57 protein-coding genes (2 of these 57 running past the window's edge) are annotated in these 54,862 nt (G+C 60.1%); 27 read left to right on the top strand and 30 right to left on the bottom strand.

What is annotated here, in order from left to right; genetic code table 11:
* Positions 1-48: the 3' portion of a hypothetical protein gene (locus AEQ63_RS12300; RefSeq protein WP_064363589.1), read on the top strand. It extends 465 nt beyond the left edge of the window; the window shows 48 of its 513 coding nt (coding positions 466-513); the start codon falls outside the window, past its left edge; the stop codon is at positions 46-48.
* Position 49: 1 nt separating this feature from the next.
* On the opposite strand, the gene AEQ63_RS12295 is transcribed toward AEQ63_RS12300, so the two are convergent.
* Entirely contained in the window at positions 50-361 is a 312-nt protein-coding gene (locus tag AEQ63_RS12295; protein WP_064363588.1) for a protealysin inhibitor emfourin, read from the bottom strand.
* 14 nt (positions 362-375) lie between these two features.
* The gene (locus AEQ63_RS12290) at positions 376-1,422 is read right to left on the bottom strand and encodes a M4 family metallopeptidase (RefSeq protein ID WP_064363587.1); all 1,047 of its coding nucleotides are present in this window, start codon (positions 1,420-1,422) and stop codon (positions 376-378) included.
* A 134-nt stretch (positions 1,423-1,556) separates the two neighbouring features.
* Here AEQ63_RS12290 and AEQ63_RS12285 point away from each other — a divergent pair, with 134 nt between their 5' ends.
* The gene (locus AEQ63_RS12285; protein WP_064363586.1) at positions 1,557-1,895 is read left to right on the top strand and encodes an FKBP-type peptidyl-prolyl cis-trans isomerase; all 339 of its coding nucleotides are present in this window, start codon (positions 1,557-1,559) and stop codon (positions 1,893-1,895) included.
* A 62-nt stretch (positions 1,896-1,957) separates the two neighbouring features.
* On the opposite strand, the gene AEQ63_RS27220 is transcribed toward AEQ63_RS12285, so the two are convergent.
* From AEQ63_RS27220 to ftrA, 3 genes are all read right to left on the bottom strand, one after another.
* Positions 1,958-2,293 (bottom strand): hypothetical protein, encoded by a 336-nt coding sequence (locus AEQ63_RS27220; RefSeq protein WP_082367807.1) that lies wholly within the window; start codon positions 2,291-2,293, stop codon positions 1,958-1,960.
* Positions 2,290-3,528, bottom strand: coding sequence for an S-type pyocin domain-containing protein (locus AEQ63_RS12275; protein WP_064363584.1), 1,239 nt, complete (start codon positions 3,526-3,528; stop codon positions 2,290-2,292). Before AEQ63_RS12275 ends, AEQ63_RS27220 begins: the two co-directional genes overlap by 4 nt.
* A gap of 129 nt (positions 3,529-3,657) precedes the next feature.
* Complete coding sequence (gene ftrA, locus AEQ63_RS12270) at positions 3,658-4,632, bottom strand: transcriptional regulator FtrA (RefSeq protein ID WP_064363583.1); 975 nt, start codon at positions 4,630-4,632, stop codon at positions 3,658-3,660.
* Between the two features lie 101 nt (positions 4,633-4,733).
* On the opposite strand from ftrA, the gene AEQ63_RS12265 reads away from it, so the two are divergent.
* From AEQ63_RS12265 to AEQ63_RS12250, 4 genes are all read left to right on the top strand, one after another.
* The gene (locus tag AEQ63_RS12265; RefSeq protein ID WP_064363582.1) at positions 4,734-5,162 is read left to right on the top strand and encodes a rhodanese-like domain-containing protein; all 429 of its coding nucleotides are present in this window, start codon (positions 4,734-4,736) and stop codon (positions 5,160-5,162) included.
* Positions 5,163-5,511: 349 nt separating this feature from the next.
* Positions 5,512-6,291 carry an ABC transporter substrate-binding protein gene (locus AEQ63_RS12260; RefSeq protein ID WP_064363581.1) on the top strand — a complete coding sequence of 260 codons (780 nt, stop codon included), beginning with the start codon at positions 5,512-5,514 and terminating at the stop codon, positions 6,289-6,291.
* 187 nt (positions 6,292-6,478) lie between these two features.
* Complete coding sequence (locus tag AEQ63_RS12255; protein ID WP_042609285.1) at positions 6,479-7,591, top strand: succinylglutamate desuccinylase/aspartoacylase family protein; 1,113 nt, start codon at positions 6,479-6,481, stop codon at positions 7,589-7,591.
* 181 nt (positions 7,592-7,772) lie between these two features.
* Positions 7,773-8,489 (top strand): alpha/beta hydrolase, encoded by a 717-nt coding sequence (locus AEQ63_RS12250; RefSeq protein WP_064363580.1) that lies wholly within the window; start codon positions 7,773-7,775, stop codon positions 8,487-8,489.
* On the opposite strand, the gene AEQ63_RS12245 is transcribed toward AEQ63_RS12250, so the two are convergent.
* Together AEQ63_RS12245 and AEQ63_RS12240 are read right to left on the bottom strand one after the other, a co-directional pair.
* Positions 8,479-9,036 (bottom strand): hypothetical protein, encoded by a 558-nt coding sequence (locus AEQ63_RS12245; RefSeq protein ID WP_064363579.1) that lies wholly within the window; start codon positions 9,034-9,036, stop codon positions 8,479-8,481. The two genes, AEQ63_RS12250 and AEQ63_RS12245, sit on opposite strands and share 11 nt — an antisense overlap.
* A gap of 87 nt (positions 9,037-9,123) precedes the next feature.
* Entirely contained in the window at positions 9,124-9,894 is a 771-nt protein-coding gene (locus AEQ63_RS12240) for a hypothetical protein (protein ID WP_064363578.1), read from the bottom strand.
* A gap of 145 nt (positions 9,895-10,039) precedes the next feature.
* Between AEQ63_RS12240 and AEQ63_RS12235 the strand changes: the two genes are divergently transcribed.
* Positions 10,040-10,576, top strand: a complete 537-nt coding sequence (locus AEQ63_RS12235) for a chalcone isomerase family protein (protein ID WP_064363577.1) — start codon at positions 10,040-10,042, stop codon at positions 10,574-10,576.
* A 115-nt stretch (positions 10,577-10,691) separates the two neighbouring features.
* Positions 10,692-12,011 carry an Nramp family divalent metal transporter gene (locus AEQ63_RS12230; protein ID WP_064363576.1) on the top strand — a complete coding sequence of 440 codons (1,320 nt, stop codon included), beginning with the start codon at positions 10,692-10,694 and terminating at the stop codon, positions 12,009-12,011.
* A 111-nt stretch (positions 12,012-12,122) separates the two neighbouring features.
* Here AEQ63_RS12230 and AEQ63_RS12225 read toward each other — a convergent pair whose 3' ends face one another.
* Positions 12,123-13,232, bottom strand: coding sequence for a cytochrome P450 (locus tag AEQ63_RS12225; RefSeq protein ID WP_064363575.1), 1,110 nt, complete (start codon positions 13,230-13,232; stop codon positions 12,123-12,125).
* Positions 13,233-13,311: 79 nt separating this feature from the next.
* Here AEQ63_RS12225 and AEQ63_RS12220 point away from each other — a divergent pair, with 79 nt between their 5' ends.
* The 3 genes from AEQ63_RS12220 to AEQ63_RS12210 all read left to right on the top strand — a co-directional run bounded on the left by AEQ63_RS12220 (position 13,312) and on the right by AEQ63_RS12210 (position 16,296).
* On the top strand, positions 13,312-14,064 hold the full coding sequence (locus AEQ63_RS12220; RefSeq protein WP_064363574.1) for an ArsR/SmtB family transcription factor: 753 nt from the start codon (positions 13,312-13,314) through the stop codon (positions 14,062-14,064).
* Positions 14,065-14,176: 112 nt separating this feature from the next.
* Positions 14,177-15,397: a putative DNA modification/repair radical SAM protein gene (locus AEQ63_RS12215; protein ID WP_064363573.1), complete on the top strand. Its 1,221-nt coding sequence runs from the start codon at positions 14,177-14,179 to the stop codon at positions 15,395-15,397.
* Entirely contained in the window at positions 15,394-16,296 is a 903-nt protein-coding gene (locus AEQ63_RS12210; protein WP_082367805.1) for a TIGR03915 family putative DNA repair protein, read from the top strand. Before AEQ63_RS12215 ends, AEQ63_RS12210 begins: the two co-directional genes overlap by 4 nt.
* Positions 16,297-16,431: 135 nt before the next feature.
* On the opposite strand, the gene AEQ63_RS12205 is transcribed toward AEQ63_RS12210, so the two are convergent.
* From AEQ63_RS12205 to AEQ63_RS12185, 5 genes are all read right to left on the bottom strand, one after another.
* Positions 16,432-17,451, bottom strand: coding sequence for a branched-chain amino acid aminotransferase (locus tag AEQ63_RS12205; RefSeq protein WP_008086978.1), 1,020 nt, complete (start codon positions 17,449-17,451; stop codon positions 16,432-16,434).
* Between the two features lie 234 nt (positions 17,452-17,685).
* Positions 17,686-19,059 (bottom strand): dihydrolipoyl dehydrogenase, encoded by a 1,374-nt coding sequence (lpdA, locus tag AEQ63_RS12200; protein ID WP_064363572.1) that lies wholly within the window; start codon positions 19,057-19,059, stop codon positions 17,686-17,688.
* A gap of 7 nt (positions 19,060-19,066) precedes the next feature.
* Positions 19,067-20,338 (bottom strand): dihydrolipoamide acetyltransferase family protein, encoded by a 1,272-nt coding sequence (locus AEQ63_RS12195; RefSeq protein WP_064363571.1) that lies wholly within the window; start codon positions 20,336-20,338, stop codon positions 19,067-19,069.
* Complete coding sequence (locus AEQ63_RS12190; protein ID WP_003224000.1) at positions 20,339-21,397, bottom strand: alpha-ketoacid dehydrogenase subunit beta; 1,059 nt, start codon at positions 21,395-21,397, stop codon at positions 20,339-20,341. It lies immediately after the preceding gene.
* Position 21,398: 1 nt separating this feature from the next.
* Positions 21,399-22,634: a 3-methyl-2-oxobutanoate dehydrogenase (2-methylpropanoyl-transferring) subunit alpha gene (locus AEQ63_RS12185; RefSeq protein WP_064363570.1), complete on the bottom strand. Its 1,236-nt coding sequence runs from the start codon at positions 22,632-22,634 to the stop codon at positions 21,399-21,401.
* Between the two features lie 185 nt (positions 22,635-22,819).
* Here AEQ63_RS12185 and bkdR point away from each other — a divergent pair, with 185 nt between their 5' ends.
* A complete protein-coding gene (bkdR, locus tag AEQ63_RS12175; protein ID WP_016775196.1) occupies positions 22,820-23,308 on the top strand; it encodes a Bkd operon transcriptional regulator BkdR in 489 nt (162 codons plus the stop codon).
* Between the two features lie 84 nt (positions 23,309-23,392).
* On the opposite strand, the gene AEQ63_RS12170 is transcribed toward bkdR, so the two are convergent.
* Positions 23,393-24,256 carry an MBL fold metallo-hydrolase gene (locus AEQ63_RS12170; RefSeq protein WP_064363568.1) on the bottom strand — a complete coding sequence of 288 codons (864 nt, stop codon included), beginning with the start codon at positions 24,254-24,256 and terminating at the stop codon, positions 23,393-23,395.
* A 92-nt stretch (positions 24,257-24,348) separates the two neighbouring features.
* Between AEQ63_RS12170 and AEQ63_RS12165 the strand changes: the two genes are divergently transcribed.
* The 3 genes from AEQ63_RS12165 (at position 24,349) to AEQ63_RS12155 (ending at position 26,910) form a co-directional block, all read left to right on the top strand.
* On the top strand, positions 24,349-24,690 hold the full coding sequence (locus tag AEQ63_RS12165; RefSeq protein ID WP_008086967.1) for an ArsR/SmtB family transcription factor: 342 nt from the start codon (positions 24,349-24,351) through the stop codon (positions 24,688-24,690).
* Between the two features lie 165 nt (positions 24,691-24,855).
* Positions 24,856-26,100: an NAD(P)/FAD-dependent oxidoreductase gene (locus tag AEQ63_RS12160; RefSeq protein WP_064363567.1), complete on the top strand. Its 1,245-nt coding sequence runs from the start codon at positions 24,856-24,858 to the stop codon at positions 26,098-26,100.
* A gap of 9 nt (positions 26,101-26,109) precedes the next feature.
* Positions 26,110-26,910, top strand: a complete 801-nt coding sequence (locus tag AEQ63_RS12155; RefSeq protein WP_064363566.1) for a sulfite exporter TauE/SafE family protein — start codon at positions 26,110-26,112, stop codon at positions 26,908-26,910.
* 113 nt (positions 26,911-27,023) lie between these two features.
* Here AEQ63_RS12155 and AEQ63_RS12150 read toward each other — a convergent pair whose 3' ends face one another.
* The 6 genes from AEQ63_RS12150 to AEQ63_RS12125 form a co-directional block, all read right to left on the bottom strand.
* Positions 27,024-28,304, bottom strand: coding sequence for a TRAP transporter large permease (locus tag AEQ63_RS12150; protein ID WP_042609302.1), 1,281 nt, complete (start codon positions 28,302-28,304; stop codon positions 27,024-27,026).
* A complete protein-coding gene (locus tag AEQ63_RS12145) occupies positions 28,304-28,831 on the bottom strand; it encodes a TRAP transporter small permease (protein WP_042609303.1) in 528 nt (175 codons plus the stop codon). Before AEQ63_RS12145 ends, AEQ63_RS12150 begins: the two co-directional genes overlap by 1 nt.
* 76 nt (positions 28,832-28,907) lie before the next feature.
* Positions 28,908-29,879: a TRAP transporter substrate-binding protein gene (locus AEQ63_RS12140; RefSeq protein WP_042609304.1), complete on the bottom strand. Its 972-nt coding sequence runs from the start codon at positions 29,877-29,879 to the stop codon at positions 28,908-28,910.
* Between the two features lie 60 nt (positions 29,880-29,939).
* Positions 29,940-30,833, bottom strand: coding sequence for an SMP-30/gluconolactonase/LRE family protein (locus AEQ63_RS12135; RefSeq protein WP_064363565.1), 894 nt, complete (start codon positions 30,831-30,833; stop codon positions 29,940-29,942).
* A 44-nt stretch (positions 30,834-30,877) separates the two neighbouring features.
* The gene (locus tag AEQ63_RS12130; RefSeq protein ID WP_064363564.1) at positions 30,878-31,702 is read right to left on the bottom strand and encodes an NAD-dependent epimerase/dehydratase family protein; all 825 of its coding nucleotides are present in this window, start codon (positions 31,700-31,702) and stop codon (positions 30,878-30,880) included.
* Positions 31,703-31,977: 275 nt separating this feature from the next.
* Positions 31,978-33,273: an OprD family porin gene (locus AEQ63_RS12125; protein ID WP_064363563.1), complete on the bottom strand. Its 1,296-nt coding sequence runs from the start codon at positions 33,271-33,273 to the stop codon at positions 31,978-31,980.
* Between the two features lie 309 nt (positions 33,274-33,582).
* Between AEQ63_RS12125 and AEQ63_RS12120 the strand changes: the two genes are divergently transcribed.
* Entirely contained in the window at positions 33,583-35,238 is a 1,656-nt protein-coding gene (locus AEQ63_RS12120) for an MFS transporter (RefSeq protein ID WP_042609308.1), read from the top strand.
* Positions 35,235-36,377 carry an HlyD family secretion protein gene (locus AEQ63_RS12115; RefSeq protein WP_064363562.1) on the top strand — a complete coding sequence of 381 codons (1,143 nt, stop codon included), beginning with the start codon at positions 35,235-35,237 and terminating at the stop codon, positions 36,375-36,377. The genes AEQ63_RS12120 and AEQ63_RS12115 overlap by 4 nt, the downstream gene beginning before the upstream one ends.
* A gap of 125 nt (positions 36,378-36,502) precedes the next feature.
* Here AEQ63_RS12115 and AEQ63_RS12110 read toward each other — a convergent pair whose 3' ends face one another.
* Complete coding sequence (locus tag AEQ63_RS12110) at positions 36,503-36,697, bottom strand: hypothetical protein (RefSeq protein WP_064363697.1); 195 nt, start codon at positions 36,695-36,697, stop codon at positions 36,503-36,505.
* Between the two features lie 107 nt (positions 36,698-36,804).
* Here AEQ63_RS12110 and thpR point away from each other — a divergent pair, with 107 nt between their 5' ends.
* On the top strand, positions 36,805-37,344 hold the full coding sequence (gene thpR, locus AEQ63_RS12105; protein WP_064363561.1) for an RNA 2',3'-cyclic phosphodiesterase: 540 nt from the start codon (positions 36,805-36,807) through the stop codon (positions 37,342-37,344).
* 252 nt (positions 37,345-37,596) lie between these two features.
* On the opposite strand, the gene AEQ63_RS12100 is transcribed toward thpR, so the two are convergent.
* The 5 genes from AEQ63_RS12100 to AEQ63_RS12080 form a co-directional block, all read right to left on the bottom strand.
* Positions 37,597-38,694, bottom strand: a complete 1,098-nt coding sequence (locus tag AEQ63_RS12100; protein WP_064363560.1) for a polyamine ABC transporter substrate-binding protein — start codon at positions 38,692-38,694, stop codon at positions 37,597-37,599.
* Between the two features lie 176 nt (positions 38,695-38,870).
* Positions 38,871-39,749, bottom strand: coding sequence for an ABC transporter permease subunit (locus AEQ63_RS12095; protein ID WP_064363559.1), 879 nt, complete (start codon positions 39,747-39,749; stop codon positions 38,871-38,873).
* Positions 39,746-40,660, bottom strand: coding sequence for an ABC transporter permease subunit (locus tag AEQ63_RS12090; RefSeq protein ID WP_064363558.1), 915 nt, complete (start codon positions 40,658-40,660; stop codon positions 39,746-39,748). Before AEQ63_RS12090 ends, AEQ63_RS12095 begins: the two co-directional genes overlap by 4 nt.
* A complete protein-coding gene (gene potA / locus AEQ63_RS12085) occupies positions 40,657-41,799 on the bottom strand; it encodes a polyamine ABC transporter ATP-binding protein (protein WP_042609314.1) in 1,143 nt (380 codons plus the stop codon). The genes AEQ63_RS12090 and potA overlap by 4 nt, the downstream gene beginning before the upstream one ends.
* A gap of 290 nt (positions 41,800-42,089) precedes the next feature.
* Positions 42,090-42,851, bottom strand: coding sequence for a gamma-glutamyl-gamma-aminobutyrate hydrolase family protein (locus AEQ63_RS12080; protein ID WP_064363557.1), 762 nt, complete (start codon positions 42,849-42,851; stop codon positions 42,090-42,092).
* 282 nt (positions 42,852-43,133) lie between these two features.
* Here AEQ63_RS12080 and AEQ63_RS12075 point away from each other — a divergent pair, with 282 nt between their 5' ends.
* The 5 genes from AEQ63_RS12075 to AEQ63_RS12055 all read left to right on the top strand — a co-directional run bounded on the left by AEQ63_RS12075 (position 43,134) and on the right by AEQ63_RS12055 (position 49,048).
* The gene (locus AEQ63_RS12075) at positions 43,134-44,510 is read left to right on the top strand and encodes a glutamine synthetase family protein (protein WP_064363556.1); all 1,377 of its coding nucleotides are present in this window, start codon (positions 43,134-43,136) and stop codon (positions 44,508-44,510) included.
* 266 nt (positions 44,511-44,776) lie between these two features.
* The gene (locus AEQ63_RS12070; RefSeq protein ID WP_064363555.1) at positions 44,777-46,267 is read left to right on the top strand and encodes an aldehyde dehydrogenase; all 1,491 of its coding nucleotides are present in this window, start codon (positions 44,777-44,779) and stop codon (positions 46,265-46,267) included.
* A 49-nt stretch (positions 46,268-46,316) separates the two neighbouring features.
* Complete coding sequence (locus AEQ63_RS12065; RefSeq protein WP_064363554.1) at positions 46,317-47,600, top strand: NAD(P)/FAD-dependent oxidoreductase; 1,284 nt, start codon at positions 46,317-46,319, stop codon at positions 47,598-47,600.
* 418 nt (positions 47,601-48,018) lie between these two features.
* A complete protein-coding gene (locus AEQ63_RS12060; protein ID WP_011333561.1) occupies positions 48,019-48,567 on the top strand; it encodes a cupin domain-containing protein in 549 nt (182 codons plus the stop codon).
* A gap of 196 nt (positions 48,568-48,763) precedes the next feature.
* Positions 48,764-49,048 carry a hypothetical protein gene (locus tag AEQ63_RS12055; protein WP_042609318.1) on the top strand — a complete coding sequence of 95 codons (285 nt, stop codon included), beginning with the start codon at positions 48,764-48,766 and terminating at the stop codon, positions 49,046-49,048.
* A 307-nt stretch (positions 49,049-49,355) separates the two neighbouring features.
* Here AEQ63_RS12055 and AEQ63_RS12050 read toward each other — a convergent pair whose 3' ends face one another.
* Complete coding sequence (locus tag AEQ63_RS12050) at positions 49,356-49,895, bottom strand: hypothetical protein (protein ID WP_064363553.1); 540 nt, start codon at positions 49,893-49,895, stop codon at positions 49,356-49,358.
* A gap of 433 nt (positions 49,896-50,328) precedes the next feature.
* Between AEQ63_RS12050 and AEQ63_RS12045 the strand changes: the two genes are divergently transcribed.
* Positions 50,329-50,613: a hypothetical protein gene (locus tag AEQ63_RS12045; RefSeq protein ID WP_064363552.1), complete on the top strand. Its 285-nt coding sequence runs from the start codon at positions 50,329-50,331 to the stop codon at positions 50,611-50,613.
* Positions 50,614-50,673: 60 nt separating this feature from the next.
* Here AEQ63_RS12045 and AEQ63_RS12040 read toward each other — a convergent pair whose 3' ends face one another.
* Positions 50,674-51,105, bottom strand: coding sequence for a hypothetical protein (locus AEQ63_RS12040; protein WP_042609320.1), 432 nt, complete (start codon positions 51,103-51,105; stop codon positions 50,674-50,676).
* A gap of 159 nt (positions 51,106-51,264) precedes the next feature.
* Between AEQ63_RS12040 and AEQ63_RS12035 the strand changes: the two genes are divergently transcribed.
* The gene (locus tag AEQ63_RS12035; RefSeq protein ID WP_064363551.1) at positions 51,265-51,687 is read left to right on the top strand and encodes an HD domain-containing protein; all 423 of its coding nucleotides are present in this window, start codon (positions 51,265-51,267) and stop codon (positions 51,685-51,687) included.
* Positions 51,688-51,821: 134 nt separating this feature from the next.
* The gene (locus AEQ63_RS12030; protein ID WP_064363550.1) at positions 51,822-52,841 is read left to right on the top strand and encodes an AbrB family transcriptional regulator; all 1,020 of its coding nucleotides are present in this window, start codon (positions 51,822-51,824) and stop codon (positions 52,839-52,841) included.
* Positions 52,842-53,018: 177 nt separating this feature from the next.
* Here the strand turns inward: AEQ63_RS12030 and AEQ63_RS12025 are convergent, their stop codons facing one another.
* Complete coding sequence (locus AEQ63_RS12025; protein WP_064363549.1) at positions 53,019-53,795, bottom strand: NAD(P)H-dependent oxidoreductase; 777 nt, start codon at positions 53,793-53,795, stop codon at positions 53,019-53,021.
* A gap of 85 nt (positions 53,796-53,880) precedes the next feature.
* Between AEQ63_RS12025 and AEQ63_RS12020 the strand changes: the two genes are divergently transcribed.
* Positions 53,881-54,774 carry a LysR family transcriptional regulator gene (locus AEQ63_RS12020; RefSeq protein WP_064363548.1) on the top strand — a complete coding sequence of 298 codons (894 nt, stop codon included), beginning with the start codon at positions 53,881-53,883 and terminating at the stop codon, positions 54,772-54,774.
* Positions 54,775-54,781: 7 nt separating this feature from the next.
* Here AEQ63_RS12020 and AEQ63_RS28780 read toward each other — a convergent pair whose 3' ends face one another.
* Positions 54,782-54,862, bottom strand: the end of a protein-coding gene (locus AEQ63_RS28780; protein ID WP_165839223.1) for a hypothetical protein. 84 nt of this gene lie beyond the right edge of the window; the window shows 81 of its 165 coding nt (coding positions 85-165); its start codon lies beyond the right edge, outside the window; the stop codon is at positions 54,782-54,784.

Raw genomic sequence — 54,862 nt, 5'->3', positions numbered from 1 at the left:
GGCCCCCGCACATCGTCAGTTGTCGACGCAGAAGACCCGCCAGCATGAATCAGAGCAGTTCTCCCTTGTCCCACAGACTCACCAGCTCCCCGGGCGCCTGGTTCTCCGGCACTTTCAGCACCATTTCCCCGGACTGATAGCGTACTTCAATCTGAAAGAAGCGTTGATCCCCACGCCCGGATTCGCTGTTGTCCAATGGCAGACAGCCCTCCAGCACCGAGCAGATTCTCGAACGCTGATTGATGTCGCATTGCGCGAATTCGATTTCCCGTGGGCGGCTCAGGCTGTGAATCGCTGCAACGCCACCCTGGCGAGATACGCGCAAAACGGAATCGTCATCCAGCTCGGGTAGCGTTTTCATACAGCCTCCTCGGATTATTCGATACCGACCTGTGCCCAGGCCTGCTGAACTGCGTCGGCTGCTTCGGCGCCGAAGCGCTGGCCGGCATGGTCGATGGTCAATTTTGCGAACGCGTCGAACGTTGCCTCCTGGCTCAATCGGTCATCGCACAGCGTGTCATACCAGATCTTCCCGGCCTTTTCCCAGGCAAAGCCGCCGAACGCCTGGGCCGCCAGATAAAACGCACGGTTGGGAATGCCGGAATTGATGTGCACGCCGCCATTGTCTTCGCTGGTGATGACGAACTTGCGCATGTGATCCGGTTGCGGATCCTTGCCCAGCAGCGGGTCGTCATATGCCGTGCCGGGGTGTGACATCGAGCGCAGGCCCTTGCCCTGGATCTTCGGCATCAGCAGGTCGGCGCCGATTAGCCAGTCTGCCTGCTCGGCGGTTTGCCCGAGGGTGTATTGCTTGGTCAGCACACCGAATACGTCCGAGAGCGACTCGTTCAGCGCGCCGGACTGATTGGCGTAAATCAGACCGGCCTCGCTTTCGGTGACGCCGTGGGCCAGTTCATGGCCGATGACGTCGAGCGAGCGGGTGAAGCGCTGGAAGATTTCGCCATCGCCGTCCCCGAAGACCATCTGCGCGCCGTTCCAGAATGCGTTCTCGTAACCTTGCCCGTAGTGCACGCTGCCAATCAGGGCGAATCCCTGATTGTCGATCGAGTCGCGACCGAGCACTTTCCAGAAGAAATCATAGCTGGCACCCAGCGCATCGTAAGCCTCATCGACCGCCGGATCCCCCGACGCCGGCTGGCCCTCGAGGCGCACCGGCATGCCCGGCAAGAGCATTTTGTTCTGCGCATCATGCACGCTGCGCCGGGCCAGGCCGGGTTTGGTTGCCTCCGGCAGAATCGCCCGCGCCGGCGGCTGCGAAGGGCGGCCGGGGTTGGGCAGCAGGCTGCGTACATGGTTGAGTGTTTGCATCGCAGCGTTGCGTTGCGGCTCGGAGCCGTGGGCAATGATGCGGTTGAGGATGTAGGGCGGAATGAAACTGCGCAGCAATCGAGAGTCGGTCATCAAAGCATCCTTGTCGTCATACGATGTCGATACACATGTGAGCGGCGACGCGGGTTTTCGGTTCCATGGATTGCCATCGGCGACGGATTCTGCGAAAAACGCCGCCTGCGAAAAATCTCAATAGAGCCAACGACATGACAGACGAACTGCAAATCATCGAGCTGCAACCGGGCGACGGCAAAGCCGCGGTGAAAGGCGCACTGATCACCACTCAATACACCGGCTGGCTGGAAGACGGTACTGAGTTCGACTCGTCCTGGAGCCGAGGCAAACCGTTTCAGTGCGTGATCGGCACTGGCCGCGTGATCAAAGGCTGGGATCAGGGCCTGATGGGCATGCAGGTCGGCGGTAAACGCAAATTGCGGGTGCCGGCGCATCTGGGGTACGGCGAGCGGACCATGGGCAAGATTCCGCCGAATTCGAATCTGGTGTTTGAAATTGAGTTGCTGGAGGTTTTGACGCGGGAGGATTGAGGTCTGAGGAACGTGCGTCTGGATGAAGCCACCCTCATCCAAACGCTCGCAACTTCGGATGCTCAGGTGAACATCTCTATATCGTCAATCGTGTCCTCAATGATGCCCCGCAACGAGGGCATCCGATGGCTTACGTTTTCGAGCGCCGGCAAAACGGTTTCGGTATCCAGTCTTCCATGCCGACGAGCGATATGGCCCAGGGCGGTGATGGCACAGGCAGCGATCGCTTCGGTTTCGCTGGAGAGATGCTGGAAGCAGATTTGCTGAGCCCAGTTGCCATCAGGTTCATTCAAACCAATGGAAATCAGTGCGCGAATGACATTTTCCTGAGCGCCGCTGGCCAGTAATCGTATGGATTCATCATGATCTATTGACGGGTCTTGGTAGGTGAGGCTCACTTTCTTGCTCCCAGAATATCGCCCTTGCTGTCTACTTTCTTGGCTTTGATCAATGCGTTTTTCATGTCTTGATGAAGCTTATTCCAAGGCCTTACGTGTCCGTGGTAGACCTCACCACCAGTGCGATCAAAAACGACCAACTCATTGGCATCGGGATCGACTCCAATCCTGCGCGCAGATGTAGGCTTTACCTGAACCGAACTCTCCAAAGCCTTCTGCCCATTCGAGGGACCTTTGCTCTTGACCGGCGTGTCTTTTTTTCCATGGTAGTTGGCAGCGTCGAACTCAAGTGCCAAGACAATGTAAAGAGGCTTTATTCCCGAGTCAGCCGGAAAGACCAGAATAAAGTCTTGGTATTCAGGCGGGTAAACTGGATTGACAATGATTTTGTCCGCCTGCTCGGTCGGCGGATATACCCAGATGTGGGGAACCTGCGGCGCACTTTCCAGCGGCGGAATTGCCGATCCGCGTGACGAGTCTACCGAGGGAGTCCAGAGTAGGGTCGACCCATTGCCAAAATCTGCGACGTGCGAGGCGCCTTGCTTGACGAACTGGACGACAGGAATCATTTCCCAATCGCTGCGCGTTTGAGTGTTGTATCCGTATCCTTTCAACGTGCCGTCGGGCTGCTGTTCTACGTGCAATCGAACCCGAGTCCGAGCCGTCTCAAGCGACTGTAGCTGCTCCTCTGTGTAGAGAGCGCTATCGGCGAGACTCGATGGCCACAGCAGCGCAACCAATCCGAGCAACCCGCCTGCGACGACACCGCCGGTAGCCAGGCTTGTGCTACTTGCGGTCGCAGCGCTGGCGCTCAGACTGCCAGAGCTGCCGAGAGCAAAAGCCCCGATCGACGCTTGCAAACTGCTCGCGCCAATTGCCTTGAGTGCGATATTCCCGGCGGCGTCACGTTCACGCCCCGCTAGCAAGGACAGCGTTCCATAATCCGAAATTTTCCCAACCGGTATGAATCCGGATGGATTGGCATCATTGATGACGCCGTTCGGCAGCTTGCAACTCTTCGCAAACACACAGCCGCTTAAATTGTGCTGTTGTCGTATGGCCTGATTGCCAAGTCGATCTTCGTGAACCTGTTGCCGCGCCAGCATGTCTTCATAAGCGCCATGCGCGGCCTCGCGCTCAGCAAGTTCGCTGGCAGTCATGTAGCGGGTGGTGATGTGGTGTCCATCTCCCTCTGGCGGGTTTTGGACCCGGGGGATGTCTTTCTTGCGAGCCATGAGCGTCCTTGTCCGTTGTTAAAAAACGAAGCGGACGCTAAAGCAACGACGGAGTGATGGATGTAGGACGCGTCTGAAATTTTTGCAGTTGTCAGGACTGTAAAAAGATCAAATCCATTGCCAGACAGGTCAACATATCGCTTTACCCTCCCGCCCAAACCGCTCCCGATAAACCGACGGCGGTACGCCCACCACGCTGCGAAAAGCCACGCGAAAACTCTCCACCGATCGATAGCCGCAGCGCTGGGCGATCTGCTCGGTGTGTTGGTGTGTGCTTTCCAGCAACTCCCGCGCTCGCGCCAGGCGTTCATGTTGCAGCCAGGCTTTCGGCGATTGGCCGCTGGCTTCGGGGAAGCGCCGCAGAAACGTGCGCTCGCTCATTGCTGCTTCGCTGGCCAGATCGCGGACTTCCAGCGGTTCGTGCAGGCGTTCGCGGGCCCATTGCATGACTCGCGACAGGTCGCTGCGGGGTGTCGGGCTGACCGGGGTGGGGATGAATTGGGCCTGGCCGCCGGTGCGTTGCGGCGACATGACCAGGCGCCGCGCGACGGCGTTGGCGACCTGTGTGCCGAAGTCGCGCGCCACCAGATGCAGGCAGGCGTCAATGCCCGCCGCGCTGCCGGCGGAGGTGATCAGTTGGCCTGCATCGACATACAGCACGTCCGGATCGACCTCGATGGCCGGAAAACGTTGGGCCAGTTCGCTGGTGTAGCGCCAGTGGGTGGTGGCGCGGTGGCCGTCGAGCAAGCCGCTGGCCGCAAGGACGAACACCCCGGAGCAGATCGACAGCAACCGCGCGCCTCGGCCATGGGCCTGACGCAATGCGTCGATCAGCGCTGGCGGTACCGGGGCGTTGCGGTCGCGCCAGCCGGGGATGACGATGGTGCGCGCTTCGGCGAGGAGTTCGAGCCCGCCATCGGCCAGCACCTGAATGCCGCCCATGGCGCGCATCGGGCCTTGATCGACCGCGGCGATCGCATGCTCATACCATGGGAACTCGAACTCCGGTCGGGCCAGGCCGAAGATCTCCACGGCAATGCCGAACTCGAACGTGCAGAGGCCATCGTAGGCCAGAATGGCAACCAGATTGGGCTGAGTGAGCATTTGGCGGAAAACTCCCGGTCGGTGTCTTGCGCGCCACTGTAGCGGTAAGCGCCGTCTCGATAAAGTCTGTTCACCCCTCACAGACAAAGGAGCAACACAACATGCCCAGCCTGGTTCGCGACACCCCCGCCGCACCTTCGGCGATTGCCCTGATGCATTTCAGCAATCGTCTGACCTTCGAAACCGATTGTTCCGACGTATTCAGCAGCCACGAGGCCGGCGAGGTCGATTTTGTTCTGGTGGATGTGCGCGGTCCATTGGCGTTCGAGCGCGGGCATGTGCCTGGCGCGATCAATATCCCGACACGCTTGCTCACGGCGGAACGCTTGGCCGATTACCCGAAAAACACGTTGTTCGTGGTCTATTGCGCCGGGCCGCATTGCAATGGCGCGAACAAGGCGGCGGTGAAACTGGCCGCACTGGATTACCCGGTGAAAGAGATGATCGGCGGCGTTACCGGATGGTTGGATGAAGGCTTCAAACTGAGCGCGGCGTCAGTCGCCAAGACACCTGTCGCCTGCGAATGCTGATCCCTGTGCAGGAACTGCCGGAGGCTGCGATCTTTTGACGATTGTTCCCACGCTCTGCGTGGGGACGATCAAGATCAAAAGATCGCAGCCTTCGGCAGCTCCTACGGGGAGGATCAGCGTTTCTTGCTCTGAAAACAGTCTTGTCCTACAGCCTTCGCACCACCACGGCGCACGCCTTGACCCCCGTCAATGCGTGCGCCGATGTTCTGTAAGTATTTGTCGCTTAAAAACAATTGCCCCCGTGCGCGTCGCCATAGACTGCCGGCCACTTCGGTTTTTGCTGTTAGAACGCCATGACCGAACGCTGAATCGAAAGCTGCCAATAAAAGCCTCCGCACGGGAGTAATAAATGAAAAAGCTAGTGATGTTCGGTGCCTTGGCACTGTCGATGTTGTCCCTGACCGCTGTGGCCGATGATGCCAAGCCGATCCGCATCGGCATCGAAGCCGGATACCCGCCATTCTCGATGAAAACCCCTGACGGCAAACTCACCGGTTTCGACGTGGACATCGGCGACGCGCTGTGTGCGCAGATGAAGGTCAAATGCACGTGGGTCGAGCAAGAGTTCGATGGTCTGATCCCGGCTCTGAAAGTGAAAAAGATCGACGCGATTCTGTCGTCGATGACCATCACTGACGATCGCAAGAAAAACGTCGATTTCACCATCAAGTACTACCACACCCCGGCGCGCTTCGTGATGAAGGAAGGCTCCGGCGTCAAAGACCCGCTGACCGAGCTCAAGGGCAAGAAAGTCGGCGTGCTGCGCGCCAGCACCCACGACCGCTACGCCACAGAAGTGCTGGTTCCGGCCGGGATCGAACTGGTGCGCTACGGCTCGCAGCAGGAAGCCAACCTCGACATGGTGTCCGGGCGTATCGACGCGATGCTGGCCGACTCGGTCAACCTCAGCGACGGCTTCCTGAAAACCGACGCCGGCAAAGGCTTCGAATTCGTCGGCCCTACCTATGAAGACGCCAAGTACTTCGGCGGCGGTGCCGGCATTGCCGTGCGCAAGGGCGATACCGCACTGGCTGAGCAGTTCAACAAGGCCATCACCGAAATCCGCACCAATGGCGAGTACAAGAAAGTCCAGGACAAGTACTTCGACTTTGACGTGTACGGCCATTAATAAGCCGTAAGAAAAAAGTGGCCCCGTTTGCGCGGAGGCCACTTTTTTTGCACCCATGATTTATCCTGCGTTCATATTTGCCATGTAGGAGCTGCCGAAGGCTGCGATCTTTTGACTTTGCTTGTAAAAAACAAGATCAAAAGATCGCAGCCTTCGGCAGCTCCTACAGAAAAATCGGAGATTTCCCATGCAACGCATCGACCACGTTCTGCCCTGGAGCCATTTGGGCAGCGAGCGCTCTCTCAGCGTGTTCCGCTATGGCGCCGGCAGCCGTAAGGTGTACATCCAGGCCAGCCTGCATGCCGACGAGCTGCCGGGCATGCGCACTGCGTGGGAACTCAAGCTGCGCCTGAGCGAGCTGGAACAGCAGGGCCGCTTGCAGGGCGTCATCGAACTGGTGCCGGTGGCCAATCCGATCGGCCTTGATCAGCATCTGCAAGGCAATCACATGGGCCGCTTCGAGCTGGGCAGCGGCAAGAATTTCAACCGCGCGTTCGTCGAGCTCAGCGCCCCGGTGGCAGCGCTGGCAGGGGAGCGGCTCGGTGCGGATGCCGAGGCCAACGTCGCGTTGATCCGCGAGGCCATGGCTCAGGTCTTTGACGAGTTGCCGGCGGCCAAATCTCAACTGGAAGCCTTGCATCGCTTATTGCTGCGCCACGCCTGCGACGCCGACATCACCCTCGATCTGCATTGCGACTTCGACGCTGCCATTCACCTGTACGCGCTGCCGCAACACTGGCCGCAGTGGCAACCACTGGCGGCGCGGCTGAAGGCGGGTGTGGCGTTGCTGTGCGAGGATTCCGGCGGCAGCTCGTTCGATGAATCTTGCTCGACGCCTTGGTTGCGTCTGGCTAAAGCATTCCCGCATGCGGCGATCCCGGCGGCGAACCTGGCAACCACGCTGGAGCTGGGCAGCATGGGCGACACCCGTGTCGATCAGGCCCGGGCCAACTGCGAAGCGATTCTCGGCTTTCTCGCCGAGCAGGGCTTCATCAGCGGCGAATGGCCAGCAGCCCCGAACGAGTGCTGTGAAGGCCTGCCGTTCGAAGGCACCGAATACCTGTTCGCCCCGCACCACGGCGTAGTGAGTTTCTTGCGCAACGCCGGTGAATGGGTAGAGCAGGGCGATGCGCTGTTCGAGGTCGTTGATCCATTGCAGGATCGCGTGACCACCGTGCGCGCCGGCACCAGCGGGGTGCTGTTTGCGATTGATCGCGGGCGGTATACCGAACCGGGGATCTGGCAGGCGAAAGTGGCGGGGCGGGTGCCGTTTCGTACCGGCAAGTTGACCAACGACTGAGGATTTCCGTCGGCTTCAATGGCCTCATCGCGAGCAGGCTCACTCCTACAGGGGGAACGCATTCCAAATGTAGGAGCGAGCCTGCTCGCGAAAGGGCCATCAGCCACACCACAAAATTTGGATCCTCCGCCGAGGATGTTAGGCTCCCCCGCGAACCCGACACTCTGTGAAGGAACGCTCCATGCTGAAACTATTCGTCCTGCTAACGCTGCTCGCATCCACCGCCGTCCACGCCCAAACCACCCTGCAATCCGACCTGCCGCTCAAATACCTCGAACAGGTCCACGCCGATGCCGAGCCGCGTCCGCTGGTGATTTTCCTGCACGGTTATGGCAGTAACGAGGCCGATCTGATCGGTATGAAATTTCAGCTGCCGGCGCAGTACAACTACCTTTCCGTGCGTGCGCCGATGAGTCGGGGTGAAGGACGTTACCAGTGGTTTCGCAAGAAGGGCGACGGTGCCTACAACGGCGAGACCGATGATCTGAAGGTCAGCGGCCAGAAGCTGCGCGACTTTATCGCTCAGGCGGCGAAGAAATATCACGCCGCGCCGGACAAGGTGTACCTGATCGGCTTCAGCCAGGGCGCGATGATGAGCTACGAAGTGGGCCTGCGCGCGCCAGCGGCCGTGGGCGGCTTTGCCGCGTTGAGCGGGCGCTTGTTGCCGGTGCTCAAGGCCGAACTCAAGCCCGGACAGGCGCCGCTGCCGCTGAGCATCTTTATCGGCCACGGCACCGCCGATGATCCGGTGCCTTACCGCCATGGCACCGAGGCCAACGCGCTACTGCAGAAACTCGATTACCAGCCCGAGTTTCACGCTTATCCGGGCGTCGGCCACAGCATCAGTGCGGCCGAATTGCGCGATCTGAATGGCTGGTTGCAGCGGCTCAATCCTTGACGATGGCTTTGACCAAGGCATCGTGAGTCTTCTTGTCGCTGGCGCGGGAAATCACCTGCACCAGCGCCATCTTCGTCCCTGAGCCGGCCAGTAGCGTGGTGTTCAGCGTCTGGCCACCGCCCTGGGTGGCGGTGCTGTCAACCTGGCGCAGGCCAAGGCCGGTGCCTTTCTGGGTCAGGCTTTTTTCGCTGAGCTTGTTGAAGTCCGGCAGCGCCTTGCGCTGATCGTCGATGAAGCTCGACACGCTGCCGTCGAGGAATTCACTGTCGTTATTCTTGACGTTCTGCCCTGCGGGGATCTGGTTTTCCGCGGCGATGACCACGGTTTTGGTCGCCTGATTGGTGTACATCGTGCCCTTGGCCCCGCTCGGGCTGGCGGGCAGCGGGTCGGCGACAAAGCCTTTGGGCAGGACAAAGGCAAACTTGCCGTCGAGCATCGAGACCTTCTCGGTTTTGCCTTTTTCCTTGGCTGCTTGCGCACTGATCGCACCGAATCCGGCGACGGCCGCCAACATCAGGATGACGGCTTTTTTGCTCAACAATGACATCTGAATCTCCGGGAATTGGTCGCGCGAGGCGGGCGATCATCCCATGGAGCGTGCCGGGGATTCCAGCGCGATTCGTCCGGACGGTTATTACGCTTGCGCCCTGGCCACTGTCCGCGCCAGCAGACGCCGGGTCACTCCCAGCATCGCGACCGAAACCGCCACGCCTACGGCAAAACCGCTGAGGCCCATGCTTGGCAACGTCAATGCCGACACCAGGCAGAATGCCGAAAACGAATACATGCCGGTCGCCGTTGCGCGCAGTAACGCGGCGGTAAACGCTGGGCCGCGGGTTTGTTGCGAGAACACCGCCATGACGCTGCCGAGCACCGGGAATACCGCGAGCAGGCCGCTCCAGCGTTCGCCAACGGTGCTGGCGAGCAGCGTCACTACCAGCGTCAGCGCCGCGCCGGCAATCATCCGCCAGATCAGTTTGTCCGATTTCGGCGCCGGCCCGTTCAATACGGGTTGCACTTCAGGAAACAGGTAAGGCGATGCCAGCAGTGCTACCGCCGCAGCAATCACCGAGAACGGCAAGGACCCCGGAATCACCGATAACACCGCCGCCAGCACGCCCCAAACCGCCAGCGAAATCGTAAGTGCCCACGGCCAGTTGGCGCGTTGCGCGACCTGCGCATAGGTGATGCAGAAGGCAATCATCGCGAACATTGCCGACAGCGCCGCCACCGCGGATTGCGCAGCGAACTGCGGGCCTTGTTCGATGGCGAGGAAAAACAGAATCGGCCCGACCACCACCGGCAACCCCGACAGCCACCCCGCCACGCTCGGGCCCCAGCGCTTGCCCGCCAGAGAAATCAGCAGGAGGAAACCGGGAATCAGCAGCAGTTTGAGAATCAGCACGCGGGTGTCTCCGTCGGGTCAGGGTGAGCCACGTTAGCACTGCGCCGACAAGATTGCTGCCGATGTTTGCAAACTTTGTATACAAAATTTCAGGCGTGAATCCGGCTATGCTTGGAGCATCACGACGCGCGGAGACAAAACGGCGATGAACAGGACACCGAAGCTCGTCCGTGGCTGCTGTGGCATTGGCTTGTGGGCGCTACTGCTGACACCGACATGGGCCAGTTGGCAAGACGCCGTGCCCGGTGCGCAGATCATCGGCAGCGGCGATTTCAGTGTGTTCGGCTTCGATGTCTACAGCGCACGCCTGTGGAGTGCCGCGCGTCCGCTGGCGGCCGGCCAGCCCTTTGCCCTGGAGCTGATCTACCGCCGGGCGATCTCGCGCGATGATCTGGTCAGCACCAGCGTCGACGAAATCAAACGCCTTGGCGGCCCCCGCGTCAGTCCGGCGCAACTGGCCGACTGGCAGGTGCAGATGCAGCAATCGTTCGTCGATGTGCAGGCCGGCACGCGTATTACCGGCGTGTATCTGCCGGGGCAGGGTGCGCGATTTTTTATCGGTCAGAAGCTTCAGCATGAAATCGAAGATCCGCAATTTGCCAAGGCGTTTTTTGATATCTGGCTGGATCCGCGTACGCGCAGTCCTGAGTTGCGCGAGCAGTTGTTGGGCGTGAGTCAATAAGATCAGAAGATCGCATTCCACATGCGGGCGCCGCCAGCTGCGATCTTTTGCTCTTCAACGCTTTGTTCGAAACGACTAAGCTGCCGGGCTCCCGTGTTTGTTTCTGGATGTGTGCGTGAAATTCAGCTTGCCCAAAATCGCCACTGCGCCGTTTTGCCCGCCGGAAGTGGCCGGCAGTGTCGCGGTCGATCCCACTGCTTCATTCTTCAAGCGCGTGCTGCGTTTTGCCGGCCCCGGTTTGCTGGTGTCGATCGGCTACATGGATCCGGGCAACTGGGCCACCGCGATCGAGGCCGGTTCGCGTTTTGGTTACAGTCTTTTGTTCGTGGTGCTGTTGGCGAGTCTGGCTGGCATGGTGGTGCAGTGCCTGTGCTCGCGGCTGGGCATCGCCACCGGCCGCGATCTGGCGCAACTGTCCCGCGAGCGCTACAGCACGCCGACCGCACGCCTGCAATGGGGGCTGGCGGAAATCTCGATCATCGCCACCGACCTCGCCGAAGTGCTTGGCTGCGCACTCGCGTTTCACTTGCTGCTCGGCTGTTCGCTGACTTTCGGCATCGCCCTGACCGCGTTCGACACACTGCTGGTGCTGGCCCTGCAGAACCGTGGTTTCCGCCGGCTCGAAGCGATCATGCTGGTACTGGTCGCGACCATCGGCGTGTGTTTTTTCGTTGAGCTGTTGCTGATCAAACCTTACTGGCCGGACGTGGCGCAAGGCTTCAATCCTTCGCTGTCGGCCATCGGCGATGCCGCACCGCTGTATCTGGCCATTGGCATCCTCGGCGCCACCGTCATGCCGCATAACCTTTACCTGCACACCTCGATCGTGCAGACGCGAATGATCGGCAAGGATCTGGCGAGCAAGCAGGATGCGGTGAAACTGGCGCGCATCGACACCATCGGTTCGCTGGCCCTGGCGCTGCTGGTCAATGCGGCGATTTTGATTCTCGCAGCGGCGGCGTTTCACCAGTCCGGGCACACCGATGTGGTCGACATTCAGGACGCCTATCACTTGCTCGATCCGCTGGTCGGCGGTGCGCTGGCAAGTGTGTTGTTCGGCGTGGCGCTGCTCGCGTCCGGACAGAGTTCGACCTTCACCGGGACCATCGCCGGGCAGGTGATCATGGAGGGCTATTTGAACCTGCGCATCCCGTGCTGGCAGCGGCGTTTGATCACTCGCGGGCTGGCGCTGATTCCGGCTTTTATCGGCGTGTGGCTGATGGGCGATAACGCGATCGGCAAGTTGCTGGTATTGAGCCAGGTAGTGCTCAGCCTGCAACTGCCGTTTGCCTTGTATCCGTTGATCCGCATGACCAACGATAGACAGCTGATGGGGCCGTTTGTGAATCGCTGGCCAACCCGGGTGCTGGCGTGGGGGCTGTTTGTGTTGATCAGTGGGGCGAACAGTTGGTTGATCTTGCAGTGGGCGGTTTGATTGTTGAGTTGCGGTGGATGTTTTGGCCTCTTCGCGAGCAGGCTCGCTCCCACAATGTTGAGTTCATCACTGGGCCAATGTGGGAGCGAGCCTGCTCGCGAAGACTGATCATCAGCCGCCGCTAATGATGAACAGTGGAACCCGGCCATTGAGCGATGGCCTGTAATCCCAGCTCAGGCTATTCAGACCAAGGCTGCTGGCAAGGATTTGATTCAAAGTCGCCCCGGCAATACTCATCGCCAACGCTTGCCCCGGACACTGATGCCGACCACTGCCAAAACTGAAACTTCGACGGTTGGCGCGCTGCGGCACGAACTCCTCCGGCCGTTCATTCAGCGCCGGATCGCGATTGGCTGCGGCCAACAGCAGGAGAACTGCATCACCCGCTTCAAGCCGCACGCCATCGATTTCGCATGGGGCAGCAACAAAGCGTCGGGTGTTCTGTACGGGCGGGTCGAAGCGCTGAACTTCCGCCAATAGATTCTCTATCGGTGTTGCATGTAATTCAGGCTGGCGCTGCAACGTTACCAACGCATTGCCGATCAGGCCGGCGCAGGCTTCGAAGGTCTGCGAGCACAGGCCGATGAGGTTGGCGATCAATGTATCTTGATCGCCATCGAAACGTTGGGTGATCCCCTGCAATAGCGCGCTGTTCATGTCGGGATCGGCCAACAATTCGATGAAATAACCGCGCAACTGCGTTGCGGCAGCATGCGCGGCGGCGAGTTGCAGGTCATTGCTCAACGGTGACAGGCACGCGACGAAATCGGCAGTCAGTTCGCTGATCGTCCGGCTCTGCGCCGGCGTGAAGCCGAGCGACGTTGCGACCACGGCGACCGGGCCGCGAAACATTGCGTTGTACAAACCGTCGGCATCCGCTGTGAACAGTCGGGCAGCAACCAGCTCACCTGCCTCGCTCTGATCGATCAGCCCCAGCGCCGGTTCGATGGCCGAGCGTGGGCAGCGCTGGCGCTCGCCGTCATTCATGCGCATCAGTCGGCCGAACACCTCGCCGGCCGGACCTTGGGCAATGGCTTGAGGCACCGGTTCCTGCACCGGGCGCACCCGGCAATCGGCGTGCGCCAGCACCGCACACACCGCCCGCGCGCTGCTGGCAACCCACAGTTGCAAATCCTCGTTAAAGGCCAGTCCGCCGCCCGCACGCAGCTCTGAATAGTAAGGATAGGGATCGGCGTGAGTCGCAGCGCGGAGCGGGTCCATGGTTGGCAGCCTTGTCAGCAGAGAAAGTGTTGCTACTATCTGCAGTCCTTGCAGGCGACGATTCGTCCGGGAGCGAACTATGCACGCAGAACATCAGGACATCGGCGTTTCCCAAGTGGCCGCCGCCATCGCCGAGCCGGCGCGAACGAAAATCCTCTGTTCGCTGATGGACGGCCACGCCCGCACCAGCACCGAATTGGCGACGATCGCCGAAGTCAGCGCCTCGACCGCCAGTGCGCACCTGGCGAAACTCAAGGATCTGGCACTGGTGCGCCTGCATGTGCAGGGCCGTCATCGCTATTACAGCCTTGCCGATCAGCGGGTGGCGCAAGCGCTGGAAGCGTTGATGGTGATTGGCCAGAATGCTGCGCCGACGTTCAAGGCGCACACCCCGGATCGCCTGCAATTCGCCCGCACGTGCTATGACCACATGGCCGGAACGCTGGCGGTGTTGTTGCATGACCGCTTGATTGCAGGCGGTTGGCTGGTGCAAACCGACGAGCGGGCGTATCGCCTGAGCGACAGTGGCGAGGCGTTGTTTCTCGGGCTGGGTATCGAAGTGCGGGACCTGACGACTCTGCGCCGCAAGTTTGCCTGCCCGTGCCTCGACTGGAGCATGCGCCGCCCGCATCTCGGTGGCTCGCTGGGCGCGGCCTTGTTGCAAACGGCGCTGAAGCGCAAATGGGTGACGCAGGATCTGGACAGTCGGGCGCTGGCGTTGACGGCGGTGGGGCGCAAGGAGATCAGTGCGCGTTTCGGCTTTGAGTTGCCGTTGGACGGGCAGATCAAAAGATCGCAGCCTTTGCGTTCTGAGGGGTTTCATACCTCGTGACTGTCACCACCATCCCACAGGATTCACTGGCAGCCGACGAGGGGTCATCCATCGGCTTGTTTCACGGCGGTCGAGCCTATACTGTATATGCACACAGTAAAGAGTCCGTGCCATGCAAATCATTGACAAGCTCAGCATCCTCGCCGACGCCGCCAAGTACGACGCCTCCTGCGCCAGCAGCGGTGCGCCCAAGCGCAACTCCGAGGGCAAGAGCGGGCTCGGTTCGACGGACGGCATGGGCATTTGCCACAGCTATACGCCGGACGGGCGCTGTGTGTCGTTGTTGAAGATTTTGCTGACCAACTTCTGTCTTTACGATTGCCAGTATTGTGTCAATCGCCGTTCCAGCGATGTGCCGCGTGCGCGCTTCACCCCTGAAGAAGTCGTCACGCTGACCATGGATTTCTACCGGCGCAACTGCGTCAGCGGCCTGTTTCTCAGCTCCGGGATCATCCGCTCGGCCGACTACACCATGGAACAACTTGTGCGGGTGGCGAAGTTGCTCCGTGAAGAGCACGAGTTTCGCGGCTATATCCATCTCAAGACCATTCCGGAAGCCGATCCTGCCTTGATCGAGGAAGCGGGGCGGTACGCTGATCGCCTCAGCGTCAACATTGAATTGCCCACCGATGCCAGCCTGCAAACTCTGGCGCCGGAGAAAGACATCACTTCGATCAAACAAGCGATGAACACCATCTACACTGGCGTGCAGACCGTATTGAACGAGCCGCGCTCGGCCAGGTTCGCACCGGCCGGGCAAAGTACCCAACTGATCGTCGGTGCCGATGACACCGATGACAGCACCATCCTCCACAGCGCCCAATCGCTGTATGGCAACTTCAGCCTGCGGCGGGTCTATTATTCGGCGTTCAGCCCGATCCCCGACAGCCCGAAAAGCGTACCGCTCGCCGCGCCGCCGCTGATGCGCGAGCATCGCTTGTATCAGGCCGATTTCCTCCTGCGCAGCTACGGCTATCGCGCGGACGAACTGCTCAAAGGCCCGGGAAACCTGGCGCTCGACATCGATCCCAAGCTGGCCTGGGCCTTGGAGAATCGCGAGGTGTTCCCGCTGGACCTGAACCATGCCGATGCGTCGCTGATCGCGCGGATTCCCGGCATCGGCTTGCGCACCACCGAACGCCTGGTCGAGCTGCGTCGTCAGCGGCGGATCCGTTACGAAGACGTGGCGCGAATGCGTTGTGTGCTGGCCAAGGCCAAGCCGTTCATCATCACCAGTGACTATCACCCGCAGCAGGCGGAAGTCACCAGCCACATGCTCTATCAGCAATTGCGCGACCGGCCGATGCCGCAGCAGATGGGGTTGTGGGGATGATCAGTCTGGATTGTGACGATCTCTTCGAAACGTGGCGGCAGCAGGCGCGCTGGTTGCTCAGCCATGAAGTCGATCCCAGTCTGGTGAGCTGGGCGGCGGAAGGGGTGGGTGATCTGTTTGCCAGTGATGAACAGGTGCCCGAAGGCCATGGGCCGTTTCAGGCGCGTATTCCGCGCGCGCTGCTCGACACCCTCGAACAGGCGGCGCGCTATCGCGGCGAGCAACGCTGGAGCCTGTTGTATGAAGTGCTATGGCGCGTCAGCCATGGCGACCGCACGGCGATGATGGCCGGCGACAAGCTTGGCAGTGAGTTGCAGCGACGCATCAAGCAGGTCAGCCGCGAGGCCCATCATCTGCATGCCTTTGTGCGTTTCATCGAACGCCCAAAGGATCTGCCCGGGCCGCAATATGTGGCGTGGCACGAACCGGCGCATGACATTTTGCACAGCGCCAGCGAGCACTTCATCGGGCGAATGGGCCAGCATCGCTGGTTGATCGCCACGCCGCGCGACGGTGTGTATTACGACGGTGAGCAATTGATTCACGAGCGGCAGTGCCCGATCGAATGGCAGCAACTGGCGCAGAACGTCGACGACCCCCATGGCGATTTGTGGTTGACCTACTACAGCCACATCTTCAATCCAGCACGGTTGAATCCGAAGGTCATGCAAGGGCATCTGCCAGTGCGGTTCTGGAAGAATCTGCCGGAGGGTGAGTTGATCCCGGGATTGATTACCCAGGCGCGAATGGGCAAGCAGCAGAATGGGCAGGCGAGCGGGATTTCGAGTCGCTCGGGCAAACGCATTGCCGCCAAAAATCAAAAGCAAGCCCTCACCCCAGCCCTCTCCCAGAGGGAGAGGGGGCCGACCGAGGTGTTCTCCCGTACTACACCGACTTGAAAGTTCGCGTCGAACTGGGGTTTTGAAAAGCACAAAAGATCTCCAGCCTTACACAAACAAAACCAACAACCACAATCAAAAAAGCCCCCCACCAATCACTCGGTGGAGGGCTTTTGAGCATCCGCAGTCGTCAGATCAAACCTTGACGATCCAGCCCGCAGGCGCTTCGATGTCGCCGGTCTGCACGCCAGTCAGCTCTTTGTAGAGCTTCTGGGTCACCGGGCCCACCTCGGTTTCGCTGTGGAACACATGCAGGTGATCGTTGTAGCTGATGCCGCCAATCGGCGTGATCACGGCAGCGGTACCGCAGGCACCGGCTTCCTTGAAGTCCGACAGCTTGTCGATCAGCACGTCGCCTTCAACCACTTCCAGGCCCAGGCGCGATTTCGCCAGTTCGATCAGCGACAGGCGGGTGATGCCTGGCAGCACCGACGGCGAGTTCGGGGTGATGAACTTGTTGTCGTGGGTGATCCCGAAGAAGTTGGCCGAACCGACTTCCTCAATCTTGGTGTGGGTCATCGGATCGAGGTAGATCGCGTCAGCGAAGTTGGCTTTCTTGGCTTTCGAGCCTGGCATCAGGCTGGCGGCATAGTTGCCACCGACCTTGGCCGCGCCGGTGCCTTGTGGGGCCGCGCGGTCGTAGCTGGAGATCTGGAAGTTGTGCGGAGTCAGGCCGCCCTTGAAGTAGGCGCCGACCGGAATGCAGAAGATCGAGAAGATGAACTCGGGCGCGGTGCGCACGCCGATGTTGTCACCCACGCCGATCACGAACGGACGCAGGTACAGCGCGCCGCCGGTGCCGTACGGCGGGATGAAACGCTCGTTGGCGCGAACCACGGCTTTGCAGGCTTCGATGAACTGCTCGGTGTCGACCGTCGGCATCAGCAGGCGCGCGCAGCTGCGTTGCATGCGCAGGGCGTTCTGGTCCGGACGGAACAGGTTGATCGAACCGTCCTTGCAGCGATAGGCCTTCATGCCTTCGAAGCACTGCTGACCATAGTGAAGGGCGGTGGAGCCTTCGCTGATGTGCAGCACGTTATCTTCGGTCAGGGTGCCTTTGTCCCACTCGCCATCGCGAAAGTACGACAGATAGCGCTTGTCGGTCTTGATGTAGTCAAAACCCAGCTTGTCCCAATTGATGCTTTCGTTACCCATGACACCCTCTATCACTGAACAACCGCCGAAACGGTTCAAGGCTTCTGACGTTTTTTTGGATGGGCACAACAATACTTCATTCTTGAGCGGTTTCGCAGCCCGGACTATCGGATGAGCGACAGATAGACCGCGTCAGCCTCAGGAATTCGCGAGCAGGCTCGCTCCTACAGGGGAATGCATTCCAGAATGTAGGAGTGAGCCTGCTCGCGATGGGGCCATCAATTCCACCAACGCTTACAGGTGCAGCGCATGCCCCAACGCACGCAACGCCGCTTCCTGCACCGCCTCACCCAGGGTCGGATGGGCATGGATGGTGCCGCCGATGTCTTCCAGCCGCGCGCCCATTTCCAGGCTTTGCGCAAATGCCGTCGACAATTCCGACACGCCAACGCCCACCGCTTGCCAGCCGACAATCACATGGTTGTCGCGACGCGCGACCACACGCACGAAGCCGCTTTTCGATTCCAGGGTCATCGCCCGACCATTGGCAGCGAACGGAAAGCTGGAAACAATGCAGTCCAGCCCGGCTACGGCGGCTTCGTCGGGGGTCTTGCCGACTACCACCAGTTCCGGGTCGGTAAAGCACACGGCGGCGATCGCGGTCGGATTGAATTCACGGCTTTTGCCGCTGATCAGCTCGGCAACCATCTCGCCCTGGGCCATGGCGCGGTGAGCGAGCATCGGTTCGCCGCTCACGTCGCCAATGGCGTAGACGTTGCGCATGCTGGTCTGGCAGCGGCTGTCGATCCTGATGGCCGAACCGTTCATGTCCAGATTCAGCGCTTCGAGATTGAAGCCCTGGGTGTTGGGCCTGCGACCGACCGCGACCAGCACCTGATCGGTTTCCAGATTCAGGGTTTCGCCTTGCGGATCGCGCACCTGCAACGTGCCGTCGAAACCCAGCACGCTGTGTTTCAGATACAGCTTCACGCCCAGTTGCTTCAATGCGTCATGCACCGGTTGCGTCAGTTCAGCATCGTAAGCGGGCAAGATACGGTCCTGCGCCTCGACCACACTGACCTCGGCGCCGAGCTTGCGATAAGCAATGCCCAGCTCCAGACCGATGTAACCGCCGCCGACCACGATCAGGCGTTTCGGTACAGACGTCGGCGCCAGCGCTTCGGTGGAGGAGATGATCGGCCCGCCAATCGGCAGGATCGGCAGGTTGACGCTGGTCGAACCGGTGGCCAGCACCAGATGCTCACACTGAATGCGCGTATCGCCGACTTCCACGGTTTTGCCGTCGATGATTTTCGCCCAACCGTTGACGACCTGAACCTTGTTCTTCTTCAGCAACGCAGCGACGCCAGTGGTCAGGCGATCAACGATACCGTCCTTCCACTCGACGCTTTTGCTGATGTCGAGGGTCGGCGCGGAAACATTGATGCCCAACGCCGAATGCTGGCTGTGATGCTGCGTCTGCTGAAACTGCTCAGCCACGTGAATCAGCGCCTTCGACGGAATGCAGCCGACGTTCAGGCAGGTACCGCCCAACGACTGGCCTTCGACCAGAATGGTCGGAATGCCCAGTTGCCCGGCGCGGATCGCCGTAACGTAACCGCCGGGGCCGCCGCCGATGATCAGCAGCGTAGTGTTCAGAGATTGCATGCGCGCCTTACTCCACAAACAAAGTGGCAGGTTGTTCGAGCAAGCCACGAATGGCCTGGATGAAGAGTGCCGCGTCCATGCCGTCGACCACGCGGTGATCGAACGAGCTGGAGAGGTTCATCATCTTGCGGATCACCACTTGGCCTTTGACCACCATGGGCCGCTCGACGATTTTGTTCACACCGACGATGGCCACTTCCGGCAGGTTCAGCACCGGCGTGCTGACAATACCGCCCAATGCGCCGAGGCTGGTCAGGGTGATAGTCGAACCGGACAGCTCATCGCGGCTGGCCTTGCCATTGCGCGCGGCGTTGGCCAAACGTGAAATCTCCGTGGCACTGTCCCACAGGCTGCGGGCTTCGGCGTGACGCACGACCGGCACCATCAAGCCAACATCGCTTTGTGTGGCGACACCAACATGCACCGCGCCGAGGCGAGTGATGACCTGGGCTTCGTCGTCATAACGGGCGTTCATCTGCGGGAAGTCGCGCAGGGCCACAACCAGAGCGCGGACGAGGAACGGCAGCAAGGTCAACTTGCCACGGCTGGTGCCGTGCTTCTCATTCAGATGAGCGCGCAGTTCTTCGATTGCGGTGACGTCGATTTCCTCGACGTAGCTGAAGTGCGCGGCACGTTGCGTGGCGTCCTGCATGCGCTGAGCAATCTTGCGGCGCATGCCTATGACTTGAATCTGTTCTTCGTCATTACGTTGAGCGTACGCGGCGGCAACGGGTGCCGAAGCGTTCGACTGACCTTGCGCCAGATAGGCCTCAAGGTCTTCGTGCAGCACACGACCGGCCGGGCCGGAGCCGCGCACCAGACGCAATTGAATACCCAGATCCAGCGCATGTTTGCGCACGGCGGGCGATGCGAGGGGGCGTTCGTCTGCTTCGCGAGCAACCATCGGGCCTTGGCAAACAGGCGCAGGGCGCGGCGCGGCTGCAGCAGGTTTGCTCTCAACAACAACGGCTTCAACTTTCGGCGTGACAGGCTCTTTATCGACAACAGGTGCGGCGGACTCTTTAAGATTGCCAGCCCCCTCGACCTCGATGCTGATCAGCACACTGCCGACTGCCATCACTTCACCCGGCTGACCGCCGAGGGCAATGACTTTGCCATGTACTGGCGACGGGATATCGACCATCGCCTTGTCGGTCATCACGTCCGCCAGCACCTGATCTTCTACGACCAGGTCGCCAACCTTGACGTGCCACTGCGACAGTTCTACTTCTGCGATGCCTTCGCCGATGTCCGGCATCTTGATAACGTGCGTGCCCATTCAGACCTCCATGACCCGTTTCAACGCCGCGCCCACTCGGGACGGCCCTGGGAAATACGCCCACTCCTGCGCGTGCGGGTAGGGGGTGTCCCAACCGGTGACGCGCTCGATCGGCGCTTCCAGGTGATGGAAGCAATGCTCTTGCACCAGCGACACCAGCTCGGCGCCGAAACCGCAGGTGCGCGTGGCTTCGTGAACCACCACGCAGCGACCGGTTTTCTTCACCGACTTGACGATGGTTTCCAGATCCAGCGGCCACAGGCTGCGCAGGTCGATGACTTCGGCATCGACGCCGGACTCTTCGGCAGCGACTTGCGAGACATACACGGTGGTGCCATAGGTCAGCACCGTCACGTCCTTGCCCGGGCGAGTGATCGCGGCAACGTCCAGCGGCACGGTGTAATAACCGTCCGGCACCTGGGCTTGGGGGTGTTTCGACCACGGGGTTACCGGGCGATCGTGGTGGCCGTCGAACGGGCCGTTGTACAGGCGTTTCGGCTCAAGGAAGATCACCGGGTCATCGTTTTCGATGGAGGCGATCAGCAGGCCTTTGGCGTCATACGGGTTGGATGGCATGACGGTGCGCAGACCGCAGACCTGAGTGAACATCGCCTCGATGCTCTGGCTGTGAGTCTGGCCGCCATAGATGCCGCCGCCGCAGGGCATGCGCAGGGTCATCGGTGCGGTGAACTCGCCGGCCGAGCGATAACGCAGACGCGCCGCTTCGGAAATGATCTGGTCGGAGGCAGGGTAGACGTAGTCGGCGAACTGGATTTCGGCGACCGGACGCAGTCCGTAGGCGCCCATGCCGACGGCCACGCCGACGATGCCGCTTTCCGAAATCGGCGCGTCGAACACCCGCGAGGTGCCGTACTTGGTCTGCAGGCCTTCGGTGCAGCGGAACACGCCGCCGAAGTAACCGACGTCCTGCCCGAAGACGACGACGTTGTCATCGCGCTCAAGCATCACATCCATGGCCGAGCGCAGGGCCTGGATCATGGTCATGGTGGTCGTGGTCATGGCGGTTTCCAACTGAATATTGTTGTTGTGATCGTTCATGTCAGATCCCCAACTGCTGACGCTGGCGCTTCAAGTGCTCCGGCATCTCTTTGTAGACGTCTTCGAACATGGTCGCGGCGCTCGGGATCTGGCCGCCGGCGAGGGTGCCGTACTGTTCGGCCTGTTTCTGCGCGGCAATCACTTCGGCTTCGAGTTCGGCGCTGACGGCGGCGTGTTCTTCCTCCGACCAGTGGCCGGCCTTGATCAGGTGCTGTTTCAGACGCGCGATCGGATCGCCAAGGGGGAAGTGGCTCCAGTCATCGGCAGGGCGGGATTTGGATGGATCGTCGGAGGTCGAGGGCGGGCCGGCGCGGTAGGGGACCCATTCGGTCATGGTCGGGCCGAGGGTGCGCCGGGCGCGTTCGGCAGCCCAGGCGGAAGCCGCGTAGACCGCGTAGAAATCATTGCCATCGACCCGCAGCGAGGCGATGCCGCAACCGACGCCGCGCCCGGCGAAGGTGGTGGCTTCACCGCCAGCGATGGCCTGGAAGGTCGAGATCGCCCACTGGTTGTTCACGACGTTGAGGATCACCGGCGCGCGATAGACGTGAGCGAAGGTGAGGGCGGTGTGGAAGTCCGATTCGGCGGTGGCGCCGTCACCGATCCACGCCGAGGCGATTTTCGTATCGCCCTTGATCGCCGAGGCCATGCCCCAGCCGACGCCCTGAATGAACTGGGTGGCGAGGTTGCCGGAAATGGTGAAGAACCCGGCGTCCTTGACCGAGTACATGATCGGCAACTGGCGGCCCTTGAGCGGATCGCGCTCGTTGGACAGCAACTGGCAGATCAGGTCGACCAGCGGCACCTCGCGCGCCATGAGGATGCTTTGCTGGCGGTAGGTCGGGAAGCACATGTCGTCGATGTTCAGCGCCAGAGCCTGAGCGCTGCCGATGGCTTCCTCGCCAAGGCTCTGCATGTAGAACGACATCTTTTTCTGCCGCTGGGCGACGACCATGCGGTTGTCGTAGATGCGCGTCTTGAGCATCGCGCGCATGCCTTTGCGCAGGATCTCGACCGGCACGTTTTCAGCCCATGGGCCGAGGGCGTTGCCCTGGTCGTCGAGCACGCGAATCAGGCCACGGGCCAGGTCGGCGGTGTCAGCAGGTTCTACATCGACAGGAGGTTTGCGCACCGTACCGGCATCGGTCAGATGCAGGTAGGAAAAGTCGGTTTTACAGCCGGGACGGCCCGAGGGTTCAGGGACGTGCAGGCGCAGCGGTTCATACGCTTGGGTCATGGCTTCTACGCTCGATCTTGTGAATTTCTTGTAGTGAGCTGGCAGTCATTCCTGGGTAGAGGAAATCTTGTCCTACAACAATCATAGGCGCGGGCAAGAAGAATATTTCTCTGTGTTTCGTTGCGCTGGCGACCATTTGCAGATAGAAATTCTGCATAAACATAAAAAACAGGTGGTTTTGTCTCATGCGCAAACTGGACCGTACCGACATCGGCATTCTCAACAGCCTTCAGGAGAATGCGCGCATCACCAATGCCGACCTCGCCCGTTCGGTGAATCTGTCACCGACGCCATGCTTCAACCGGGTCAAGGCGATGGAGGAACTGGGCCTGATTCGCGAACAGGTCACGCTGCTGGATGCCGACCTGCTGGGGCTGCACGTGAACGTGTTCATTCACGTCAGCCTGGAGAAACAGGTGGAGGAGGCGCTGCAGCATTTCGAGGAAGCGATCTCCGATCGGCCCGAGGTGATGGAGTGTTATCTGATGGCGGGCGACCCGGACTACCTGATCCGCGTGCTGGTGCCAAGCATCCAGTCGCTGGAGCGCTTCATGATGGATTTTCTGACCAAGGTTCCCGGCGTGGCGAATATTCGTTCGAGCTTTGCGCTGAAGCAGGTGCGTTATAAAACCGCGTTGCCGTTGCCGGCTAATGGATTGACGTTGGGAAACTGAAGATCAAAAGATCGTAGCCTTCGGCAGCTCCTACATTTGCACCGTATTCCAAATGGAGCTGCCGAAGGCTGCGATCTTTTGACGTTAAAGTTTGTTGAGCGGGATCTTCAGGTAAACCACGCCGTTGTCTTCCGCCGTTGGCATATTCCCCGCCCGCACGTTCACCTGAATCGCCGGCAGCAGCAACGTCGGCATGCCCAATCCGGCATCACGCTGGGTACGCATCTCGACGAACGCGGCTTCGTCAATCCCGTCATGCACATGAATATTGCTTTTGCGCTGTTCGCCGACCGTGGTCTGGCACTGCGAAGCGCGCCCTTCAGGCGGGTAATCGTGACACACGTAAAGCTTCACGCCGGCCGGAAAAGCCAGCAACTTCTGGATCGACCTGAACAATTGCTGGGCATTGCCACCGGGGAAATCACAGCGCGCGGTGCCGACGTCGGGCATGAACAGCGTGTCACCAACGAGGATCTGTTCGCCGTCGATCACGTAAGCCATGTCCGCTGGGGTATGGCCGGGGACGTGCAGGGCGGTGGCCTTGAGGTTGCCGATCATGAACGACTCGTTCGGCGCAAACAGGTGATCGAACTGCGAGCCGTCGATACGAAATTCCGGCTCGAGGTTGAACAGCGCCTTGAACACATTCTGCACCTTGCTGATCGATTCGCCGATGGCGATCTTGCCGCCCAGCTCGCGACGCAAGTACGGCGCAGCGGACAGGTGATCGGCATGGGCGTGGGTTTCCAGCAGCCATTGCACCTGCAGCCGGTGCGCACGGACGAAGGCGATGATCCTGTCCGCCTGCTCGGTGCCGGTGCGCCCGGCGGCGCCGTCGTAATCGAGCACCGGGTCAACGATTGCGCAGTGTCCGCCGTCGGCTTCATAGACCACGTAGCTGTAGGTCGAAGAGGCGGGGTCGAGGAACGCTTCAATCAGGGCGGGCATGGCAAAAACCTGTGCTGGGGAATTTCGGGTTGCAACACTTTATGTAAAAACATAATGTTCGCAGCTTAAGTGACCTTCAAGGCCTCGTGCAAATGCAATCCAGTCTGACCGAATGTGAAGTCGCCCAACTGCGTGCCTCGGCCTCCAAAGCCTGCGCGCTGCTCAAGGCCCTGGCCAATGAGGATCGCCTGCTGATTCTCTGTCAACTGACCCAGGGCGAACGCAATGTCGGCGAACTGGAAACCATGACCGGCGTACGCCAGCCGACGCTGTCCCAGCAGCTGGGCATTTTGCGTGACGAAGGGCTGGTCGCGACCCGCCGTGAAGGCAAGTACATTTTCTATGGCCTGGCGAGTCATGAGGTGATTCAGGTGATGAAAACCCTCTCGGGGCTCTATTGCGGAGCGGTACTCAAGAGCTGGGAACAGCCATAAATGCCAGCCCTCACACGCCCCTTGTAGGAGTGAGCCTGCTCGCGATAGCGGTGAAACAGTCAATGAAGATGTCGGCTGGTACACCGCTTTCGCGAGCAGGCTCACTCCTACAGGGGTTTTGTGTGAAGGCTGAGAAATCCTTGCGTGCAGCAAAAGGAACAAGCAATGAACGATCAACACTGGGGCCCATCCATCAGTGCGGACATCGTGGTCATCGGCGGCGGGACGGCCGGCATCGGTTTTGTCGCCAGTCTGCTCAAGCGTGACCCGCACCTCAACGTCACAGTCATCGAGCCCAGTTCACAGCACTACTACCAACCGGCCTGGACGCTGGTTGGCGGTGGCGCATTTGATGTGAAAGACACCGTCAGGCCGATGAGCAAAGTCATGCCGCGTCAGGCAACGTGGATTCAGGCGAGCGTCAGCGCCATTGACCCGGCTCAGCGTCAACTCACCCTCGATGATCAGCGCACCGTCAGCTACCAGAATCTGATCGTCTGTCCCGGCCTGCGCCTGGCCTGGGAGAGAATCGAAGGCTTGCAGGAAAGCCTCGGCCAGCACGGTGTCACCTCGAACTACAGCTACCAACATGCCCGGTACACCTGGGATCAAGTGCAGAAACTGCGCGATGGCCGGGCGCTGTTCACCCAGCCGGCGATGCCGATCAAATGCGCCGGCGCGCCACAAAAAGCCCTGTATCTCTCCTGCGATCACTGGCGCAAATCCGGGGTGCTGCGCAACATCAAGGTTGAATTCAACCTGGCCGGGGCCGCGCTGTTTGGCGTGCCGACCTTCGTCCCGCCGCTGATGAAGTACATCGAACAGTACAACGCGCAACTGGCCTTCAACTCCAATCTGGTCAAGGTCGACGGCCCGGCAAAAACCGCGTGGTTCGAGATCAAGGACGCCGACGGCAACGTCACCCGCGAGGCGAAAAGCTTCGATCTGCTCCACGTCGTGCCGCCGCAGGTTTCGCCGGACTTCATCGCGCAAAGCGCTCTGGCCGACGCCGCCGGCTGGTGCGAAGTCAACCCGCACAGCCTGCAACATCCGCGTTATCCCGAAGTGTTCGCACTCGGCGATATCTGCGGCACCAGCAACGCGAAAACTGCAGCGGCGGTGCGCAAGCAGATTGTCGTCGTTGCGCAAAACCTCCTGGCCGCGCGCAAACAACAGCCGCTGCCGCTGAAGTACGACGGCTACGGCTCGTGCCCGCTGACGGTGGAGAAGGGCAAGGTGATCCTTGCCGAGTTCGGCTATGCCGGCAAACTGCTGCCGACCTTCCCGCTCGACCCGACCGTGCCGCGGCGGTCGGCGTGGTGGCTGAAAGCGACGCTGCTGCCGTGGTTCTACTGGCACGGCATGCTCAAGGGCCGCGAGTGGCTAACGCGTCTGTCCAGGGTCGACTGAGAAAACCCTATGTTGCTGGCAAGTCTGTTTGGCGTGGTGATGGGGTTGGTGCTCGGTCTGACCGGCGCGGGCGGCGGGATTCTCGCGGTGCCGGCGCTGGTGCTCGGGCTTGGCTGGACGATGACGCAAGCGGCGCCGGTGGCCTTGTTTGCGGTCGGCAGCGCGGCAGCGGTCGGGGCAATCGATGGTTTGCGCCATGGCCTGGTCCGTTACCGCGCGGCGCTATTGATTGCGGCCCTGGGCGCGGTGTTTTCGCCGCTGGGAATCTACTTCGCGCATCAGTTGCCGGAGAAGGTTCTGATGATCCTGTTCAGCCTGCTGATGGTCATGGTTGCCTGGCGAATGTTCAGAAGAGACCGTCAGCAAGCGGGGCCGAGCGATCACGGGCATGCCAGTTGGGGCCAGAAGAACTGCATGCTCAACGAGCAGACCGGGCGCTTCGACTGGACCGCCAAATGCACCGCAACTCTCGCCGCACTGGGGGCGATTACCGGTGTGGTCTCGGGATTGCTTGGCGTCGGTGGCGGGTTCCTGATCGTGCCGGCGTTCAAGCAACTGACCGATGTGCAGATGCGTGGAATTGTTGCGACATCGTTGATGGTGATCAGTCTGATTTCAGCGATCGGGGTGATCGGCTCGTTGCATGCGGGCGTACGCATCGATAGCCAGGGCGCCGCGTTCATCGTCGCGAGCATCGTCGGCATGATCATCGGCCGCAGGCTGTGCGCACGGGTGCCGGCGCGGGCGTTGCAGGTGGGGTTTGCCAGTGTCTGTCTGGTGGTGGCAGCCTGCATGCTTTTTCGGACCTGAAACACTTCTGGGGCGAGGGTGTTTCCCCCCGCGGGCCGGCGCACCAGGCCTTTTTTAAAAGGGCGCCCGCTGCGCGCCCGGGGGGGAGCAACCCCCCCGCCACAGTCACATTGTTACAACACCAGGTGCGGCAGCCACAGCGACAGAGCCGGAATGTAGGTAACCAGCATCAGCACCAGGAACAGCACGGCGTAGAACGGCAGCAGGGCTTTCACAGTGCTTTCAATACTGACCTTGCCGATGGCGGAGCCGACGAATAGCACCGCACCCACGGGCGGTGTTATCAATCCGATCCCCAGGTTGACCAGCATGATCATGCCGAACTGCACCGGATCGACGCCGATGTCCAGAATCACCGGCATCAGGATGGGCGTCAGGATCAGGATCAGCGGCGCCATGTCCATCACCGTGCCCAACAGCAGCAACATGACGTTGATGCACATCAGGATCACGTAACGGTTGTCCGACAGGGTCAGGAACGCCGTGGTGATCTTCGCCGGAATCTGCATCAGGGTCATGATGTAGCCGAAGCTGGCGGCGAAGCCGATCAGGATCATCACGATCGAGATCGTCCGCACGGTGCGGTGCATCAGCTTGGGCAGTTCACGCCACTTGTAGTCGCGGTAGATGAACATGGTCACGAAGAACGACCACACCACGGCAATGGCGGCCGACTCGGTCGCGGTGAAGACCCCGGAGAGAATACCGCCGAGGATGATCACCATCGCCATCAGGCCCCAAAGGGCTTCGCCGACGATTTTCAGCGCCTGGCGCATCGGGATCACTTCACCCTTGGGGTAGTTGCGCTTTTTCGCGAAGATCAGGCACAACACCATCAGGCACGCGCTCATCAGCAAGCCCGGCACGATGCCCGCCATGAACAGCGAGGCGATCGAAACGGTACCGCCTGCGGCCAGCGAGTAGAGCACTGAGTTATGACTTGGCGGGGTCAGCAGGGCCTGCACCGAACCGCTGACGGTCACAGCGGTGGAGAAGTCGCGCGGATAACCCTTGCGCTCCATTTCCGGAATCAGCACCGAACCCACCGACGCGGTGTCGGCCACCGACGAACCGGAGATCGCACCGAAGAAGGTCGAGGCGACGATGTTGACCAGTGACAGGCCACCACGGACGAAACCCACCAGCACCCCGGCACACGCCACCAACCGCCGGGACATGCCGCCCTCGGCCATGATCGCGCCGGCGAGGACAAAGAACGGAATGGCCAGCAGTGAGAACTTGTTTACCCCGCCGGCGACTTGAATCATTACGGCCTGGAAGGGGATGTCGATCCACCACGCACCGATCAGCGCGGCGGCGCCGAGGGCGTAGGCGACCGGCATGCCGATCAGGATCAATACGATAAAACTGCCCAGCAGAATCAGAGCGTCCATTAAACGGCACCTTCGCTTTCTTCAACCAGATCGAACTGCACGACCCGACGCTTGCTCTGGTCACCGAGAAACAGTTTTTCCAGGACAAAAACCAGGGTCAGCAAACCGCCCACGGGAATCGGCAAATAGGTCACGCCCACCCGCAGGGTGGGCAGGGACGCCATGAACTGGTTCCAGGTGGACATGCACAACTTGAATCCCCAGATCGTCATGAAAATGCAGATCAGGGCCATCAGCAGTTGGGAAAATATCGACGCGGCGCGGCGCAGATGCGGCGGCATGCGGTCGGTCACCATGGCCACGGCCATGTGCGCACCGGCGCGGTAGCTGGCAGCGGCGCCAATAAAGGTGAACACGATCATCAGCAGAATGGCCGTTGGCTCGGGCCAGCTCGAACCGGTACCCAGCACGTAGCGGGCAAACACGCCCCAGGGAATCATCAGGGAAACTGCCAGAACGGAAAGGCCGGCCACCCAGATGCAGGTCATGTAGATCTTGTCGTTGATACGCAGCAGCAAATTCTTCATCGGGTTTCACCGTAACCGGGCGCGCCTCGAACATCCGGCGCGCCGGGCCTTATTCATGAGTACGGAGCGGGAGGCGTTACTGAACGGCTTCGATTTTCTTGATCAGGTCGGCATACGGCGCACCGTACTTGGCCCGCACCGGTGCAGTGGCGTCGTAGAAGGGTTTTTTGTCGACCGTGATGAACTCGACGCCGGCGGCCTTGAGTTTTTCTTCACTGGCAGCGGACTTCTTGTCCCACAGCTCGCGCTCTTCAGCCTGGGCAGCCTTGGCGGCTTTCTTGACCAGTGTCTGTTGATCCGGAGTGAGTTTCTCCCAGGTGATTTTCGACATCACGATAGGCTCTGGCAGGATCAGGTGACCGGTCAGGCTGTAGAATTTGGCGTTCTGGAAGTGGTTGTGTTCGAGCAGGGTCGGCGGGTTGTTTTCCGCGCCGTCGATCACGCCGGTTTGCAGGGCGCTGAAGATCTCGCCGGTGTCCATGGCGATCCCGTTGGCTCCCATGGCGTTCATCATCTCGATGAACATCGGGTTGCCTTGCACACGAATTTTCATGCCCTTGAGGTCTTCGAGCTTGCGCACCGGTTTTTTGGTGTAGATGTTGCGCGTGCCGCCGTCCATCCAGGCCAGGGCCACCAGGCCGAATTCCGAGTTGGTGATCTTGTCGAGGATCTCATCGCCCACCGGCCCATCGATGACATTGCGCATGTGCTGGTGGTCTCGGAAGATGAACGGCATGTTGAAGACGTTCACGTCCGGTACGACAGGGCCGACGATCCCAAGGCTGACCCGGGACATCTGTATCGCGCCGACTTGCATCTGCTCGATGACTTCCTTTTCAGAACCCAGCACACCGCCCGGGAAGTACTTGAAAGTCAGCTCGCCGTTGGTCTCTTTGGTCAGCATTTTGCCCATGCTTTCTTCCGCCACCGTGGTTGGATAACCCTTGGGGTGGATGTCGGCGACTTTAAGTTCCAGTGCCTGAGCGGCGCTAGCGAGGGTAAATATCAGCGGGAGTGCAGCGGCGAGCAAGGTGCGTTTGAAGTTCATGGGGGTGAGTCTCCAGTCTTGTTATTTTTGTGTTCAAGGCGCAGCGGTGCAGCAGAAGGTCTAAAGCAGATCGTTGAATTCAGGTTCGGCGAGGCCTTTGATCCCGGGCTTCAAGGCGAACACGCCGCCGGCCAGGGATTGCGGATCGAGGTCATCGCCGGGGCGAATCGAGGCGACAAAAAGAGTGTCGAAGTTGCTGCCGCCGAAAGCGCACATGGTCGGTTTTTTCACCGGTACTTCCAGCGAGAAATCGAGGCGACCGTCCGGGGCGAAACGGTGAATCAGGCCGGCGTCGTTGGCACAGATCCAGTAGCAACCTTCGGCATCCACGGCGGCGCCGTCGGGGCGGCCGGGGAAGTGGTTCATGTCGACGAAGATGCGGCGATTCGATGGCGTACCGGTTTCGGTGTCGTAATCGAACGCCCAGATCAGTTGCACGTTGGGGTGCGAATCCGACAGGTACATGGTTTCGCCGTCAGGACTGAAGGCGAGGCCGTTGGGCACGATGAAGCCATCCAGCTGCGCTTCAACCACGCCAGCCTGCCCGGCGCCGAAGCGGTACAGCCGGCCTTCGGGCGCATTCAGGCCCATGTTCAAGACCATGCTGCCGGCCCAGAAACGCCCCTGGCGGTCGCAACGACCATCGTTAAGGCGCATGTCCGGGCGGCTGTGCTCGACGGTGGCGAGCAATTCGCTGTCGAGGCTGCCGTCGCTGTGCGCGTGCAGGCGAAAGAAACCGCCTTGCATACCAGCGACCCAGCCACCGCTGCGGTGGCGGGTGATGCAGGCGAGCATTTCCGGGGCTTTCCACGAGGCAACGTGGCCAGTGTCGGCGCTCCAGCGTTGCAGCCCGCCGTTGGGAATATCCACCCAGTACAGCGCGTTTTCCTGCGGCACCCAGACCGGGCTTTCACCGACCGCGTTGCGGGCGTCGACGATCAATTCGGCTTGCATACTCATTCCCTTGGTTTTTATTGGAGGGGGATCAAGTCGAGCGATCAGTCGCCAAACGGGCCTGCTGCAACGAACGCGCCGCCCTGATAGATCCGCGCCGGATCGTCATCGGCCGGCATCGGCTGGGCTTCGACTTTGTCGCGGAACACTTCCGAGCTGTCCCTGGCTTCGAAACCGAGGTGGCTGGCGTAGCGGTTGTCCCACCAGACCTCCTTGTTGGCGGACATGCCGTAGACCACGGTGTGACCGACATTCGGTGTGTACAGCGAGCGTTCGAGCAGTTGCGTAAGGTCGTCGAAGCTCAGCCAGGTGTGCATCATCCGGCGGTTCTGCGGCTCGGGGAACGAGGAACCGATGCGGATGCTGACGGTTTCGATGCCATAGCGATCGAAGTAGAAACTCGCCATGTCTTCGCCGTAGGACTTGGAGAGGCCGTAGTAACCGTCAGGACGGCGCGGGGAAGTGGCGTCGAGGTTTTCGTCCTGCTTGTAGAAGCCGATGACGTGATTGGAGCTGGCGAAAATCACGCGTTTGACGCCATGGCGGCGCGCGGCTTCGTAAATGTGGAAGACGCCGCAGATGTTCGCACCGAGAATTTCTTCGAACGGCCGCTCGACCGAAACGCCGCCGAAATGCAGGATCGCATCGACGCCTTCGACCAGTTGATGCACGGCTTGTTTGTCGGCGAGGTCGCAGAGCACGATTTCTTCATGTTCATCGACGGCTGGGGCGAGGGCGGCGATATCGGACAGGCGCAGCACGTTGGCATAAGGGCGCAGGCGTTCGCGCAGGACTTTGCCCAGGCCTCCGGCGGCACCGGTCAGCAGCAGGCGATTGAAAGGTATGCGGGGGGTAGAAGTAGACGTCATGGCAATCCCTGGACACATTGTTATTAGGTTTGTTGTAGGTTGTCGTATGACTGCGCGGAAGTATCGATAGGGTTTCCGGATCTTGTCAACGCGACTTTTGGTGTAGATGACGGAAGGCGGAAAGGTGTTTTTACAGTTGCTTCGCCTTGAAATGCATTTCCTTGTAGGAGTGAGCCTGCTCGCGATAGCGGTGCATCAACTGACATTTGCTCTGACTGATATACCGCTATCGCGAGCAGGCTCACTCCTACAGGGGGTCGGTGTCGCCTTGGAAATTACAACAATGAAATCGGATAGCTGATGAAGATCCGGTTCTCGTCAAATTCGTTGGTGCTGAAATCCCGGCGGATGGTCGCATTGCGCCATTTCACGTTGAGGTTCTTCAGCGGGCCGCTCTGCACGGTGTAGGCCAGTTCCGATTCGCGGCCCCATTCCTTGCCGTCATTGGTGGTCGCGGTGTGCACGTTATCGCCGCTGATGTAGCGGTTCATCAGGGTCAGGCCAGGCACGCCCAGCGCCACAAAGTTGTAGTCGTGACGCAGCTGCCAGGAGCGCTCCTTGGCGTTGTCATAACTAGCGTTGTAACTGTCGTTGGCCAGGGTGCCGCCGCTGGTGCCGTTGACGCGCATCCAGGCATCGTCGCCGGTGAGTTTCTGCAGGCCGACGTAGAAAGTGTGGCCGCCGTACTTGGCAGAGAGCAGGGCGAACGCGGTCTTGTTGTCGAGGTCGCCGGCCTGGGCGCTGCCGTCTTCCTTGCCGGTGAAGAAACCGAGGTTGGCGCCCAGCGTCCAATCGCCCATCGGCTGGCTGTGGCTGAGGTTGAAATACTGCTGCTGATAGATATCGGTAAGCTCGGCGTACCAAACGCCGACCATGGTGCGTTTCTCGTTGAAGGTGTATTCGCCGCCGCCGAAGTTGAAGCGATCAGAGGTGAATGCACCGCGGCCGTTCATCGACATGTCTTCCATGCTCGCGTCGTTGCGCGGGCTGTTGCCCCGGAACTGGCCGCCGTAGACAGTCAGGCCGTTGATCTCGGTGGAGGTGATCTGGCCGCCGCGAAAGGTCTGCGGCAGGGAGCGGCCATCGTCGGAGCGCAGGATCGGCAGGACCGGCATCCATTCGCCGACCTTCAATTCGGTCTTCGAGACTTTGGCTTTCAGCGCCACGCCGAGCCGGCCGAAGTTGTCGGCCGGGCGCCCGTCATCGTGGATCGGCAACAGCTGCGTGCCGCCAGTGCCTTTGCCGCCATCGAGCTTCTGCGAGTACAGGCCAAGGATGTCGAGACCGAAGCCGACGGTGCCTTGGGTGAAGCCGGATTTGGCGTCGAGGATGAAGTTCTGCGTCCACTCTTCAGCCTTGCCCTGGGGATAGGCCGGGTTGACGAAGTTGCGGTTGAAGTAGGCGTTGCGCAGGTTCAGCGTGGCTTTGCTGTCTTCGAGAAAGCCTTCGGCATCGGCGCTCATTGGCAGGGCGAGGGCGAGGCTGCTGCAGCCGAGCAGGCTGAGGGTCGAACGCGGCTTGAAAGTGGCAAAACGTGGAGGGCGGACGGAATTGCGGGCGAGTGTGCTCACTGTGACGCTCCCTGATTCGTTTGTTGTTTTTATTATTTGTCATACGTCGTCGTACAACATCGCTGGGGATATTTCCCAGATTTTCGAGGATTGTCAACTGGAAGTTATACGATCACTCGTCCAGCCACGCATTCTCCACTGTAGGAGTGAGCCTGCTCGCGATAGCGGTGTGTCAGCGAAGAAAATGGCGAGTGATTCACCGTTATCGCGAGCAGGCTCACTCCTACAGGGTTTTTTGTTGTCCATGGAAAAGTGTGCTGCAAAGAAATATGCGGCAAACTTCCCTCACACCCAGCACCAGGCCGATCCATGGATAAGTACGCCCCGCGCAACTGGCAACCTCACGAAAAGCCCAGCCTGCCCGGTTCGCCGTCGACACCACTGCACTCCACGCCCAAGCGCCTGGCGTACGCGGCGGTCGGTGTGCTGGTGGCGGTGACTGGTGGGCTGGGGAATTCGCTGGTGGTCGCCAACCTGCCTTATCTGCAAGGCTCGCTCGGCGCGACCACTGCGGAAATGGCCTGGCTGCCGGCCGCCTATGTGATGACCAACGTATCGATGAACCTGCTGCTGGTGAAGTTTCGCCAGCAGTTCGGCTTGCGCGCGTTCACCGAAGTGTTCCTGGTGCTCTATGCGCTGGTGACCTTCGGCCATCTGTTCGTCAACGATCTCAATTCTGCGGTGGCGGTGCGTGCTGCCCACGGCATGGTCGGCGCGGCGCTGAGTTCGCTGGGGCTGTATTACATGGTCCAGGCGTTCCCGGCGAAGTGGCGACTCAAAGCGCTGGTACTCGGTCTTGGCACTTCGCAACTGGCGTTGCCGCTGGCGCGGCTGTTTTCCGAAGACCTGTTGCAGATCGCCGAGTGGCGCGGCCTCTACCTGTTCGAATTGGGCATGGCGCTGTTGTCACTCGGCTGTGTATTGCTGCTGAAGTTGCCGCCCGGTGACCGCTTCAAGACCTTTGAAAAGCTCGACTTCCTGACCTTCGCCATCCTCGCCACCGGTGTGGCGTTGTTGTGCGCGGTGCTGTCGCTGGGGCGCATCGACTGGTGGCTGGAGGCGGACTGGATCGGCGTCGCGCTCGCCTGTTCGATCGCGCTGATCATCATGGGTCTGGCCATCGAACATAACCGCAGCAACCCGATGCTGATGACCCGCTGGCTGGGCAGCGGCACGATGATTCGTCTGGCGCTGGCGGTGACCCTGATCCGCATGGTCACCTCGGAGCAATCCACCGGTGCGGTCGGTTTCATGCAGAACCTCAACATGGGCTATGAGCAACTGCACAGCCTGTACGTGGTGATGCTGATCGGCAGCGTCGCCGGGCTTGCCACCAGCGCGCTGACCATCGACCCCAAACACTTGCTGATGCCGTTGATCATCTCGCTGGCACTGATGGCCACCGGTTCGGTGATGGACAGTTTTTCCAACAACCTGACCCGCCCGCAAAATCTCTACTTCAGCCAGTTCCTGCTGGCGTTCGGCAGTACGTTTTTTCTCGGCCCGACCATGGTGTTCGGGACACGCAACGTGCTGACCAACCCGCGCAACCTGGTGAGTTTTTCCGTGCTGTTCGGGATCTGCAACAACCTCGGCGGGCTGCTCGGCGCGGCGTTGCTTGGCACGTTTCAGATCGTGCGGGAGAAGTACCATTCCAGCCACATCGTCGATCATCTGGTGATGTCCGATCCCTTGGTGGCCGCGCGCGTGCAGAGCGGCGGATCGGCCTATGGCGGTTTGCTGGCCGATCCGAGCCTGCGCAATCTGGCCGGGATCCGCAGCCTCGCCAATGCAGCGACACGCGAAGCGAACGTGCTGGCCTATAACGATGTCTTCATGCTGATCGCGGTCATTGCCGTACTGACCATGATCTGGCTTTCGATTCGCGCGTTGTGGCTGATGAGTACCACCAAAGCCATTGAGCCGACACCTTCCGTACCATCAAGCGGCGCCATTTCTTCATGACCGAACCGACCACCACAACCACTAACGCCATTGCCGCCACGCCTGAAGGTGAGGCGCCGCCATCGTCGGCCAATACCGCGCCGCGTTCGCTGCGGGTGCGGATCATTTCTTCGCTGGGCTTTGCCGCGATCGCCATCGTCGGCGTGCTGATCGTGCTCTATGCCTGGCAATTGCCGCCGTTCAGCAGCGCCGTGGAAACCACGGAAAACGCCTTGGTGCGCGGGCAGGTGACGATCATCGGCCCGCAGCTCAGCGGTTACGTGTTCGAGGTGCCGGTGCAGGACTTCCAGTACGTCAAGGCCGGGGATCTGCTGGTGCGTCTGGACGACCGCATTTATCAGCAGCGCCTCGATCAGTCGCTGGCACAACTGGCGGTGCAAAAGGCCGGGCTGGCCAACGTCGTGCAGCAGCGCAACAGCGCCGAGGCAACGATCAAATTGCGCCAGGCGGTGTTGGCCGACAGCCAGGCGCAGTTGCGCAAGAGCGAGGCCGATCTGCGCCGTAATCAGGAACTGGTGCGCGACGGTTCGGTGTCGAAACGCGAGTTCGACGTGACCCTCGCCGCCAATGCACAGAGCACGGCGGCAGTGGCGCAGGCCAAGGCCAATCTGGAAATCGCCCGGCAGGACCTGCAAACGGTGATCGTCAATCGCGGCTCGCTGGAAGCTGCGGTGGCCAGCGCCGAAGCGGCGGTGCAACTGGCACGGATCGATCTGTCGAACACGCGGATTGTCGCCCCGCGCGACGGCCAGCTCGGGCAGATCGGCGTGCGGCTCGGCGCCTACGTCAACTCCGGCGCGCAATTGATGGCATTGGTGCCGGATCAGAAATGGGTGATCGCCAACATGAAGGAAACCCAGATGGCCAACGTGCGTGTCGGGCAACCGGTGCGCTTCACCGTCGACGCCTTGAACCACCGCCGATTCACCGGCCATGTGCAGCATATTTCGCCGGGCACCGGTTCGGAATTTGCCTTGCTCCAGGCCGACAATGCCACTGGCAACTTCGTCAAGATCGCTCAGCGCGTGCCAGTGCGCATCACCATCGATCCCGATCAGCAGGAACAGGAACGGCTACGACCGGGCATGTCGGTGGTGGTGAGCATCGACACCGCAGCCGGCGACACCCAACCCCACTGATCAATGCATAACCCTGTGGGAGCGAGCCTGCTCACGAAAGCGTCGTATCAGTAACATTTCTTTATCTGACACACCGCTTTCGCGAGCAGGCTCGCTCCCACAGGATTAGTGCTCACGGGCTCTATTCACTCGGGCGAGGGGGTGACCCGGCAACTCTTGCGGTTGCGAATCTGCTCGTCGCTGGGTCGTTCGCGGACGAACTCGAAGCGCGGTTCGCCTTCGCTGTAATGCACCAGCCAGCCCCATTCCAGTTCGCTTTCGTTCTGCCCGGGTTGTGGTGGCCGGGCCCACCAGGGTTCTTTGCTGAGGATCTTGCGCATGGCAGCCTCCGGTTGATGGCAATCCATGAACTATAGCTTCCTGTCGCGAGTCGTCAGAACAGGCTGTGTAGAATCGGCGCGATCATGACGAACAAGGGGAGAGGGCAATGATTGATGGGGTGCGCAAGGATGAGCCGTCGAAGCGATTGTTTTTTGCTTTGGATTGCCCGCCAGCGCAGCGCAAGGCGATCGCCCAGTGGCGCGCGGAACTGGGCCTGCGAACCGGAAAACCGGTACCAGCGGACAACTTTCATCTGACCTTGCTGTTCCTCGGCGCGGTGCCGCTGGCGCAGATTCATGGCGTCTGCGAAGCCGCCGGCAGTGTGCGCACGCCGGGGGAAGCGTTGCGGATTTCGCTGGATCGCTTGCAGGTCTGGCATCGCGCCGGTGTCCTGTCATTGGCACCGGAGCAGGCGCCGCCGGGATTGTTGCGCCTGGTCTATGCGCTGGAGCAAGCGATGCTGCCGTTCGGTTTTGAAGAACCCACCCATGAGTTCCGCCCGCACCTGACCCTGGCTCGCGAATACCGTGCGCCGGAGCCGGAAGCGGGCACGCCGCCGGAGTTTTTCCTGCGCGCTGAACGCTTCGCCTTGTTCGAGTCGCACAAGGGCCGCTATCGGGTGGTGCAGGACTGGCCGCTGATCTGAGCGACAAAAAAGGCGCCCGAAGGCGCCTGCACATTCACCCGGGCCGAGAGAGCCGGGTGAGGCCGTTCAGAGCAGGGGGCGGCGGTGGTAAGGCGCTGCGTGAACGGGAAACTTGTGATTCTGTCTGGCATAACGCCGAACCACTGTAGGAGTGAGCCTGCTCGCGATGACGTCAGCACATTCACTATCGAAGCTGGCTGAAACACCGCTATCGCGAGCAGGCTCACTCCTACATGTGGATCACTGGTGTGCTTATTTCCCGAGCTTCACCCGCGTCCAGCCGCGCGTCATGATGCGCTGTGTGGCAATCGGCTGATCCGGTACGGCATACAACGTCGCCATCACCGCTTGCGATGGATACGAGCCCGGTTCATTGCGGATCGCTTCGTCCACCAGTGGCGTGGCCGCTGCGTTGGCGTTGCTGTAGCCGATGCTGTTGGTGACTTCGGCGATGATCTCCGGGCGCATCAGGAAGTCCATGAACAGGTAGGCGTTGTCGACGTTCGCAGCGTCGCGCGGGATGGCGACCATGTCGTAGAAACTGCCGGCGCCTTCCTTGGGAATGCTGTAGTCGATCACCACCTTGTTGCCCGATTCCACCGCCCGTGCCTTGGCCTGCAGGACGTCGCCGGAGTAACCGACCGCTACGCAGATGTTGCCGTTGGCCAGATCGGAGATGTACTTCGAGGAATGGAAATACGCCACATACGGGCGGATTTTCATGAACAGCGCTTCCGCCTCGGCGATGTGCGCCTTGTCCTTGTCGTTCACCGGATAGCCCAGGTAGTGCAGGGCGGCCGGGAGCATCTCGGTCGGCGAATCGAGAAAACTGATGCCGCAGGCTTTGAGTTTTTCCGCGTTCTGCGGTTTGAACAGCAAGTCCCAGGAGTTGGTCGGGGCGTTGGCGCCGAGCACTTCCTTGACCTTGGCCGGATTGAAGCCGATACCGATCGAGCCCCACATGTACGGGAACGCGTGCGCGTTGTCCGGATCACTGGCGGAGGCGTTTTTCAGCAGTACCGGGTTGAGATTCTTCCAGTTCGGCAGCTTCGATTTGTCCAGCGTCTGATAGACGCCGGCCTTGATCTGCTTGGCCAGAAAACTGTTGGACGGTACGACGATGTCGTAACCGGATTTGCCCGCCAGCAGGCGCGCTTCGAGGGTTTCGTTGCTGTCGAAGACGTCGTAGGTCACGCGAATACCGGTCTCGTCTTCGAACTTCTTCACGGTGTCCGGCGCGATGTAATCGGACCAGTTGTAAACACGCAGCACCTTGTCGTTGGCCTGGGCGCCCATGACCATCGCGCCCATTAAGGACAGTGTCAGCAGAGTCCTGCCAAACATTTTCATCGGTACAACTCCCTTTTTCTTATTCAAAAACCCAACACAAAACATGATGTACACAGAACCGTTTTGGCGAGGGAGCTTGCTCCCGCTGAGCTGCGAAGCGGCCGCAAAATCTTGTGAGCGCTGCGCACTCAAGCGGGAGCAAGCTCCCTCGCTACAGGTTTTTTATAGTCCTTGAGTCAGGCTGTGGCCGCTGCGACACGTTGCGGCTGCCACGACTCATTCGCGGTCTGATCCATTGCTTCCTGGATCGCCCGTTTGCGATTGGCTTCCGCTTTGCGGCCGAAGTACCAGACGAGGAAAGTCACCAGCGACACCGCCAGCAGAATCAGGCTGGCCACGGCGTTGATCTCGGGTTTCACACCCAGACGTACCGCCGAGAACACTTCCATCGGCAGCGTCGTCGAGCCCGGCCCGGAGACGAAACTCGCCAGCACCAGGTCATCCAGCGACAAGGCAAACGACATCATCCCGCCTGCCGCCAGCGACGGCGCGATCATGGGGATGGTGATCAGGAAAAACACCTTGAACGGTTTAGCGCCGAGATCCATCGCCGCTTCTTCGATCGACAGATCCAGCTCGCGCAGGCGGGCGGAGACTACCACCGCGACATAAGCCGCACAAAAGGTCGTGTGAGCAATCCAGATGGTGACGATGCCTCGCTCCTGCGGCCAGCCGATCAACTGCGCCATCGCTACGAACAGCAACAACAACGACAGACCGGTGATCACTTCCGGCATCACCAGCGGCGCGGTCACCAGGCCGCCAAACAGCGTGCGACCCTTGAAGCGCGTGACGCGAGTCAGGACAAAAGCGGCGAGGGTGCCCAGCGCCACCGCAGCAATCGCGGTGTAGCAGGCAATCTCCAGCGAGCGCACCACCGAGCCCATCAGTTGCGTGTTGTCGAGCAGGCCGGCATACCACTTGATTGACCAGCCACCCCACACGGTCACCAGTTTCGAGGCGTTGAACGAGTAGATCACCAGAATCAGCATCGGCAGATAAATGAACATCAGGCCGAAGATCAGCATGAACCTGGAAAAGTTGAAGCGTTTCATCCCCGTGCCTCCATCTCTTTGGCCTGACTGCGGTTGAACAGCAGAATCGGCACAATCAGGATCAACAGCATCACCACCGCCAAGGCGGACGCCACCGGCCAGTCGCGGTTATTGAAGAACTCTTGCCACAGCACGCGACCGATCATCAGCGTCTCCGGGCCACCCAACAGTTCCGGAATCACGAACTCGCCGACCACCGGAATAAACACCAGCATGCAGCCGGCAATGATCCCGTTCTTCGCCAGTGGCACGGTGATCTTCCAGAAGTTGTTGAAGTTGCTCGAGCCCAAGTCCTGCGCGGCTTCCAGCAGGCTGTTGTCGTGCTTGACGAGGTTGGCGTAGAGCGGCAGAACCATGAACGGCAAATACGCGTACACGACACCTATATAGACGGCAGTGTTGGTGTTGAGGATCTCGATCGGGTGATCGGTGAGCCCGGTCCACATCAGGAACGCATTGAGCAAACCGTTGTTGCTGAGGATGCCCATCCACGCATAAACGCGGATCAGAATCGCCGTCCACGTCGGCATCATGATCAACAGCAGCAGGACGTTTTGCGTTTCCTTGCCGGTCTTGGTGATCGCGTAGGCCATCGGAAAACCGATCGCCAGGCACATCAGCGTGCTCAGTGCTGCGACCTTCAGCGAACCGAGGTAGGCCGACAGGTATAGCTCGTCTTCGCCGAGCAGGGTGTAGTTGCCGATGTTCAGCAGCAGCTGGAATTTCTGTTCGGCGAAGGTGTAGATCTCCGAGTACGGCGGGATCGACAGTGCGGCTTCCGAGAAGCTGATCTTCATCACCAGAAAAAACGGCAGCATGAAAAACAGGAACAGCCAGATGAACGGAATGCCGATCACCAGTTTTCGTCCGCTGGGCACCAGGCGCAGGAATTGCTGATTGAAGGTTCTCATGAGCGCAGTACCACGCCGCTGTCGTCTTCCCACCAGACGTAGACCTTGTCGTCCCAGGTCGGCCGCGCGCCACGGCGTTCGGCGTTGGCCATGAACGACTGGACGATCTTGCCGCCGGGCAGCTCGACGTAGAACACCGAGTGACCGCCGAGGTAGGCGATGTCGTGCACCTTGCCTTCGGACCAGTTGTAGCGGAACTCCGGTTGGCTGGTGCTGACGAGCATTTTCTCCGGGCGGATGGCGTAGGTGATCGACTTGTCCTGCACCGAAGTGCTGACGCCGTGACCGACGTAAATCTTCTGCTGCAAATCCGGGCTGTGGATGATCGCGTGGCCTTCCAGATCTTCCACCACGGTGCCGTCGAAGGCGTTCACGTTGCCGATGAACTCGCAGACCATGCGGCTGACCGGCGCTTCATAAATGTCGACCGGGCTGCCGATCTGCGCGATCCAGCCCAGGTGCATGATTGCGATGCGCTGAGCCATGGTCATGGCTTCTTCCTGGTCGTGGGTCACCATCACGCAGGTCACGCCGACGCGTTCGATGATCTCCACAAGCTCAAGCTGCATCTGCGAACGCAGTTTCTTGTCCAGCGCACCCATCGGCTCGTCGAGCAGCAACAGTTTCGGCCGTTTCGCCAGCGAGCGGGCGAGAGCGACGCGCTGCCGCTGACCGCCGGACAATTGGTGCGGGCGGCGTTTGGCGTATTGGGTCATGTGCACCAGACGCAGCATTTCTTCGACGCGGGCATCGATTTCACTGGCAGGCAAACGGTCCTGTTTGAGGCCGAAGGCGATGTTCTGCGCCACGGTCATGTGCGGGAATAACGCGTAGGACTGGAACATCATGTTGATCGGCCGCTCGTACGGCGGCATGTCGGTGATGTCCACGCCATCGAGCAGAATCCGCCCCTCGGTCGGCCGCTCGAAACCGGCGAGCATGCGCAGCAGGGTCGATTTGCCCGATCCGGAGCCACCCAGCAGCGCGAAGATTTCGCCCTGATGGATCTCCAGGGACACATCGTCCACGGCCACGGTTTCGTCGAACTTCTTGGTGACACGGTCGACTTTCACCAACACCTTTTTCGGTTGCTGATGACCTTCGAGTGCCTTCCGGTAAGTGCTGGAGGCGTTTGCCATGTGAAACTCCCAACAGGTTTCGTGTGCCTGGCCAACGTGGCCGGGCTTAAGTGGATTGCAAGCCTGCAAATGCACCTGTAGGAGCTGCCGAAGGCTGCGATCTTTTGATTTTGTTTTTCAGGATCAAGATCAAGAGATCGCAGCCTTCGGCAGCTCCTACAGGGCTCCTGCCCTGCGGCTTGGGTCGTACTTGTTGTTATTACGGGTGTCGCAGTTCACGACTGACAGGTGTGCAAACGCACACCCGCCAGCCGCGGGGGCAGTAAATCGTTACTTGATTCGTGGTTGCGTCAGCGCTGGTTGCGCCGCGCCGCCCGTTGCCGGCACGCTGCGCCGAACGCCTGGAAAATCTTCAGGTAATCGGGGTTGTCCAGCACTTGCCACTCCGGGTGCCATTGCACGCCGAGTGCGAAGGTCGGGCTGTGCTCGACCGAGATCGCTTCGATCAAACCGTCCGGCGCCACCGCTTCGGCACGCAGGCCAGGAGCGAGGCGGTCGATGCCTTGGCTGTGAATCGAATTGACCTGAAACTCGTTGGGCAACTCCAGCGCTTCGAACACACCGCCAGCGATCACGCTGACCGCATGAGCCGGGGCGTATTGCACCGCGACATCCGGGCTGTCCGCCTCACGGTGATCGAGCATGCCCGGCAGCTCATGCACCTTCTGATGCAGACTGCCGCCGAAGGCCACGTTCATTTCCTGAAAGCCACGGCAAATGCCGAGCACCGGAACGCCCGCCGCGATGGCTGCACGCAATAAAGGAAGGGTGGTGGCGTCGCGGGCCGGGTCGTGATCCGTGCCAGGCGCACTGGTCGGGCCTTGATAGTGGAAAGGCTCCACATTCGAGGGTGAGCCGGTCAGCAACAGACCATCGAGCTGGCCGAGCAGGTCGTCGATTTCAGTCAGGTTGCCGAGGGAAGGAATGACCACTGGCAGCCCTTCAGCGCCAACGCTGACAGCACGTACGTACTTGTCGCCGCTGATGTGATAGGGATGCAGGCCAATCTGTTTGACGCACGCAGTAACGCCGATCAATGGCTTGAATGCCATTTTTATTCACCTCGAAGTCTGTCACTTGAACGAGCTTTTCCGGAGCTTAGCCTCGTTGATTTTAATTAACAACTGCCATGTAAAAAATTCTAAACGCCGGTCATCAGGTTGCGCTGGTTTCATGGGGTTTGACGGCGGATCTGGCACGAGAGTGTGAATAAAAGCCCGAAAAATAAAGGCTGCGGGGCCAGCTGTTCGCTATTGACTTCACTTTGCCTTTCGGATTGACTGGCTGCGCAACACGGTGGTGAACATAATAATTAACAGCTAAATAGGTGCATCATGTCGGTCCCTCTGCGTACCGTTCAACTCAACGAAGCCAACGCATTCCTTAAGAAATATCCTGAGGTTTTGTACGTCGACCTTCTGATTGCGGATATGAACGGTGTGGTGCGCGGCAAGCGCATCGAACGCACCAGTCTTCATAAGGTGTACGAAAAAGGCATCAACCTGCCGGCGTCGCTGTTCGCGCTGGACATCAATGGCTCGACGGTGGAAAGCACCGGCCTGGGTCTGGACATTGGCGATGCCGATCGCATCTGCTATCCGATTCCCGGCACCTTGAGCATCGAGCCGTGGCAAAAGCGCCCGACCGCACAACTGCTGATGACCATGCACGAGATCGAAGGCCAGCCGTTCTTCGCCGACCCGCGTGAAGTGCTGGCCAATGTGGTGCGCAAGTTCGACGACCTCGGCCTGACCATTTGCGCCGCGTTCGAACTGGAGTTCTATCTGATTGACCAGGACAACGTGAACGGCCGTCCGCAGTCGCCACGCTCGCCCGTGTCGGGCAAACGTCCGGTATCGACTCAGGTGTACCTGATCGACGATCTCGACGAATACGTCGACTGCCTGCAAGACATTCTCGAAGGCGCGAAAGAGCAGGGCATCCCGGCTGACGCGATCGTCAAGGAAAGCGCCCCGGCGCAGTTCGAAGTCAACCTGCATCACGTTTCCGACCCGATCAAGGCCTGTGATTACGCGGTGCTGCTCAAGCGTCTGGTGAAAAACATCGCCTACGACCACGAGATGGACACGACTTTCATGGCCAAGCCGTATCCGGGCCAGGCCGGCAACGGTTTGCATGTGCACATTTCGATTCTGGATAAAGAAGGCAACAACATCTTCGCCAGCGAGGATCCCGAGCAGAACGCCGCGCTGCGTCACGCGATCGGCGGTGTGCTCGAGACCCTGCCGGCGCAAATGGCGTTCCTCTGCCCGAACGTCAACTCCTATCGCCGCTTCGGCGCGCAGTTCTATGTGCCGAACTCGCCGAGCTGGGGCATCGACAACCGCACCGTCGCCGTGCGCGTGCCGACCGGTTCAGCGGACGCCGTGCGCATCGAACACCGCGTCGCCGGTGCCGATGCCAACCCGTATCTGCTGATGGCTTCGGTGCTGGCCGGTATTCACCACGGTCTGACCAACCAGATCGAACCGGGCGCTCCGGTCGAAGGCAACAGCTACGAGCAGAACGAGCAGAGCCTGCCGAACAACCTGCGTGACGCCTTGCGCCAGCTCGACGACAGCGAAGTCATGGCGCGCTACATCGACCCGATGTACATCGACGTGTTTGTCGCATGCAAGGAAAGCGAGCTGGCCGAGTTCGAGAACTCGATTTCTGACCTTGAGTACAACTGGTATCTGCATACCGTGTGAGTGTCTGAAGGCCCCAAAAGCCAAAAGCCCCTCACCCTAACCCTCTCCCGGAGGGAGAGGGGACTGACCGAGTTGTCTTGGGATATTCAGTGACCTGAACGATCCAGTCGATTATGGATTCGGTATCGATTTTTCAGGTCGGCGGAGATTCTGAGCATCCCCCAATCGGTCCCCTCTCCCGGGAGAGGGCTAGGGTGAGGGCAGCCATCTCAAGCCAGACACAGCAACCCGACACCCCCCAATTCCCCCTTGTCGAGCTCAAACCAATGACCACAACCCGCAACGACTGGGAACAACGCTTCCAGTCCCTGTCCATCGAATCCCGCGCCTTCATCAACGGTGAATACCGCCCGGCGATCAGTGGCGACACCTTCGAATGCCTGAGCCCGGTCGATGGCCGCTTTCTCGCCGCCGTCGCCAGTACCGATGAAGCCGACGCCAACCTCGCGGTGGAAGCCGCGCGTCAATCGTTCAACTCCGGCATCTGGGCGAAAAAGGCCCCGGCCGAGCGCAAGCGCATCCTGATCCGCTTCGCCGATCTGATCCTGGAGCACCAGGAAGAACTGGCGCTGCTGGAAACCCTCGACATGGGCAAACCGATCAGCGATTCGATGAGCATCGACATCCCGGCCACCGCCAACGCGATCCGCTGGAGCGCCGAGGCCATCGACAAGATCTACGACGAAGTCGCCGCCACCCCGCACGACCAACTCGGCCTCGTCACCCGCGAGCCCGCCGGTGTGGTCGCGGCGATCGTGCCGTGGAATTTCCCGCTGATCATGGCCAGCTGGAAGTTCGCTCCAGCGCTGGCAGCGGGTAACTCGTTCATTCTCAAGCCTTCGGAAAAGTCGCCACTGACCGCCATCCGTATTGCGCAGCTTGGGCTGGATGCCGGGATTCCGAAGGGCGTGTTCAACGTGCTGCCGGGCTTCGGTCACACCGTCGGCAAGGCGCTGGCGTTGCATATGGATGTCGATGTCCTGGCCTTCACCGGCTCCACGGCGATCGCCAAGCAACTGATGATTTACGCCGGCCAAAGCAACATGAAACGCGTCTGGCTCGAGGCCGGCGGCAAGAGCCCGAACGTGGTGTTTGCCGACGCACCGGATCTGCGCGCCGCAGCCCAAGCAGCGGCTGGTGCCATCGCCTTCAATCAGGGTGAAGTCTGCACCGCCGGTTCGCGCCTGCTGGTCGAACGTTCGATCCGCGAGCAGTTTATTCCGCTGCTGGTGGAAGCCTTGCAAGCGTGGAAACCGGGACATGCGCTTGATCCGGCCACCACTGTCGGCGCCGTGGTCGACCAGCGTCAGCTCGACAACGTGCTGCGCTACATCAGCATCGGCCGCGAGGAGGGCGCCGAGCTGATTGCCGGCGGCCAGCGCACCCTTGAAGAAACCGGTGGCCTCTACGTGCAGCCAGCGATTTTCGACGGCGTGACCAATGCGATGACTATCGCCCAGGAAGAAATCTTCGGCCCGGTGCTGTCGCTGATCACCTTCGACACCGCTGAAGAAGCCCTGCAGATCGCCAACGACAGCATCTTCGGCCTCGCCGCCGGTGTGTGGACCAGCAACCTGAGCAAGGCGCACACCTTCGCCCGTGGCCTGCGTGCCGGTAGCGTCTGGGTCAACCAGTACGACGGCGGCGACATGACCGCACCGTTCGGTGGTTTCAAGCAATCGGGCAACGGTCGCGACAAATCGCTGCACGCGTTCGACAAGTACACCGAGCTGAAAGCGACCTGGATCAAGCTCTAATTCTTTTACAGCGGCGGTCGCCCCTGGTTGGCGACCCTCGGAGAAATGTATGAAACAGCAACACGTCAACAGCTACTACGCCGCCACCCGCAACGAAGTCATCGACTTTCCGATTCTCGAAGAAGCGCTGGACTGCGACGTCTGCATCATCGGCGCCGGCTATACCGGCCTGTCCTCGGCGCTGTTCCTCAGCGAGGCCGGGTACAAAGTCGCGGTGCTGGAAGCGGCGAAAGTCGGCTACGGTGCCAGCGGTCGCAACGGCGGGCAATTGGTCAACTCCTACAGCCGCGATGTCGATGTCATCGAAGAGCGCTACGGTGACAAGACAGCGGAAATCCTCGGCAGCATGATCTTCGAAGGCGCCGACATCATCCGTTCGCGCATCCAGGATTACGACATCAAGTGCGACTATCGCCCGGGCGGTATTTTCGCGGCGATGAACAAGAAGCAACTCAACGGTCTGGCCGAGCAGAAGCGCAACTGGGAACGCTACGGCAACCGCAATCTGCAGATGCTCGATGCAGCGGACATTCGTCGTGAAGTCGGCTCCGATGCTTACGTTGGCGGTTTGCTGGACATGCAGGGTGGCCACGTTCATCCGTTGAATCTGGCGCTAGGGGAGGCCGCTGCCATCGTGCGTTTGGGCGGCAAGATCTACGAGCAATCGGCGGCGGTGGAAATTACCTACGGCGAGCCGATCACCGTGCGCACCGGCAAAGGGCTGGTCCGCGCCAAATACCTGCTGATCGCCGGCAATGCTTATCTGCCGCAAGGCCTCGACAACCGCGTCACCGCGAAAAGCATGCCGTGCGGCTCGCAGATCGTCGTCACCGAACCGCTGACCGAGCAGCAGGCACGCAGCCTGATCACCAACAACTATTGCGTCGAAGACTGTAATTACCTGCTCGATTACTATCGCCTCACCGCTGACAACCGTCTGCTTTATGGCGGCGGCGTGGTCTACGGCGCGCGGGAGCCGGACGACATCGAACAGCTGATTCGGCCGAAGATCCTCAAGACCTTCCCGCAGCTCAAGGACGTGAAAATCGACTACCGCTGGACCGGAAATTTCCTGCTGACCATGTCGCGCATGCCGCAATTCGGTCGTATCGAAAAGAACGCCTACTACATGCAGGGCTACAGCGGTCACGGCGTTACCTGCTCGCACCTGGCCGGCAAACTGATCTCGGAAATGATCCGCGGCGACGCCGAACGCTTCAACGCCTTCGCCTCACTGCCGCACATGCCGATGCTCGGCGGCCGCACCTTCTCCGCACCGCTCACCGCTTTGGGCGCGGTCTACTATTCCCTGCGCGACCGTTTCGGCGTCTGATTGACCTCACCGGCGACGGTCCCCAAGACCGCGCCGGTTTTTCCCATTGAAGAGAACTGATCACCCTTGTGGGAGCGAGCCTGCTCGCGAAGAGGCCAGCCCAGTCACACTCGCTTTGCTGACCTGCTCACAACCAAATGTGGGAGCGAGCTTGCTCGCGAAGGGGCCATATCAGCCAACATCTTCGTTGTCTGACACATCGCTTTCGCGAGCAGGCTCGCTCCCACATTGGCTGTATTGCCAGTGCAAGAGGAAGTTTCGTCTCACCATCCATCGAACCTGCTGAGCAACACCACCAAACGTGATTTAATAGCCGCCTTTCACGGTTCCGGGACACGGGAGCAACGTGATCCGCGCGACCTGCGCGTCACCCGCCACCCACCCCCATTACCCTTAAGTACCTCAACATAAGGCAGTCATGGATACGGGTTCTCGACTCAAACTAGTACGCGAAAGCTACAAACTCTCTCAGCGCGAGCTCGCCCGGCGTAGCGGCGTGACCAACGCGACCATCTCGCTGATCGAACAGAACCGCGTCAGCCCCTCCGTCAGCTCGCTGAAAAAGCTGCTCGAAGGCATACCGATGTCCCTGGCCGACTTCTTCACCTTCGACCAGCCGCCGCGCGAACACCAATACGTCTTCCGCGCTAACGAACAACCCGACCTCGGCCGCCACGGCCTGCGCCTGCTGCTCATCGGCGCCTCCGTCCCCAGCCGCCAGATGCGTCTGCTGCGCGAACAATACGCCCCCGGCGCGAGCTCCGGCGAAGAGCCGATCGTGCATGCCGAAGGCGAAGAGTGCGGGCTGGTGACGCGCGGCACGGTGGAATTGACCGTGGACGGGCAGGTGAGTGTGTTGAGTGCGGGCGATGGGTATTACTTTCCGACCACGCTGCCGCACAAGTTCCGCAATATTGGCGCGGATGAGGCTGAGATTATCAGTGCGAATACGCCGGCGAATTTTTGAGGGGCATGCATTTCGCACAGCTTTATCGAGGTTGATTTTCCAGGAACCCGCGGGCCGTTCGGGTGTTTTGCCGCGAAGCGTTCAGGCGTCGTAATTTGGCGAAACATCCGGGTGATAACCATTCGTCCGACGCGTCGCACGTTCGCCGCGCACCTGCTTCCAAGTCTGTAACTCCACACGCAAAGGAAGAGCCACCATGCTGAACCATAGATTTGCGGTGATTACCCTCGCGGCATTGCTGTTCGGCAGTTCGCCGTACACTCTCGCGGCTGGCGAAACGTCGACCCCGAAGGCGAGCGACGGCACCAGCCAGACTCGTGAACCGGCGTCTCCAGCCACCAATGCCGACCCGGATGCCGATTCGCTACCCCAAGGTGGTGATGGTGGCAAGACCGACAATGGGCCGGTGCCTTCTGCCTCTAAACCCAGCCCTGCGGGTCAACCGTCCGGTAGCAGCAGTGGCGGGAGCGGCGGTAGTTGATGAGTGTCGCAAGCTGAAAGCCCGGTCTTTTGAGCCGGGCTTTTTTCTGCGTATAAGATTTTGTCTTTTGCTGACCCGATATGTCGCCGCACAAGTTTCGCCATATTGGAGCTTATGGCGTTGAAATTATCAGTGCGAATACGCCGGCTAATTTTTGAAAGCGAGTCTGATAGTGCAGTCGGATTCTACTAATGCTGAGGGTGACCGATCTACCTGTTATGTTATGTCGATCACCGTTTTACGGATGGAGTAGAGTTGTTCTTGTGGAGTAGTGCATAAGTTCATCCACAGAGTCCGCCAATCGCTATTATTTGGGGCCCGGAACTAATTTTAATTGATTGTTTTCATATGCGAAATAACCCACGCCTTGTTCAATCACTTTTTCCGATTTTGGATGTGGAGGAGTACACTCGGCGTAGACGCGCAGGACAAAATGGTTCTGTTCGCTTGGGTACTTCTGCAATGGCGAAATTGCATCAGCAATACAGTCGTTGATTTCAGCTGGAGAAATTTCTTCAACAGAGTTCGGGCCTAAGAAACCTCCGTTGTAAACATAGTCTTCCTTTGAAACGCTGAAGGTACTTTTTCCTGCGGTGATTCTGAGAATAAATCTCAGCTTGTAAGATGACACTGCATTCTGAGCGCTCACGTTTGTCAGTATTACCTTTACTTTGTGCCCATTCGGAACTATCGAGACCTGTATGATCGGGAAGTGCTGGTAGTGTTCAAGTCGGCTTTGAAGTTCCAGTGTAGCTTTGGATGCTACCTTCACCTCTCGCCGTGCTCGCCACGAGATCAAAACCGCTAACAGTGCGACAAGGGTCGTAACAGTAAATTTCCAATCCATGTGATTTCCTAAAGTTCGCTTGGGTAGCTGCAGACAATGCAGTCGGGCAGAGTGCCATCATTTTTTCCTTGATGAAAGAGGCGATTCCTCGCTTGCATAGGGTGGCTGGAATATCTGATTCCTGTGTACTGCCTGTCTCCTTGGGCGACGTTGATTGCTAACGATTGGAAATACGGCACTCTCGCTCAATCATCCGAAACACATCACTTACATCCTGCCCCAGGATCGAGGTCACGGGTTGATATTGTCTGCGGCATAGTCCGGACGGCTGATGCAGCCAAGGCTGAAGTATTGAGGACCGCGATGACACGTTCGGGTAGCCAGGTATAGAGGTATCCGAAACCTGCCAACATTGCCATTCGTCAGCCCTCCCGCATTTTCCATGCGCGCCCGCTTCCAATGCGTACCTAACCCCTGCAAAGGAACCGCCAACATGCGTAAATCCAATCTCGCAGCACTTACGTTAGCCAGCTTGTTATCCGCCGCCTCGCTCTACGCAACAGCCGCCAGCGACACCCCTGAACCCACTGCAAACGACGGCAACAGCCAAACCAACCCGAGTGCGCCGGAAGACATTCATTCCAACGGCGCCACCGTGCCCAAGGGCACTCAGGGCAATACCACCAACAATGATGGCTCGACACCTTCGGGCTCCAAGCCCAGTGGTTCGAAGCAGTCGAACGATAGCGGTACCAGCAGCGGCGCTGGTGAGGGCTGATGGTGGGTTCAAATACAGCAAGCCCGGCATCCAGCCGGGCTTTTTGACAGATCCTGGAAGCTACTTGGCCTTCCAGTCACCACCACTGTTCTCACAATCAATCTTCGCCTGAGCCAAGTGTTCACCGTCGTAGTAATACGTGGTGACTTTGGCGTTGTCGGGCATGTTCAACGGTTTGGCGCTTTTGTCTTTGCTGGTCGAGTGCGGATTAGCGAGGGATTCCTGGGTGAGGCGGGCGGTGCAGGTGGCCTGGTAGTGGTCGTCGCAGCGCTCGACTTTTTTCTTGGTGGCGTTGAGGGTGTCCTTGCTTTCGTTGCTGCATGACCAGTTGATTGAGTCCACGGGCATGCCTTCGTATTCGTAGCAGCTGTGGGTTTCCACGGCGGGCACTGCGGCGCTGGAGGAGCGGGTCTGGACGTCGCAGCCTTCGGCCATGACGCAAGTGGGGATGATGGCGAATGTGGCGATCAGGAGCAGCAGTCGGGTTTTCATCGGCAGTTCCTCTCCAATGGCGCCGCGTCTGATCGGTGATTTGGCGCTTGTCTGGTTTCGAGGCGGCGAGGGCGGGCAAGGTTCAATCGGCTTTGCGCTGCGCGATCTTCGCGTACACTGCGCAACAATCAGAAACATCCAGCGCAGGATTCGATTCCCATGGCCCAAACCCTCGAACGCGCCATCGCCATTGCCGCCACGGCCCACAGCGGGCAGGTGGACAAGGGCGGCGCGCCGTACATTTTGCATCCGCTGAAAGTCATGTTGCGCATGAACACGCTGGAAGAACGCATCGTCGCTGTGCTGCACGATGTGGTCGAGGATTGCGGGGTGAGTCTGGATGATTTGCGCGGGGAAGGTTTCAGCGATGAGGTGCTGGCGGCGATTGCAGCAGTGAGCAAATTGCCCGGTGAATCCTATGATGATTTCGTCGATCGCGCCGCGCAGAACCCGATCGGCCGGGTAGTGAAGCTGGCGGATCTGGAAGAGAACAGCGATATCTCGCGGATCGCCTCGCCGAGTTGGGAGGATCTGGAGCGGGTCGAGAAGTATCGGCGGGCGATTGCACGGCTTCGCGCATAAAACGCAACCCCCCGTAGGAGCTGCCGAAGGCTGCGATCTTTTGATCTTGATCTTAAAAAATCAAAAGATCGCAGCCTTCGGCAGCTCCTACAGGGAAATGGTGGTGTGTCAGTTGGATAGCCAGGAAGGCGACTATGAAATCCATTGTGTGCTTGTTGATTGCAGCCGGTTTCGGCGCGTTGTTGCAGTTTGAAGGTCTGCCTCACGGCTTGTTGTTGGGCTCGATTGTGGTGACCGCGTTGTTTGCCAGCAAAACCGGCATCGCCCCGGCAACCCCTTATGGACTTGGCTACATCCAGGTCACGCTGGGTATCGCCACCGGGCTGATGTTCGAAGCTTGGGACAGCGAAACGGCCTCGACGATGTTGCCCAGCCTTGGCATCTTGCTGATCTGCCTGGCCGTACAAATCGCCCTCGCTGGCTGGTGGCTCACCCGCGGCGCCGGCTGGAATCGCACCGATGCGCTGTTGGCGGTGTATCCCGGCGCATTGGCCGCGGTGTTCGATTTGCTTGAATCGGAAAAGGCTTCGAGCAAGGTCATCATCGTGCACCTGATGCGGCTGCTATTGATCACCGTGCTGGTGAGCGTGCTCATTCCCGGGCAAGCAGCGGTGTCGGAAGTCGCCAGCGATCCGTTGACTACAGGCATGGCGCTGACCGCGTGCTCAGTCATCGCTTTGAGCGTATTGCTCGGGCGTTTGCTGCTGCTGATCGGCGTCCCGGCGCCATTCATGCTTACCGCGATCCTCCTTACCGCGGTGTTTGTGAAGTCGGGATGGCTGCATGGCTTTCACATGCCGGAGTGGAGTTTGAACCTGGCGGCACTGATTCTCGGCGTGCGCATCGGCTCGCGGTTTCAGGGACTTGGCATCGCGGAACTGGCGCGACATGGGCGCACGGCGTTGGTCTCGGTGGGTTTGATGATCGTCGTCGCAGCTATGTTTGCTGAGGTAGCTGCGCGGTGGCTGGGCAGTGATCCGCTGTCGCTGTGGCTGGCGTACATGCCTGGCGCGATCGAGACGATTGCGATCGTCGCGTTTGGGGGTGGGCTGAATGTGGTGTTTATCCTGACGCATCATCTGAGCCGGATGGTGCTGCTGCATTTTGCCCCGGCGTTGTTGGTGCAGTTTCGGCGGGTGCGCCAGGAAACTTGAAGCAAGCCAGTGGTGCCTGGCGATTACGGCGTGTCAGTCAGATCCATCCCCCTCTCCCCCAAAGGGGGCGAGGGGGGGATCAAAACTTGAGTTCGGCTCGATATCCCAGGTCGGCGTAATTTGCCAGAACAACTCGGTCAGTCCCCTCTCCCTTTGGGAGAGGGTTAGGGTGAGGGGCTAGCGGATGTGCGCTGAAAAACCCTCCAGGCCCGGCGCAATCTCATCCTTCAACGTCAACCCCGGAATCTCATACTCCCCACCATTCTGCTGCCGAAACCCGATCGGCCGCACACTCCACATTTCATCCAGGCGCAACCCCAGTTCCTCAGTGGTCTGGCCATACCGCGCCTCATCCATCCGGCTGGTGCGATACACCACAAACGGTGGCACCACATCAAACCCTGGGTAATACAGAATCCCGTGTTGAATCGGAAACAGTAAATCGTCCATCGGCCCATTGATCCCGCGTGGGCTGTAGTGCGATTCCCAGCCGCCGGTGGTAACCAGCAACATCGCCCGTTTGCCCTGCATTTTCCCCTCGCCGTATCGCTCGCCCCAGCGGCTGTCGGAGTGTTCGCCGACGCCATAGGCGAAGCCGTAGGCGTAGACACGGTCGAACCAGCCCTTGAGGATCGCCGGCATGCTGAACCACCACATCGGGAATTGCAGGATCAGTGCGTCGGCCCAGCGCAGTTTCTCTTGCTCGCGGGCGATGTCGGCGGCCTGGGTGCCGTCGGCGTAGGCTCGTTTCGAGTCGAGGGAGGCGTGGAACGGTTGCGATTGATCTCGCTGCGGTGCGTCATCGGCGTCGAGCACGGGTTTCCAGTTCATTGCGTACAGATCGGACACCTGCACGGAGTGTCCGGCAGCTTGCAGTCGCTGGACGGTGAAGTCGCGCAGCGAGCCGTTGAACGAAGTCGATTCAGGGTGAGCGTAAACCAGTAATACATTCATGTCGGGTGCTCCTTGAGTTGATGACTGCAGGATCGGCGCTCGCCCGGTATATTGGAAATGAATGTCTGATATGTCTGGTATAGCCATGAATAATTTGAGACGCCTCGATATCAACCTGCTGCTGACCCTCGACGTATTGCTCGCCGAGCACAACGTCACCCGCGCGGCGCAGCGTCTGCATTTGTCGCAGCCGTCGGTGAGCGTGCATTTGGCCAGACTGCGCGAAATCTTCAACGATCCGCTGTTGCTGCCCGGTCCGAGAGGGATGCGCCCGACCGCCCGCGCCGATGAACTGCGCGAGCCATTGCGTGAAGCGTTGGAGGCGTTGGAAAGGGCGGTGGCGCCAGCGGATGTGTTCGACCCGGCGCGGGCGAATAACAGCTGGGAAATCGCCGCGACCGATTACGGTGAATCCACTGTCGTCCTGCCAGCGCTCAGCCATTTGCGCGAACAGGCCCCGGGCACCCGGCTGGCGATCATCGACCTGACGCCGGCGCAAATGGTCAAGCAGGCCGAGCAGGGCGTGTTCGATCTGGCCCTGCATATCAGCGAGGACGCGCCGGCGGAGTTGCATCGGCGACCGTTGTTCACTGAACGCTATGTGCTGGCCGGGCGCATCGGTCATCCGGGATTGACCCGGGCGCCCAGCCGCGAGCAATTCTGTGAGTTGGAGCATGTGCTGGTGTCGCGAGAGGGCGGAGGCTTTTTCGGCGTGACCGACAAGGCCCTTGCCGAGGTCGGCCTGGCGCGGAAAGTGGTGTTGTCGGTGCCGCACTTTCTGATGGCGATGTCGGTACTGGCCAGCACCGATCTGGTGGCGATGCTGCCGTCACGCCTGGTCCGCGGCAATCCGGCGCTGCAAGTGGTCGATGCACCGTTGCAGGTGCCCGGTTATGAAATGGCGATGTTTTGGGCTGAGCGCATGCACCGCGATCCGGCACATAAATGGTTGCGTGAGCAATTGCTCGCCTCGGTTTGACTTGTTGTCAGGCGTGGCCCAGGGCAATCGCGAACGACACGACGATCATGCAGGCGAAGGCGAAATTGAGATTCATGGGCGGTTCATC

The sequence above is a fragment of the Pseudomonas sp. RIT-PI-o genome (assembly GCF_001297215.1).
Lineage (GTDB): Bacteria > Pseudomonadota > Gammaproteobacteria > Pseudomonadales > Pseudomonadaceae > Aquipseudomonas > Aquipseudomonas moraviensis_A.
Note: the sequence above shows the minus strand (reverse complement) of the source record. Positions and strands in the feature narration are given on the sequence as shown.

What these genes read in the sequence shown, in the direction of transcription:
- AEQ63_RS12100 (WP_064363560.1), bottom strand. Translation starts at nt 38,694, where the DNA reads ATGAAAATGTTTGGCAGGACTCTGCTGACACTGTCCTTAATGGGCGCG.
- AEQ63_RS12135 (WP_064363565.1), bottom strand. Translation starts at nt 30,833, where the DNA reads ATGCAAGCCGAATTGATCGTCGACGCCCGCAACGCGGTCGGTGAAAGC.
- potA (WP_042609314.1), bottom strand. Translation starts at nt 41,799, where the DNA reads ATGGCAAACGCCTCCAGCACTTACCGGAAGGCACTCGAAGGTCATCAG.
- AEQ63_RS12215 (WP_064363573.1), top strand. Translation starts at nt 14,177, where the DNA reads ATGCAAATCATTGACAAGCTCAGCATCCTCGCCGACGCCGCCAAGTAC.
- AEQ63_RS12130 (WP_064363564.1), bottom strand. Translation starts at nt 31,702, where the DNA reads ATGACGTCTACTTCTACCCCCCGCATACCTTTCAATCGCCTGCTGCTG.
- AEQ63_RS12070 (WP_064363555.1), top strand. Translation starts at nt 44,777, where the DNA reads ATGACCACAACCCGCAACGACTGGGAACAACGCTTCCAGTCCCTGTCC.
- AEQ63_RS12170 (WP_064363568.1), bottom strand. Translation starts at nt 24,256, where the DNA reads ATGCCCGCCCTGATTGAAGCGTTCCTCGACCCCGCCTCTTCGACCTAC.
- AEQ63_RS12245 (WP_064363579.1), bottom strand. Translation starts at nt 9,036, where the DNA reads ATGTCATTGTTGAGCAAAAAAGCCGTCATCCTGATGTTGGCGGCCGTC.
- AEQ63_RS12250 (WP_064363580.1), top strand. Translation starts at nt 7,773, where the DNA reads ATGCTGAAACTATTCGTCCTGCTAACGCTGCTCGCATCCACCGCCGTC.
- AEQ63_RS12050 (WP_064363553.1), bottom strand. Translation starts at nt 49,895, where the DNA reads ATGGATTGGAAATTTACTGTTACGACCCTTGTCGCACTGTTAGCGGTT.
- AEQ63_RS12030 (WP_064363550.1), top strand. Translation starts at nt 51,822, where the DNA reads ATGAAATCCATTGTGTGCTTGTTGATTGCAGCCGGTTTCGGCGCGTTG.
- AEQ63_RS12065 (WP_064363554.1), top strand. Translation starts at nt 46,317, where the DNA reads ATGAAACAGCAACACGTCAACAGCTACTACGCCGCCACCCGCAACGAA.
- AEQ63_RS12255 (WP_042609285.1), top strand. Translation starts at nt 6,479, where the DNA reads ATGCAACGCATCGACCACGTTCTGCCCTGGAGCCATTTGGGCAGCGAG.
- thpR (WP_064363561.1), top strand. Translation starts at nt 36,805, where the DNA reads ATGATTGATGGGGTGCGCAAGGATGAGCCGTCGAAGCGATTGTTTTTT.
- AEQ63_RS12045 (WP_064363552.1), top strand. Translation starts at nt 50,329, where the DNA reads ATGCGTAAATCCAATCTCGCAGCACTTACGTTAGCCAGCTTGTTATCC.
- AEQ63_RS12260 (WP_064363581.1), top strand. Translation starts at nt 5,512, where the DNA reads ATGAAAAAGCTAGTGATGTTCGGTGCCTTGGCACTGTCGATGTTGTCC.
- AEQ63_RS12220 (WP_064363574.1), top strand. Translation starts at nt 13,312, where the DNA reads ATGCACGCAGAACATCAGGACATCGGCGTTTCCCAAGTGGCCGCCGCC.
- bkdR (WP_016775196.1), top strand. Translation starts at nt 22,820, where the DNA reads ATGCGCAAACTGGACCGTACCGACATCGGCATTCTCAACAGCCTTCAG.
- AEQ63_RS12080 (WP_064363557.1), bottom strand. Translation starts at nt 42,851, where the DNA reads ATGGCATTCAAGCCATTGATCGGCGTTACTGCGTGCGTCAAACAGATT.
- AEQ63_RS12090 (WP_064363558.1), bottom strand. Translation starts at nt 40,660, where the DNA reads ATGAGAACCTTCAATCAGCAATTCCTGCGCCTGGTGCCCAGCGGACGA.
- AEQ63_RS12040 (WP_042609320.1), bottom strand. Translation starts at nt 51,105, where the DNA reads ATGAAAACCCGACTGCTGCTCCTGATCGCCACATTCGCCATCATCCCC.
- AEQ63_RS12020 (WP_064363548.1), top strand. Translation starts at nt 53,881, where the DNA reads ATGAATAATTTGAGACGCCTCGATATCAACCTGCTGCTGACCCTCGAC.
- AEQ63_RS12285 (WP_064363586.1), top strand. Translation starts at nt 1,557, where the DNA reads ATGACAGACGAACTGCAAATCATCGAGCTGCAACCGGGCGACGGCAAA.
- AEQ63_RS12110 (WP_064363697.1), bottom strand. Translation starts at nt 36,697, where the DNA reads ATGCGCAAGATCCTCAGCAAAGAACCCTGGTGGGCCCGGCCACCACAA.
- AEQ63_RS12155 (WP_064363566.1), top strand. Translation starts at nt 26,110, where the DNA reads ATGTTGCTGGCAAGTCTGTTTGGCGTGGTGATGGGGTTGGTGCTCGGT.
- AEQ63_RS12190 (WP_003224000.1), bottom strand. Translation starts at nt 21,397, where the DNA reads ATGAACGATCACAACAACAATATTCAGTTGGAAACCGCCATGACCACG.
- AEQ63_RS12290 (WP_064363587.1), bottom strand. Translation starts at nt 1,422, where the DNA reads ATGACCGACTCTCGATTGCTGCGCAGTTTCATTCCGCCCTACATCCTC.
- AEQ63_RS12165 (WP_008086967.1), top strand. Translation starts at nt 24,349, where the DNA reads ATGCAATCCAGTCTGACCGAATGTGAAGTCGCCCAACTGCGTGCCTCG.
- AEQ63_RS12205 (WP_008086978.1), bottom strand. Translation starts at nt 17,451, where the DNA reads ATGGGTAACGAAAGCATCAATTGGGACAAGCTGGGTTTTGACTACATC.
- AEQ63_RS12210 (WP_082367805.1), top strand. Translation starts at nt 15,394, where the DNA reads ATGATCAGTCTGGATTGTGACGATCTCTTCGAAACGTGGCGGCAGCAG.
- lpdA (WP_064363572.1), bottom strand. Translation starts at nt 19,059, where the DNA reads ATGCAATCTCTGAACACTACGCTGCTGATCATCGGCGGCGGCCCCGGC.
- AEQ63_RS12265 (WP_064363582.1), top strand. Translation starts at nt 4,734, where the DNA reads ATGCCCAGCCTGGTTCGCGACACCCCCGCCGCACCTTCGGCGATTGCC.
- AEQ63_RS12150 (WP_042609302.1), bottom strand. Translation starts at nt 28,304, where the DNA reads ATGGACGCTCTGATTCTGCTGGGCAGTTTTATCGTATTGATCCTGATC.
- AEQ63_RS12140 (WP_042609304.1), bottom strand. Translation starts at nt 29,879, where the DNA reads ATGAACTTCAAACGCACCTTGCTCGCCGCTGCACTCCCGCTGATATTT.
- AEQ63_RS12195 (WP_064363571.1), bottom strand. Translation starts at nt 20,338, where the DNA reads ATGGGCACGCACGTTATCAAGATGCCGGACATCGGCGAAGGCATCGCA.
- AEQ63_RS12160 (WP_064363567.1), top strand. Translation starts at nt 24,856, where the DNA reads ATGAACGATCAACACTGGGGCCCATCCATCAGTGCGGACATCGTGGTC.
- ftrA (WP_064363583.1), bottom strand. Translation starts at nt 4,632, where the DNA reads ATGCTCACTCAGCCCAATCTGGTTGCCATTCTGGCCTACGATGGCCTC.
- AEQ63_RS12115 (WP_064363562.1), top strand. Translation starts at nt 35,235, where the DNA reads ATGACCGAACCGACCACCACAACCACTAACGCCATTGCCGCCACGCCT.
- AEQ63_RS12035 (WP_064363551.1), top strand. Translation starts at nt 51,265, where the DNA reads ATGGCCCAAACCCTCGAACGCGCCATCGCCATTGCCGCCACGGCCCAC.
- AEQ63_RS12225 (WP_064363575.1), bottom strand. Translation starts at nt 13,232, where the DNA reads ATGGACCCGCTCCGCGCTGCGACTCACGCCGATCCCTATCCTTACTAT.
- AEQ63_RS12060 (WP_011333561.1), top strand. Translation starts at nt 48,019, where the DNA reads ATGGATACGGGTTCTCGACTCAAACTAGTACGCGAAAGCTACAAACTC.
- AEQ63_RS12295 (WP_064363588.1), bottom strand. Translation starts at nt 361, where the DNA reads ATGAAAACGCTACCCGAGCTGGATGACGATTCCGTTTTGCGCGTATCT.
- AEQ63_RS12145 (WP_042609303.1), bottom strand. Translation starts at nt 28,831, where the DNA reads ATGAAGAATTTGCTGCTGCGTATCAACGACAAGATCTACATGACCTGC.
- AEQ63_RS12275 (WP_064363584.1), bottom strand. Translation starts at nt 3,528, where the DNA reads ATGGCTCGCAAGAAAGACATCCCCCGGGTCCAAAACCCGCCAGAGGGA.
- AEQ63_RS12120 (WP_042609308.1), top strand. Translation starts at nt 33,583, where the DNA reads ATGGATAAGTACGCCCCGCGCAACTGGCAACCTCACGAAAAGCCCAGC.
- AEQ63_RS12055 (WP_042609318.1), top strand. Translation starts at nt 48,764, where the DNA reads ATGCTGAACCATAGATTTGCGGTGATTACCCTCGCGGCATTGCTGTTC.
- AEQ63_RS12235 (WP_064363577.1), top strand. Translation starts at nt 10,040, where the DNA reads ATGAACAGGACACCGAAGCTCGTCCGTGGCTGCTGTGGCATTGGCTTG.
- AEQ63_RS12075 (WP_064363556.1), top strand. Translation starts at nt 43,134, where the DNA reads ATGTCGGTCCCTCTGCGTACCGTTCAACTCAACGAAGCCAACGCATTC.
- AEQ63_RS12025 (WP_064363549.1), bottom strand. Translation starts at nt 53,795, where the DNA reads ATGAATGTATTACTGGTTTACGCTCACCCTGAATCGACTTCGTTCAAC.
- AEQ63_RS12095 (WP_064363559.1), bottom strand. Translation starts at nt 39,749, where the DNA reads ATGAAACGCTTCAACTTTTCCAGGTTCATGCTGATCTTCGGCCTGATG.
- AEQ63_RS12185 (WP_064363570.1), bottom strand. Translation starts at nt 22,634, where the DNA reads ATGACCCAAGCGTATGAACCGCTGCGCCTGCACGTCCCTGAACCCTCG.